Raw genomic sequence first — 57417 nt, forward strand, 5'->3', positions numbered from 1 at the left:
GCGTATGCGCGGGGCAGCGCCGCCTGCTCGCGCTTGACCTGCTGCGCACGACTGGCCGGATCGATGACAGCTACCCTGTCCCGGTCAAGATCGTGAGCGAGGCCAATGCCGTCGCGGTTTCGCTGATCGAAAACCAGCATGAGCCGATGCACCCGGCGGACGCCTGCGAGGCATTCCGCCTGCTGATTAATGAAGGCCGCACAGTGACCTTCATTGCCGCGTTGTTCTCGCTGTCGGAAATTCAGGTGCAAAGGCACCTGAAACTGGCGAACGTGTCGCCCCGCCTGCTTGACGTCTTCCGCGATGACGGCATGACGCTGGAACAGATCCGCACGCTTGCCTTGGCGGACGATCACGAACTGCAGGAACGCCTGTGGTTTGACGCCGCCCAGCCGTGGCAACGCAACCCGGCGCAGCTGCGCGCGGCGATCACGAACAGCGAGATCGATGTGGCCGACAGCAACCTGGTTGCGTTCGTCACGCTCGACGTATACGAGGCAGCAGGCGGTCAGGTGCGGAGAGACCTGTTCAGTGACGAGCAGAACGCCGGGTATGTGACCGACGCGGAACTGCTGCACCGCCTGGTGGCAGAAAAGCTCGTTTCTGTCGCGCAGACCCTGAGCGCCGAGGGCTGGCTTTGGGTGGAAACCCGCGTGCGCCGTGACTTTGGCGAAATGGCCCGCTTTGGCCGGTTGCCGTCGGCATCGCGCGAGTACACGAAGAAGGAAAAGACCGAGCTTCGCGCGCTGAAGAAAGCGAGCGAACAGGCCGCAGCGGAACTGAACGCGTACTACGACGCCGAAGACGAAGCCGAGGACGACGCCCGCCGCGACGCACTGGAAACCGTAGCGGACGCCGCTTCCCAGGCGCTGGACGACTTTGCTGAACGCCTCGAAATCTGGAGCGACGACCAGAAGGCGCGGGCCGGTGCATTCGTGACGCTCGACCAGGACGGCCACGCCGTGATCGAGCGCGGACTGGTCAAACCCGAGGACCGGGGCAGCGTGAACCGCGAAGGTGTGACGGGTGTTGACGAACTGCCAGCGCCAGCAGAAAAGCCGCTGCACGGCAAAGACCTCAGCAGGAGATTGACGGCACACCGTACCGCCGCCGTCCAGATCGAACTTGCACGGAACCCGGTGGCCGCACTGGCGGTACTGATGCACCGCCTGATCCCGGTTGTGTTCGATGACCGCTATGTCTGCGTCTACGACCAGCATGCCGCCGACGTGCGGGCCAGGTGCTCACACAACCGCCTGTTGCAGACAGCGGACGACATGGAAGCCAGCGCGGCATGGAAAGAAATTTCGGCCGAACGCGAAAAGTGGGCCACGCTGTTGCCGAAGCGTTTCAGTGATGTGCTGCCCTGGCTGATGACGCAGAGCGAAGACGTGCTGAGCAACCTGTTCGCCTTCTGCGTGGCCGCGACCGTCAACGGCGTGAGCGAATCGGATGGCGCACACCCGGTGAACGTGCTGATGAATCTGCTGAACGTCGATATGACGCAGTACTGGACGCCGACGCGAACGAGCTATCTGAATCACGTTTCGAAAGCACGCATCGTTGACGTGGTAGCGCAAGCAGTCTCCCCCGAAGCGGCGGCACCGCTGGAGAAACTGAAGAAGGACGCAGCCGCAGAGACGGCAGAACGATTACTGGCCAATGCACGCTGGTTGCCCGAAGTGCTGGTGAGCCGGGAAACGCCGGTCGTATGGGATGACGACGAAGACGAGGAGGAGGAGGAAGCCGCCTAAGCAAGCCGGGTGCAGCGCCCCGGAAGAAGCTGTATCGGGGCGCTGATCGATACCGGTTCATTTTCCAGAATCCCTTTTTAGGCCTCCGGCGCGTCGTTCCCCACGACGCGCTTTTTATTTTCCTGCAAGCCCGAAGTCACGCAGACCGCTGCGATATCGCGCGCGCCCGCGCGCCCTGATCGAGGCGCACGGGGACCCGCGCCGATAAGGTGCGGGGAGAGCGCCGACCCGGAGCGCAGCGCAGGGACGATCTGGCTGGGCCCCCGCACACTACGCGGGGACTTTCTCCGCCGCAGCCGCTTTAGCCGCTACCTCCGCGCTGGCCTGCGACTCCGCCTTTTTCTCATTTTCGCGCTCAGCGATGAAAGCATCGCCACGTTTCTTGAGCGTGTGCTGCAAGTCATCCTCAGTCTTGAACTGATCGAGCGCCCACAGTAGCGCGCCGGTCAGCGTGCCGCGATCCACCGGAAAATCAACCATCGAGACGATGCCGCCGAGTTCGATCAGTTCGCGCGTGCGGGCCTTGCGTTGATCCTCGCGCCGCGCGCTCAGCATGCGGGCGGCTTCGGCCTTCATCGCGTCAGCCTTCTGGTTAATTTTCTCCAGTCGGATCAGCTTGTCTAGCTGGCGGGACTCCTGTGCGGACGGATTCGGAATCGCCGCCAGTTCGACCAGCAGCGATTGCGTGGCGGTTGGCGACTTCAAACCCTTGATGTACTGGACATGTTCCGTGAGCCATTCGGCCTTTGCCATCATTTTTCTCCTGGATCGAATTCACGTTGCATCGAGCGAGGGCGCAGACCGATCATTCGGCCCCCTTCCTGCAAGCCATTCCGGATTATGAAAACCGCAAAAGCGAGCTAGTAAGGAGGCGCCACCCGGCAGGATCTGGCGAGCAAAGCGAGTCAAAGCGCGCTTCCGCGTTTCTATGCTAGCATAGAAACAGCTTATGATAAGACGAAAGCCAAGCCGCCAATGCCGACATACCATCTGAGCGTGAAAGCAGGCAGGAAGGCTGCCGCAGGGGAGCACGCAAAGTACATTGCGCGGGAGGATCACTACGCCTACATTTCTCGCGGTGGAAAGTACGAAGAGCGTGGCGACCTCAAGATGACCGAGAGCGGCAACATGCCAGCATGGGCCGCGCACGACGCGAGCATTTTCTGGCAGGCAGCAGACACCCATGAGCGGGCAAACGGTCGCCCGTACACGGAGATCGAGGTGTCGATTCCGCGCGAACTGGACGATGAACAGCGCGTCGCGCTCGTGCGCGAGTTCGTTGAACACACACTCGGCGAGCGGCATGCGTACACCTGGGCAATCCACAATCCGGCAGCGAGCGACGGACTGGAACAGCCGCACGCGCACATCATGTTCACGGAACGGTTGAACGATGGCATCGCCCGCGATCCAGGGCACTATTTCAGGCGCTGGAATGCGCAGGAACCGGAAAAAGGCGGAGCCGGAAAGGACCGCTATCTGAGCAGCCGGCAGTTTGTTCGCGACGTGCGTGAAGAATGGGCCGTCACGGCCAATCACTTCATGGCACGGGCGGGCATCGAGGCCCGCATCGACCATCGCAGCTACCGGACGCTGGGTATCGACCTGGAACCGTCTGTGAAAGTAGGCGTCGCGCGCTACGCGGGCGAGCGTGGTGTGATGGCCGGATTGCTCGAAGAGAATCGCCAGCGCGCCTACCGCAATGGCCAGCGGCTGCTCATCAATCCGGCGATCGGTGTCGCCGCGCTGACGATCAATCAGTCCATCTTCTCGCGACGCGACGTCGAGCAGTTCGTGTTTCGCAATACCGATGGTGCCGAACAGTTCCGGCAGGTTTACGCACGCCTGATGAATTCGAAAGAGCTGCTGGCGCTCAAGGATTCCGGACGGACGGGAGAATGGTTCACGTCGGCGGATCTGCGTGCGATTGAGGTGCGCCTCGTCGATCGTGCTCGCGCAATGGGTCGCGCCGGCGACAGCGCGATGGGCGACACCGCGGTGCGTGAAATACTGCGCGCAACCCGGAAGTTTAATGCGGGACAGGATGCGGCTTTTGTCGCGCTCGCGGGTGGCGGCCAGCTGGTGGTCGTGAATGGCGCAGCGGGTACCGGCAAAAGCTATGTGCTCGCGGCCGCACGCGAAGCGCTCGAGGCGGACGGACTGCGCGTGATCGGCGCAGCGCTACAGGGCAAGACGGCCGACGACATGCAACGCGACGCGGGCATCGCGAGCCGGACGCTGCACAGTCTGCTTTCGGGCATCGAGCGCGGCACGGTGACGCTGGATGCGAAAACGGTTCTGGTAATCGACGAAGCCGGCATGGTTGGATCGCGGCAGATGGAAAAACTGCTCGGCCACGCGCACGCGGCCGGAGCGCGCGTGCGCCTGGTGGGCGATGCGTGGCAACTGCATGCGGTCGCCGCCGGCGATGCTTTCCGCGCAGTGTCGCGTGAGGCAGCCGCCGCAAACCGGCTCGAAAGCCTGACGGAGATCAGGCGGCAGGACGAGCCCTGGCAGCGCGAAGCAACTTCGGCGCTGGCCCGGCACGATGTGCAAACGGCCGTGTCCACGTATGCGGAACACGGGGGTGTGCAGCTGTATTCGACCGTCGCCAATGCGCGAGAGCAGCTGATCGCGCAGTGGCAGGATGACCGCCGGACCCGTCCGGGCAAGACCCAGCTGCTGCTGACGCATACCAACGAAGAGCGCTGCGCGCTGAATGCGCGCGTGCGCGAATTGCGACGGGCTGCCGGCGAGCTGGGTGCCGAACAGACCGTGCGGACCGAGGACCGGCAGATCGCGATCGCCGTCGGCGAGCGCATCATGTTCCTGCAGAACGAATACGTGATGCAGGTCAAGAACGGGACGCTGGGCACGGTCGAACGGATCGAAATGCCTGACAGGAAAGCGCCCGGCGCCGTGCTGCATGTGCGCCTTGATGACGGTCGGCGACTCGCGGTCGACACGGCGCAATATGGCCATTTCGATCACGGCTACGCGCTCACGGTCCACAAGAGCCAGGGTGTGACAGTCGATCGCGCGTACGTGCTGGCCACGAAGAGCATGCACGCCGAGCTGGCCTATGTCGCGATGACCCGGCACAGGGAAAATCTGGTTGTGGCGGCCGGTCGGGACGAGTTTGTGGATGGCGCGGCCCTGATGCGCAGCCTGTCGCGTGCTGACGAAAAATCGTTCAGCGCGCAGCACGAACTGAGACCGGAGCGCGATCATCGGCCTGAGTTGGGCTACCGGCACACGCTGAACCAGCGCCGTGTCGAATTCTCGAATGCGCCGCGGCCCCGACGGGCCGAAATGACGCTCGGCCGGGCCGTCGAACAGTATGCCGACGCGCTATACGTCGCGTCGGTCGCGAAGGGCGACGGCCGGCCGCTGGTGGCAAAGGAGCGCGCTGCCCTGAAACGGGCAGGGGCAGCACTGGATCGGCGCGACCTCACGATGCGACGCGAAATCCGTTACGTGGTCGAGCGGGACGATCGTGCCTGGCGGGCACTCGTTGAACTCAGCGGCGCCGAGCGGGCAGCCGCCCTGGTGAATGAGGTCGCCGCCGCGCGGGCGCAGCAACGGGGATCCAGTCTACAGACAACTGAACGTACGCCACCGGGATCGGGTAGCGGAACGGCCGGACGTTTTGCTGACATGACGCGTGAGGAACGGCAGGATCGTCGTAACGCATTCAGGGCGCCGCTGCGTGAGGCGGCTCGTCAGCCAGTCGAGCGCGACAGGTCATCGGGGCACAGCACAAAAAACCGTGGTCGAGGCGGGCCGGAAATCGGTGATTAACTTCGAATATCGGAATCACTGAGTGAGATCGAAACCGCGTGATTTGCGCGAATCCTCAATTTATATTCGACTCATTGTTCTCAAGTAATGCTGGCGCAATAGCAAGTACTCGAACAGATGAGCTGCGCGCAGACTGAATAGCTTTTTGTCTTATTCACATTGGAAATGAAACGAATTGAATAATCGGACTGTTTGTGGGTCGAAGCTGATCCGTGTCGCCGGACTCAGGTCGTGACACTCCGCTTTTCACGATTGAATCCGTTGAACTGGTTCGCTCCGATAAACTCAACGCTGATTAGTGGAATTATCAGGGTTGGAAGGGCGCAAAAAAATGGCCCGCACCTTCGCGGACCCGGTTCTGGCGGAGCAAGGACGGGCGGCCAGTCTCCCGCCGGCCCCGCCTTGCCCGTTTTGCGGTCGCGTGTCGCTAGCACGGACCACATCTACATGATAGTCACTGCACCGGCATGCGGCGGGGCTTTTCAACGCCACGCCGCGGGCGGGCACCGACCCCACCCGCTCCTTGGGACGAGGACTTGCGCGGTATAAGGAATTGAGAAAAAACGCAGAAAAGTGGCGTAAATGAAGGGGTCGATAATCCGAGTTCTACCCCTTCATTTGCGGACACGGGCGCATGCATGGATCCGTCATGTCAGCAAATGCCGCGGAATCCGGGCTGCGCCGCGTTCGGAACGGGTACCGGACGTCCGCACACCTTGGCGGCCGCAATGCGGCCCGGGAGCCGGACCGGACGCGCGGCCCAGAGAGAACAGGGCAGCGGCGGTTCGTCAGAGGTCGCCATCAATCAGCCCCATGGCGCAAAACCCGCACCGCATTGGCACGCCAGTGTGTCTCCGGTGCGGTCGACACCCGCACGCCTATCAAATCCATCCCGCGGATACGGCCGGTCCACAGCTGAGGGGTGCAGACCCGGCTGCATGGCGGCGTCCTGTATTGCCCACGCTTCGACGCGCGCGCCTTGTGTCGTGAATCGGGAGCGAGGGCGCACCGGTTGCGCAAGGGCGCGCAGTTCGGGTAGGGTGGCATTCACAACCCCAGCGAGGAGCAAGCAATGAACAAGCAGGAACTGGTCGACGCAGTGGCCGCGAAGACGGGCGGCAGCAAGGCGGCAACCGGCGAGGCGATCGATGCGGTGATCGCGGCGATCACCGGCGAAGTGACGAAGGGCGGCACGGTGCAACTGGTGGGATTTGGTTCATTTGCGACGGGCGCGCGCGCTGCGCGGGTCGGCCGCAATCCGGCGACCGGCGCCGAGATCCAGATCCCGGCTGCGAAGACGGTGAAGTTCACGGCGGGGAAGGCGTTCAAGGACGCAGTGAACGGCGCCTGAGACCGGACGCAGGCCGTCGGCCGGATTTCTGCCGATGGCGTGGCGGCCAGCAGGCTAGCCGCTAGAGGTGCTGGCGGCAGCGACGGCGCGGCGTGATCGGGCAGGGCCTGGACCCCGGCCAGCCGGCCTGGTAGCATCAGTGCGAGATGCCGCGACGCACTGCGGCCCCAGCGATTCGCTGCATGTCTAGATAGATAGCCGTATGGAAAAGAAACGATCGTGGACCGGACGCGAAATCTCGTGCCCAACGATCGGCGCGTTACTGCGCTACCGGACGCGCATCGTGCGCGTGATTGCGGAAGCCCGCGGGCAACGCGCGATGATCGAATCGCTCGACACCGCAGGCCGGACCTTCGTGAGCACGGTGAAGTGGGTCAGCCTGCGAGAGCTGGGTAACCAGCTTTTCTGAAGCTGGATATCTTCGCAGACCGATCGCTCCGTCACTCCGGGATGTCTGCGGATCAGATACCTCAACTCTCCGGCTTCGATATGGCCGCCGGTGCCCGAACGTCGCAAGTGTGCTCATCCCGTCGCACTGGATGCGGAAATTTGCCGCTCGTATACTGGCGTCGACATCGGGAAAGGAAAAAGTATGCGGCGCGTGATTGTCCGGCGGTCTCCAGTTCACGGCAAAGGCGTGTTCGCCGTGCATGCGCTCGCGGCGGGCGAGCGCGTGCTTGAGTACAAGGGTGAAATCACTTCGTGGCGAAATGCGGTGCGCCGTCACCAGCGTGAAGGCGTCGAAGGGCATACGTTTCTTTTTGGTCTGTCGGATGGGCGGGTGATCGATGGCAGCCGTGGCGGCAACAGCGCGCGCTGGCTCAATCACGCCTGTGCCCCGAACTGCGAGACCATCGAGGATCAGGGACGAATTTTCATCCAGACGCTGCGGCCGATCGAGCCGGGCGAAGACTGTTCATTTTGCGTGACGTTGCAATTTCTGTGGCCTCCGATGACCGAGCGCAGAAACGCGTAGTCATCTTGTCCGATGGAAGCCACAGAATCCAGTTATAGGGATCGCAGGAACTGCATCAAATCGGAATCCATAGCTCGTCGCCGTAATGATGGGTTGCTCTGTTCAAGGCAGGCTAGGGCGCGGGCCTTCATTTCGAGGTCAATCTGAGCGTAGACATTGGTCGTGTTGAGTGACACATGTCCCAGCCATGCACGGATGGTATTGATGTCTACACCGGCCCGAAGCAGGAATGTCGCGGTTGTGTGCCGAATCGTGTGCGGACTGACCCGTTTGCGATTAAGCGATGGCAGCTGGTGCGCCGCGTTAGCTGCATGACCCTCCACTACTGCGTGAATTCCAAATCGGGTCATAGGTTGGCCGCTGCGATTCAGGAATACATGCTGGCGCAGCGAACGCCCCGCAACCAGGGATTCGATTACATCCGCGGTATGCGGCCACAGCGGACATATGCGTGTCCGGTCGCCCTTTCCATGCAAGGTGACGAAGGAATCTCTTTTATGCGATTTGTCCAATTGCAGGTCACTTACCGTGAGCTGAGCGAGTTCGCTCGCACGTGCTCTTGTATTGTATAGAAACAGCAACGTTGCATAATCGCGCGTGCCTTGCGTCGTCTGGCGGTCCGGTGAGGCCAGAAGCGCGTCCATCTCTACTTTTTCCAGATACGAGATTTGTGGCCTTGCGTACTTCCTGAACGGTATCGCAAGCACGCCACCCGACCACTGCAGGTGTTCGGGACCATATTCGCCCACGAAGCGGGCGAACGTATGGAGTGCCGCAAGCTTTTGATTGATCGTCCTGGCACAGCAGTCGCGCTGTGTCGACAGTTCGGACAAAAATCGGGTAATCAATTCACGCGTGAGATCCTCGACATTCAACAGGTCAGCGCGCTTATGTGTCTTACCTGCCGCATACCGGATCAAGCTCGCCAGTGTTTCGCGATAGCTGAGCTGTGTGCTTCCTGCAAGGTTTCTCTCCGTGACCACATACTCAATGAGAAATCGCCTCACCCATGGTGATAATGAAAGTGCTTTCATGATAATTGACCTCCTACGTATCTCTCGAACCGCGAGGACGCCTGTACCAGTAAGTCTGGCGTCATCGTGAGATAAACCTGTGTCGAGACGATGTTCGCATGACCAAGATACGTCGACAGCAACGGCAGAAGAGCCTGGACGTCGGCGCCTTGCTGATACCATGTCGTCAACCGCTTCACAGCAAAGGCGTGGCGTTAATTCCGCAAGCGGAATTAACAACATCTGTGGTCGACCACAGAATTCATTGAATATCTGCTCGCCACAGAGGATCCGGTGGATGAAGACGTCCGGGTGCAGTACGCGTGCCGGTGCGCCGCGGCGGACTGTCGTCACTCGATGCTGGCCGAAGCGGCGTGAACAGAGGGGTGGGAGAGTCAGTTGGCAGTCTCACGATCCCGAAAAAAGCGCCGTCCTAGACAGGATTCAAGGCGGGCCGCCCATCCAGGATGGCGGCGACATTGTCCAGCGCCGTAAACCCCATCTGGCCTCGGGTCTCGATCGTGGCGCTGGCCATATGGGGCGTCAGGAACACGTTGTCCAGTTCCGCGAAGCGCTTGTCGACGTTGGGCTCGCTCCGGTACACGTCCAGACCCGCGCTGAACAGATGTCCCGAGGTCAGGGCTTCATAGAGCGCGTCTTCGTCCACCAGACCGCCACGCGCCGCGTTGACAAAGACCGCGCCCTTGGGCGTAAAACGAAGGAAAGTTGTCACTGGACTGCGCTCGCGGGGGCAACAGTTTAGCCATTGAATTGACAACATTGCTTCGCTAACTGGCGAAGTAAAGTCGTCACTTCGCGTTAGCGCGAACTAAAATTGTCAACTCACGTTCGTCCTAGACCATGAAATCCGCAGGCAGGTGGTACACATGGTCGACGTTTTGCGAAGTTTCGAGCCACTCACGCTGCCGCGCCCACGCGGCGCGCACCGTTACGACGTGTTCAGTCCGAAAGTGGGGCGACGTCTGACGCCATACAGGCGCGGCGCTTTCGAAGCATGGCTGATGCTCGAAGCGGATCCTTCTGCAAAGTCGTTGCTTGAAAGGCCTTGCTTCGTGGCAGTCGACGGGCAACGCTGCATCGTCGAGTTCTGGGGCAAGGTCTAATGACCATGAATGCCTGGTAGTACTATCAGAGGCAGCACCTGCGACCATTCGCCCACCGAGCCGTCGTGGCGTCGACCCGGAACAATCAAGCAGATACCTTCGACCGACGGCATACGTCCTGAATGCGAGGTCTTATCGGTCCGCCATATCACTGTGCGCGGTGTGGTAACGCTCTACGGGGCGAGATATCCGCTGATCTTTTCGAGGCACCCAGCGAGCCGCACGGAGAATCGTATCGCTATCTCGCTGCATTTCTACAACCGCATTTCTGGTAGCTTCCGCCTCGGTCCTGACGACCATTACGCGTAGCTCGCCACGGTGCGTGGCAGACCACGAGCGTATATTGCCCACCTTTCGGTAACGCGATGTGCTTCTTCGTTGCCGCCGCGATCGCTACGCAAAAACAGGTGTTGACAACATTACTTCGTTTTTGGTGACAACTTTCCTTCGCTCTACGTGAACGAAATGCCCTTGTCCAGCGGGAGCACTTCCTTAAGCATGGCCGCGGCCTGCCGGTACGGCAGATGGACTGCCCACTTCGCCTGGAGATATTCCAGTTCCGGCGTGACGCGCGTGGTTAGGGTTTGGGACAAGGGATGCACCACACGCCGCGGCGTCCGCGCATTCCGCTGGCAAGCACACGACCACAGCCGCGGGCTCTTCACCATCACTTTGCCGTACACGGTGCGCAGCACCGTCGAGCGACTATCCTTATGAGTCAAGGCCGCACCGCAGCTCCGACAATGGGTCTGGCCTGAGAGCCACGACTGCACCTGTTTCGAAATGAGCGCGACCTGGACCTTGGCCAGCAGCGACCGCCCTTCCGCGAGAGTCAGGCCCAGTTCGGCAAGACAGCAGTCAGGGCGCTCAATCACCGCCAGAACTCCGTCGCCTACCTCGACCGTATCATTGTCTCCGTCGGCCAACCTTGCTTCGATGATCAACCGCATGGCTTGCTCCCACCGTTGCGAGACCGATCAGCCTACTCCAGACGAAACCGATGCCGCTACCGGAAGCACAAGCGGCCCTCCCTAGGAGCCTCCTCCCCAACTTTTGCACGCTCTCCGTGCCGTCGTCTGTCAGCGACCACCCGACGCGCGCCAGTTCAAGCAGCGACTTTCCGTTCCGCGCCGAGGGGCAATTCAGGCGCGTCACGGTCAGACTGCGGCACAGCGCCAAGCCGGCGATGCACGTCATACGTTACGAAACCCTGTTCGCGGCTTGGCACATCGAACCACTCCCGATGGGCAAACGAATCGCGAATATCTTCAAGACCGCTTTCCCAATGCTCGTGCATCGTGTCGATGCTGAACTCGTAGTCCTTGTAATGCCCCTCATACGGTTTGTTCTTGTAGATAAGGTGCACGACATTGATCGCACTGCCGTCGGCCGCTTCTTCAGCACGACGGAAGAGCGGATCGGCCTTGAGCACATCAGCCGGAACATGCCTGAGCAATTGCTTGATGAAGCGCGCGTGCTTCTGACGATCCGCCAGCATGCTGGTAATCGCCCGGGTACGGCTCGAGTACTGAATGTCTTTGGCACGTTCGGAGACGTCGAGGAAATCGCCCGGCGCATTGCCTCTTGCGCTCCACAGGTCCACCTGGAAAACCAGCGCATCCTTGTGGTCGGCATCGCGAAGCACCTCGGTCAGCGGAGTATTCGAAACGAGGCCGCCGTCCCAGTAGTGCTCGCCGTCGATCTCAACCGCCGGAAAGCCCGGCGGCAACGCGCCCGACGCCATGAAATGCTCCGGTTCGAGACGCATCTTCGTGTTGTCGAAGTACACCAGATTGCCGGTCCGCACGTTCACCGCACCCACCGAAACGCGAATGTCGCCGTCGTTGATTCGATCGAAATCGGCAAACTTCAACAGGGTTTCCTTCAGCGCGGCTGTATCGTAATAGCTGACCACGTTGGGGCTTTGCTTGCCGAAACCCGCCATGGGCAACGGGTTGCGCGGCGAGAAGAAACCCGGCTGACCCTCGGTCAACGCGCGCCCGGCTGCCCACATGCTGGCCCACTTGCGCGACAGGTCGTGCATTCCGAACCCGGGCAGCGCCCAGCCGCCCAGCCCACCGACCCAGTCGACCGGATGGCAGATCGAATTCCAGAAACCGCGTAACGCTTCCACGCGGTTCTCCGGCGCATTGCCCGCAATGATGGCGGTGTTCAGCGCGCCGATCGAGACGCCGGCGATCCAGTGCGGTTGCACGCCGGCCTCGGCGAGGCCCTCGTAGACGCCGGCCTGGTAAGACCCGAGCGCGCCGCCGCCCTGAAGCACCAGGGCAATTTCGTCGTAGCGCGGCAGCACGAATGCATCCGGCTGCCGGTTAGTTTTATTTGTGCTGCTGCGCATACGCGACCCCTTATTGCATTGCCCAACCGTGGCTGACGATCACCGACTGCCCGGTGAGCGCATTCGATTCGAAGCCCGCGAGGAACGCAACCGTATTGGCGACGTCCTCGACCGTGGTGAATTCACCGTCGACTGTTTCCCTGAGCATCACGTTCTTCACGACATCGGCTTCGGAGATACCGAGCGCCTTGGCCTGCTCGGGAATCTGCTTGTCGACGAGCGGGGTGCGCACAAAACCCGGACACACCACATTCGCCCGAACGCCGCGCGAGCCACCTTCCTTCGCAACCACCCGGGCCAGTCCCAGCAAACCATGCTTGGCGGTCACATAGGCGGACTTTAGCTTCGATGCTTCGTGCGAATGCACCGAGCCCATATAGACGATCGAGCCGCCCTTGCCACCCGCGTACATGTGTTTGATCGCCGCCTTCGTCGTGAGGAAGGCACCGTCCAGGTGGATCGCCAGCATTTTCTTCCAGTCGGCAAATGCATACTCCTCGATGGGAGCGACGATCTGGATGCCCGCGTTCGACACGAGCACATCGAGGCTGCCCAATTCCTTCACCGCGCGTTCGATACCGCTATTGACCGCTTCTTCGCTGGTGACATCCATTGCAACTGCCAGCGCCTTGCCGCCCGCTGCAACGATGCCGCTCGCCACCTTCTGCGCGCTGTCGAGATTCAGGTCGGCGATCACCACCGCGGCGCCAAGACTCGCGAGCTTGCGTGCACACTGCTCGCCAATACCGCTTGCTGCACCGGTCACAAGTGCGACTTTCTGGTTCAATGACATGTAGCTATCCTTCCTTATTGGTTCGCAGAGCGTTATTGATTGACCGCGAGCTTCATGCTCCCGGTTGAGTCCGTTTCAGTAGAGGCCAGATAATCGAGCGCAACTTCGCCGATATCCAGTGTGAGATTGGCGATCACATGACGTGCACCGACCACCCGCTTCACCGGCAGATCGGCGACGGGCGCCAATGCGTGCGGATGCAGTTCGAGCGCGGCGGGACCCGACCACGCACCGAGCACGCTCACGTCGCGCAGATAGAAGCGCACGAGCTCGCACACGCGCGCCGAACCATCAACGTGCGGAATCACTTTCAACAGGTAGTTCGGTGTGTCCGCGAGCTTCTTGCGTTCGGTCTCGATGTCGAGCGGCAAATGCTTGAAACCCATCGTGCCGGTTGCGATACGTTGCGTGCCGTAGTCGAGCGTGCCGAGCAGCGTGTCGTTGCCGTCGACGCTCAAGGTCGGCCTGGCGAGTTTCTTCGGAAAACCCCAGATCTCACGACCGCCCGCAATGGGGCCTTCGTCGTCGAGATACATGGAGTGGGTGTAATTGCCGAGGCGCCCTTGCTGGTCGCGCACGGAGATGACCTGACCGCTTTCGGTGTAGTCGCCGAAACCGGATGAGTCCGGCATGCGAATGAATTCGTAATGCACGAGATCGTTTTCCGGATGCAGCGGCTCGGGCACGATGGCGCGCAGCGCATCGAAATCGGTCTCGTACGAAATGATGAAGTATTCCCGATTGATGAAGCGGTACGGCGGCCGGGGATAGGCGGGATTGTGAACAGGCATCGCAAAGGCGTCTTTGCGGATTGAAGCGAGATTCATAACACTCCTCTATGACAGGTGGCACATGCAGAGCCGGTGCAATGGTAGAGGCAATGCCCATGCAATAGAAGCCATCATTCATCAATAGACCGTTAACCAAACTGCAACGCTGCGGCCGGAACCTCCGTACAAGTCACGGGGGCGAATGCGCCACTGGTATTGCCAGCCAGATCATGGCTGGCTTCGGCGGACCCGGTGCGCCGACGTCGACAACTAATTAGAGTAGTCGCTAAGATGTGTGGGGCAGGGTGCCGGCAAAGCGTGGCGAATGTTAGTTTGCTGACACAGGAAGTCGCCGTCCGACAGCTCGATGCCGCCACCGTCAGCAATCCTTCGCATTCCTGACGCAGAACCGTGTTCGCCCGAGCGTCGGCTCCGGCCGATGATTTGCCGTACCCGGTGCCCGACGGAACGGCCGTTGCGTCCACCGGTTGAATCCGCCCCTGCGTAGCGGACGTAAGAAATTGCTTCCTGGCGGTACCTCAGCTCGAGTTCTAAGTCTCTTCGGCTTGCCGACTGATGGCGCCTGCGTCATAACCCAGTCGCTCCGATGCAAGCGCGGCGCAATCGAGCAACGAATTGATATGGGCCGACTCTCCAGAAACCGGCAGATCGTTGTCCCGTCCAAGCAGCCCAATCACGACGGAGACTTTACCCGTGTGGTCGTAGACAGGAGCAGCGACGGCATTTATGCCGGGTACGCTCAGCCCCGCGATTGCTGCATAACCGTTCGCGCGTACTTCCCGATAAAGCTCGCGCAGCTGGGCCGACGTGAATTTTTGCCCGGAGACCGAAAGCGTGTGCTCCTGAAGCCTGACGGCCTTCTTGACAATCTCCTCGGACAAATGGGCTGCGAATACCCGTCCCGTCGCGCTAAGGTGAATTGGCAGTTGCGCCCCGACGCGGATGTTCATGTAGATCGGACTGTCGGCTTCCTCCAGCAAACAGACGACAGGACCCACATCAGTCCAGATCGCGCCGAAAGTTGTATCCCGCGTAGTGTCCCTCAACCGTGCGATTGCCCGAGCCGCTTCCTTGACAGGCGAGCACGCCCATAGTCCAGAGAGTCCTATCGCGATCGAACTCCGGCCAACTCCATAGTGGCCGCTGGCCCCGTCCTGCTCGACGAGTCCCGCGCGCGTGAGGCTCACCAGATAGCGGTGCACCTTTCCGACAGGCATGCCGCATTTCGCCGCGAGTGATCGCAACGGTACGAGCCTTCCAAAAGTCGCAAGTGCTCTCAGAATTTCCGCCCCGATTTCGACCGACTGAATGCCGGGACGCTGGTCGTCGGCCTGATCGTCCTGCTCGGCTTTCGTTTCTACGTTCATCGCCTTCCTTTCATGGATTGGTGCAAAGGGTATCAGCGGCATCCCTTGCCTTCAACCCGCGCAGTCCTCCCCGCCGTGCCAAATCTTCACGAGACGTTTGCTTGACAGGCTGTTTTTCATCTTATATTGTATGATGCATCTCATATTATAAGATATCGAGCAAATCAAAAATGGACCCGGAGATGACTATGGAACTTGATCATGCTGGCGTGCGCGCCCAACTCTCAAGCGATGCATCCGCGCTCAATCTGGTGCAGTTCTGGGAGCAGCGCATGGAGATCGAAATTGAGGAGCCGCGGCGGACCGCGGTGCCTTGTCACTGGAATTGGTCCGACATCAGCCCACGGCTCGCGGTGGCTGCCAAGACTGTGCCGATCGAGGAGTGCGAGCGGCGGGCTCTGGTGTTTGCCAATCCGGGGCTGTCCGGCAAGCCATACATCACGCAGACCCTGTTTGCTGCCTACTCGCTTTACAACCCTGGAGAACAGGCACCGGTTCATCGTCATACGCCGAATGCGAGCCGCTTCGTGCTGGAGGGCAGCGGTGGGTTTACCACGGTAAATGGCGAGAAGATTCAAATGTCGCGTGGCGATCTCGTGCTGACGCCCAACGGCTGCTGGCACGATCACGGAAACGAAGGAACTGAACCGGTTATCTGGGTTGACGTTCTCGACGTTCCGCTAGTCGAATCACTCAATTCGACGATGTTCGAATTCGACTATGTGGAAGGTGAGCAGCGGAAGACTACCCAGTCGGTCACCGCGCCGTTGGGATATTCCACGCAGTTGTACTCGCGCGGGGGGCTCACGCCGACCTTCGTTGACCACCGCAGGGGCCGCGTCGATCACTCCCCGATGTTCGTCTATCGATGGAAGGACACGCGGGCGGCGCTCGATGCAATGTCCGGGCTGCCTGGTAGTCCCTACGATGCGATCACGATTGAATATACAAATCCGGTTAGCGGCGGCCCTGTGATGTCTACCATGTCTTATAGAAGCACATTGCTGCGCGCAGGCGAACGGACGCAGCCACAAAGGCGAACCTCTTCCTCGGTATTTGTCGTGCTGGAAGGCAGCGGAAGGACCAAAATAAACGGCCAAACTTTCGCGTGGAAGCCCAACGACGTCTTCTGCGCGCCCGCATGGTCGTGGTTTCAGCATGAATCGACCGGCGGCCAGGCCGTGCTCTATTCGGTGACTGACGAGCCCGCCTTCAAGAAATTCGGCTTGATGCGCAAACAGGCGCGTAACGACGACGGAACCATTTCTGAACTGGAGGTAGCATGAACGAAGCACAATTTCCGTCCGGCTGGCACGTAATCTCTCAAGAGGGAGATGTCGAAGCGTTTTGCGTCGGCCCTGCCGAAAGCAAGAACGATGCGCCGCGCGGCACGATTCTTCTGCTTCAGGAAATCTTCGGCGTCAACGCCGCGATGCGCCACATCGCGACGAAACTGGCTGAGAGGGGATACAGGGTGGTGTGCGCTGACGTTTTCGGCCATCTCGAACGCCGGGTCGATCTCGGCTATAAGGAGGCCGACCGCCAACGTGGCTTCGCATTGCTCCAGGCATTCAATCAGGAGACGGCTCTCAATCACTGCAACGCCGTAGCGGAGTGGGTGCGTCACCTGCCTGGTTCCAATGGCAAGGTGGCCGTCGTCGGGTTCTGCATCGGCGGTTTGCTCGCACTGAGGTACGCCGCCCGTTTTCATTGCGATGCCGCGGTTTCTTTCTACGGCGTGCGGGTTCACGAGCATCTGAAGGAGTTGCGCAGCATCGAATGTCCGCTGCAATACCACGTGGGCGAGGCGGACACTCACATACTCCCGGATCATATCAACGTTATCGAGAACGTCGTCGACGGCATGCCGAACGCAACCGTCTACACCTACAAAGACGCGAAACATGGATTCTTCAATTCGTTGCGTGAGGAGGTGTTCAGCCGGGAGTCCTTTCTCGCGGCGGATCAGCGCATGCTCGAATTGTTGACGGAGCGACTTCGATGATTGCGCCGTTCCAGTTCGAGTGCCTGCCACCGGCAGTCGCTTACTGATCTGACGTCATCTGCGATTTGGCAATCGATCGCCTCACCCTCGTCGGGCATCCGAGAACGTTTCGGCAAGCAGATTGCGCAGCCATTGGTTGCCCGGCTCCTTGTGCACTTTCGCATGCCAGAAGATATTGATGCCGATCTTTGGAAGTTCGACGGGGTGTTTGACATACGCCAGCTTGAATGGCGCCAGACACTCCATCGCGTAACGCTCCGGAACCGTGGCGATCATGTTCGTATTCGAAAGGATGTGCCCGACGGCGACGAAATGCGGCACGGTAAGCCGAACGTTTCTGCGAATGCCTTTTCGCTCGATCATTTCGTCCACTTTCGCGTGTCCTGTTCCCGGGGAAACGACAACGACGTGGTCGGCTTCGGTGAACTGCTTGAGGGTAATTCTTTTTCCTTGAAGTGGATGACCCTGGCGAAACATGCATACATAAGGCTGCTGGAACAGGCTGCGCTGCAAGAATCCGGCCTTTAGGTGTGGCAACAAGCCCATTGCAAGATCGACCTGTCCTGCTTCCATCGCGTCCCTTAGATCCACAGACGTGTTGCGCAGCGTGCTGACAGAAACCTGGGGAGCAACATGCGCCAGCTTGTCCATTAGCCTAGGCAAAAAATAGATCTCGCCAACATCGGCCATACCGATGGTGAATCTTCGTGTGCTCGTGGCGGGGGAAAACTCGGATTGCTGGTTCAACGAGCTTCGAATCGTGCTTAACGCGAAGCTGATTGGCTCTGCAAGCTGACTCGCATAGAGGGTCGGCTCCATGCCCTTCGATGTGCGAATGAAAAGTTCGTCCTGAAGAAGTTTGCGCAACCGGCTTAGCGCGTTGCTCACCGTCGGTTGCGTCAAACCAAGTTTGTCAGCCACCTTGGCTACACGACGCTCGATGAGCAGTTCATTGAAAACGACGAGCAGGTTCAGGTCGATGTCATTCAGTTCCATGGTCTCATTCACAGCGTAAATGTTGAAAATTCACGATATTGCATTTACCAATGTTAGGCCAGTTCATAGAATTGAGCCACGAAAGATTTCAGTAGAGCAAATCTCATGGATCTAGTTGTCCGTCCGCTCAATCGCACGCTGGCTGTATCGCCGGGCGCCAATCTGCTGAGTGTGCTGCGCGAGCACAACGTGCCGATTTCGTATAGCTGCACCGCTGGCCGATGCGGCACGTGCCGCTGTAAGGTCACCCGCGGCCACCTTCTCGAGTCAGGCTCGGAGACACAGGTCACCCGCGTGAACGAGGGTCAATTTGCACTGGCCTGCATGAGCGAATTGACGGAAAACTGCGAGATCGAGGTGCCGGAACCCGATGAAGTCGTGATTCATCCTGCGAGGGTGCTGAAGGCCACGGTCGTCGCGATCGCGGACATGACGCACGACATCAAGCGGATCGTCCTTCGACCAGCCAAGCCGTTGTCGTTCTCACCTGGGCAATACGCCCAGGTCCAGTTCACGCCGAACCACATCCGGCCGTACTCAATGGCAGGTCTTGCATCAGACGAAGAACTGGAATTTCACGTTCGTCTGGTTCCTGGTGGGCGGGTATCGAGCTATATCAGCACCGAACTCGTTGTCGGTCATTCGGTACGCGTGAGCGGACCGCTCGGCACGGCCTATCTACGCGAAAAGCACACTGGGCCGATGTTATGCGTCGCGGGCGGGACGGGACTCGCACCGATCCTGTCAATCGTTCGCGGCGCGCTCCGCGCGGGCATGGCCAATCCCATCCATCTGTACTTCGGCGTGAGGTCCTCACCTGATGTCTATGGGGGGAACTGGCTGGAGGATCTTGCGCGCGAGCATCCCAACCTGTCGGTTCAGGTGATCCCGGCCTCGGATGCGACCGGGCGCTCCAGACGTACCGGCCTCGTTACCGATGCCATAGCCAGTGACTGGGGGGACGGCCTGAAGGACTTTCGCGCCTACCTTTGTGGCTCGCCCCCTATGGTGGAGGCCGCCTCACTTCTTCTTAACCAGCGCGGGATACCGCCCGAGCATATCTATGCCGACGCCTTCTATTCGAGCGACCGGTAAATCGGAGACAAGTACGATGCAAAGTCACACCATTGAACCAGAGCAAGCGCAAGCGAGGCGCGAATACTACGACCGCATCAGTCAACAGAGCCTGACTCCGTTATGGGAAGTGCTCGACCGGCTAGTGACGCCGACGCCGGCCTCTCCCGCCGTGGCGGCCATCTGGCGCTACGCGGAGATTCGCGAGCCCCTCATGGAAGCAGGCCGCCTTATCACCGCAGCCGAGGCTGAACGCCGCGTGCTGGTCCTGGAGAACCCGGCGCTACGCGGGCGTTCGGCCATCACGCAGACCCTGTATGCGGGCCTGCAACTGGTTTTGCCCGGAGAGGTGGCGGCGGCCCATCGCCACACGCAGTCAGCGCTGAGGCTTCTGCTCGAGGGCGATGCCGCCTATACGGCGGTCGATGGGGAGCGTACCACGATGCGCCGAGGGGACTTCATCCTGACGCCTTCCTGGACATGGCACGACCACGGCAATCCTGGCAATCAGCCGGCCATCTGGCTCGATGGGCTCGATGTGCCGCTGGTGCAATTCCTCGATGCCAGCTTTTCGGAGCGCTCGAGCGTGTCCACCCAACTGCCTGTCAGGCCAGAAGGGGACAGCCTGAAGCGATACGGCGCGAACATGCTGCCGGTCGACCACAAAGTCGACGGCGTGTCACCGAGCCCTGTGTTCGTCTATCCCTATGAACGTACCAGGGAATCGTTGCTGGGGATTGCTCAAGGGGAGCCGGACAAACACCTTGGCTTCAAGCTGCGTTATGTGAACCCTGCCACCGGCGGATCGCCGATGCCGACAATCGGAGCCTATGCGCAGAGGCTTCCCCGAGGTTTCGAGACCCAGTCTTACCGGTGCACGGACGGTACCGTCTACGTCTGTCTGGAGGGTTCCGGTCACGCCGAAATCAACGGGGCCACGCACAGCTTTGGTCCCAATGACATCTTTATCGTTCCTTCCTGGAATGAGCTGCGCATCCATGCAACAACGGACACGCACCTGTTTAGTTTTAGCGATCGTCCGGTCCATCAGGCACTCGGCCTTTGGCGCGAGTCGCGGGAGTAAAGAAATGACACATCACATCGATTTCGCAGTTTCGCCTTCCCCCGTCTACTCGCTGAACGTACACGGAAGCGAGAAGCGTTTTCCGGTCAATCGCGTCTTCTGCGTCGGACGCAACTACGCCGCTCACGCGCGCGAGATGGGCAAGGACCCTGACCGGGATCCGCCGTTCTTCTTCATGAAGCCGGCCAGCGCCATCGTGGACGCCTCGGCGCCCGTGTCGGTTCCCTATCCGTCGATGACCTCGAATTACCAGTACGAGATCGAGCTCGTGGTCGCGATTGGCAAGGGCGGCTTTGAAATCCCGGTGAGTGAAGCGCTCGATCACGTGTTCGCTTACGCCGTTGGACTGGACATGACGCGTCGTGACTTGCAGCTTGCGGCTCGCGACGCGGGCCGGCCGTGGGAGTTTGGCAAGAGCTTCAGTGAGTCGGCTCCGATTGGGGCGTTGCATCGCGTCGGCGAAACCGGGCATGTGAAGTCGGCGGCGATTGAATTGACTGTCAACGGGGCGAGCAAACAGGCATCGGATGTGGCAAAGCTCATCTGGTCGACTGCGGAGTGTATCGCGCACCTGTCGCTCTACGAACCGCTGCGTTCTGGCGATCTGATCATGACTGGAACCCCAGAAGGCGTCGGTCCTGTGGTGGCTGGAGATGTGATGCGCGGCCGCATCGAAGGACTCCCGGAAGTAACCGTGACCGTGATCCAGAAGGTGGGGGCAACGCGATGACATCCACGATATTCCCTCAAACCGTCAAGTGGGAAGACGAGGGTACCAGCCGTATCCCGTTCATGGCGTACACCGACGAGTCGACCTACAAGAAAGAGCTGGAGAGGTTCTTCTATCGCAAGCACTGGTGCTACGTCGGACTTGAAGCCGAGATTCCGAACCCTGGCGACTTCACCCGTACCGTCATTGGTGAGCGCTCCGTCATCATGGTCCGCGGCGCCGACGGCCATGTCAACGTCATCGAGAATGCGTGTGCCCATCGCGGCATGGCGTTTTGCAGAGAGCGTCACGGGAACCGGAAAGACGGGTTCACCTGTCCGTACCACCAATGGAACTACACGTTGGAGGGGGATCTGCAGGGCGTTCCGTTTCGCCGGGGTGTGAAACAGGACGGTAAGGTGCACGGCGGCATGCCACCTGAGTTCAAGTTGCAGGATAACGGCTTGACGAAGCTGAAGGTCGCAACGCGGGGCGGGGTGGTATTTGCCTCGTTTGACCACGGGATCGAGTCGCTCGAGGATTTTCTCGGCCCGACGATCTTGCAGTGTTTCGACAGGACTTTCAACGGCCGGAAGCTGAAGGTTCTCGGATACAACCGGCAGCGCATTCCGGGCAACTGGAAGCTCATGCAGGAGAATATCAAGGATTCCTACCATCCTGGTCTTCTGCATACGTGGTTCGTGACCTTCGGACTCTGGCGTGCCGACAACCGCTCTGCGCTGAAGATGGACGTGCACAATCGGCATGCTGCAATGATCTCCACGCGGGGCAACTCGCTCAAGGCGTCGGAGGTGTCGCAGGTCGCGCGCTTCAAGGAGGACATGCAACTCAATGACCCGCGCTTCCTGGATATCGTCACGGAGCCCTGGTGGGGCGGCCCGACTGCGGTCATGACGACCATCTTCCCGAGTGTCATCCTCCAGCAGTCGGTCAACAGCGTCTCGACGCGGCAGATCCAGCCCAACGGACACGGCTCCTTCGACTTCTTCTGGACGCACTTCGGGTTCGAGGACGATTCTGAGGAGATGACCCAGCGACGGCTAAGACAGGCCAACCTGTTTGGCCCGGCGGGCTTCGTCTCGGCTGACGATGGCGAGGTGATCGAATTCTCCCAGTCGTCGTTCGAAAGCCGTCCGTCTCATCGGACACTGGCCGAGCTGGGTGGGCATGAGGTCACCGACACCGATCACATGGTGAGCGACACGCTCATCCGGGGCATGTACCGCTACTGGCGCGAAGTCATGGAGGCACCGGAATGATAGAGACCCTGAAAGACTGGATGGCGCTGACACGGCTATACGCAGACTATGCGAGCGCGGTGGACTCCGGCGACTGGAGCCTGTGGCCGGAGTTTTTCACGGAGCAGTGCGTCTACCGCCTACAGCCCCGCGAAAACTTCGAACGCGGATTTCCACTGGCGACGCTTTCGTTCGAAAGCAAGGGGATGCTCAAGGATCGCATCTACGGCGTCCAGGAGACGCTCTTTCACGACCCGTACTATCAGCGGCACATTGTGGGCGCGCCTCTGGTGCACAAGGTCGAGGATGGTCGCATCTACAGCGAAGCCAACTACGTCGTGATCCGCACGAAGCTGAACCAGCTGTCGACCGTGTTCAATGCAGGTCGTTACGTCGACGAAATCGTTGCGACCCCCGACGGTCTGAAGTTTGCCTCGCGTCTGGCGATCTACGACAGCGAAATGATTCCGAACTCCATCATCTATCCAGTCTGATCATGAATGCCGATGAGACTTTTTCGTGGCAGGACGTCATCGCGGTCGATGACGTGCCGGCCGATGACGTGGTCGGTGTAATCGTTGCCGGAAAGGACCTCGCCATCTACAGCGTGGATGGTGACATCTTCGCCTCCGACAACCTGTGCACCCACGGCCACGCCCGGCTTTGTGACGGGTTTCTTGACGGTCACGAAATCGAATGCCCATTGCACCAGGGGAAGTTCGACGTTCGCTCAGGCGAGTCGACCTGTGCCCCGGTAACCCTGGCCATCCGGATCTATCCCGTCAGGATCGAGAACGGCCGGGTCTACGTCGCCTTCGAGTAGGAAGGCGTTCCACCAGAACATACAGAAGGGAGTTTCAATGCAGCCCGTTTTTGATTTCTTCTGCCATTCGCCGACCGTCCTGTTCGGCGCCGGGCGCGTCACTGACCTTGCGGGCCGTCTCGATCAGCTGGGAAAATCGTGTGCACTGCTCATCACAACAGAGGGCGGCGCCCGCCGCTACCGGCAAGTCGCCGAGGCTCTCGGGTCCCGGCTTCGCGCCTCGTTCGATGGCGCGGTGCCGCACTGTCCCATCGAGGTAGCGAATGCAGCACTCGACGCGTTCCGCCGGCAGGAATGTGATGCCGTCGTCACCGTCGGAGGCGGTTCGACGATCGGCCTTGGCAAATATATTGCGGTCGAGACTGGCGCGCCCCATATCACCTTGCCGACCACGCTCTCGGGCTCGGAGATGACGCCGCTGTTCGGGGTACTCGTGGAGGGCGAAAAGCGCGCCAGGCGGGAACCCAAAGCGCTCGCCAACACCGTCATTGTCGATCCGGTGCTGGCGCAATCCTTGCCGATCCGCGAGACCGCGACCACCGGCATGAACGCGCTCGCGCATTGTATCGAGGCGCTGTACGTCCCGAAGAGCAATCCGTTGACCAGCCAGCTCGCGCTGACCGGCATCGACATGCTCTATCGTGCGCTGAAGAAACTGGCGGACCAGCCCACCAACCTGGACGCCCGCAGCGAGGCGGCCTATGGCGCAGCGATTGGCGGCCTGATGGTCAACTCGGTCGGCATCGGCATGCACCACCGGATCTGTCACATACTGGGCGGGCGCTTCGAGGTACCCCACGGCGAGTCCAACTGTGTCGTGCTGCCGCACGTGCTGGCCTATAACGCGCCGGCGATACCTGAGGCATGCGCGGCGATGGAGTCGGTGATGGGCGCGCATCCCGCAGTGGCGCTACAGCGACTCGTACGCGATCTGGGGGCTCCGGTCGCACTGCGCGAGCTGGGCGTTCCGGCCGACCGCATCGCCGCCATCGCCGGTGAATCTTTCCATCACATCGATCACAACCCCCTGCCGGTTGACGAGGCAGCCGTGCACACGTTGCTGCATGCCGCATGGGCTGGACAGGTGCCGTCCGTGAGGTGAGGGCGGTAGGGGCTTCATCGCACTATCCATCCGACGCTAGTGGTCTCGCCTTGAGGCCGCTAGCGGCAGCCGTTCGGCCTGCCCGCGTCTTGCGGCCACAGGTGCAGACTACACAGAAAAATACATAACCTCCTATCTATTTGATTAGCAGACCATAGATTATAAAAAACAGCCGTAAAACACAGGAGACGTCAATGGAAATGCGAAGTGTGTTGAGGAGCATCGCGTTCTTTTCACTCGTGCTGGTGTCACGTCTGGCGTACAGCCAGAGCAGCATCACGCTATACGGCATCATCGATACAGGAGTCGAATACTATAACCACGCTGCCGGTGGAGGCAGTTTCGCCGGGATGCCCACTTTGACGGGCGAAGTGCCTTCGGAGTGGGGCCTGACGGGCGTGGAGGATCTCGGGGGCGGCACCAAGGCGTTTTTCAAGCTGGAGAACGGCTTCGCGCCGGGCACCGGTGGCTTCAATTACGGTGGCCGGGAGTTTGGGCGACAGGCGAACGTGGGGCTGCAGACGGCCTACGGCTCGCTGACGCTTGGGCGGCAGAACAACATGTCGACTTACGCGGTCCTGAACGCCGACGTTATCGGCCCATCGGTTCATTCGCTGTACGTCTTCGACAACTATTTTCCCAATGCGCGCAGCGACAACGCTATTGGCTACATGGGAAAGTTTGCGGGCGTGACCGTCGGCGCCACGTACAGTTTCGGGCGCGACGCAGCCGGACCCGGCGGACCCGCCGCGACGAATTGCCCGGGGCAGGTGGCCGGCAATTTCCTCGCCTGCAAGCAATACACTGGCCTGATTGCCTACGATTCGTCCCGTTTCGGGGTGGCGGCATCGTATGACCGGATGCGTGGTAACGCGGGGGCCTCCGCTCCGCTGACCAGCAGCGCCTACACGGACTCCCGCTCTGTGGTCGATGGTTATTTCAAGCTCCCGAGCCTGAGGGTAGGCGGTGGCTGGATTCACCGCAATCTGTCGGCTGGCGCCGCGAGCATGGTCTATAACCTGTACTTTTTCGGACTTACCTATACGCCGATAGCGCTGCTGGCACTCGACGCGCAGGTTGACAAATACATCCAGTCGGGTGTGACGAGTTCGACTGAGCTGGTCGCGCGTGCCAGCTACTATCTGAGCAGAAGTACGTCTGTCTATTCATCCGTGGGTTATATGATCAACGGCCGAAACGGCAGCGCGTCGGTGGCTGCCGGCGGTACGGTGGAGACAGGTGCGGAACAGCTTGGCGTGATGCTGGGCGTGCGGCACACATTCTGAACCTCGGGACCCGGGGGTGACATACCGCGATCCGTTACCTTCATCGATGCGCCCGGGGGGCCGTCAGGCCGGGCAACGTCATCAAGGTTGGGGTCGAGCGCCTGGGCGAAATATCGGCGCGCGTTGCCCGACTGGCAGGATCGCGGCTTCGTAGGGCGGTGTGTCGCGGCCGGTTGGTCCGAAGCCTCCCTGCTCCCATATCAGGCATCAGTCTTCATGGCGCAGTCGCGCCGTCAATCACGAAGGATGCGAAGTGCAGAAATTCGTCTTCACGATCAGACTCAAGTTAATGCTCGCGTTCGGCACCTGGCTAGCACTGATGTCCGTCGTCGGACTGATGGCAATAGTCGCGCTGTTTGGCCTCGACGCGAACGTGGTTTCGTCGTACCGCCCATGGCTGATGAGTCTGATTGGACTGGCGTCAATGGGATTTTCGATCGCGATGTACTGTGGCCTCCACCTGGACCATGTCATATGCGGCGGGCTGAACCGCGTGGTGAGAATGTTTGAGGAGATTGCGACAACCCTTGACTTGTCAAAGCGGTCTTCGAGTCCGCGCATGGATGAGTTTGGTCGCTCAGCCACCGCGTTCGACAAGCTGATGCGCAGCATGGAGGAGGCCATGTCTGCGGTGCATTTGTCGACGGATTCAGTTACCACGTCTACACGCGAAATTGCCGCGGGAAACCTTGACCTTTCTGCCCGCACAGAAGAACAAGCTGCGTCGCTGGAGGAAACTGCATCCAGCATGATGCAGTTGACCGGGACGGTGAAGCAGAACGCGGACAATGCGCGTCGGGCGAATGCACTGGCCACGAAGGCAGCGGAAATCGCTGGTGCAGGCAGCGATGTCGTTCAAGCCATGGTTGCCACCGTTGAGAGAATCAGTGGTAGCTCGAACAAGATCTCCGAAATCACGGGCGTGATTGAAGGAATTGCGTTCCAGACCAACATCCTTGCGCTCAATGCCGCTGTGGAAGCGGCTCGAGCTGGCGACCAAGGAAGAGGCTTTGCGGTTGTGGCCGGTGAAGTTCGTAGTCTGGCTCAGCGATCTGCGTCTGCGGCAAAGGAAATCAAGGACCTGATTGCCTCATCTGTAGCCACGATTCGGGATGGCTCGCAACAGGCCATCGAAGTTAGCAGTGCGATGGGTGGGATTAAAGATGCTATCCGGCGTGTTTCCGAAATCGTCGGTGAAATTGCCGTTGCATCGGATGAGCAAAGTCGTGGCATAGAACAGGTCAACCAGGCCGTTAGTCAGATGGACCTGGCGACACAGCAGAATGCGGCGCTGGTCGAGCAGGTGGCAGCAGCGGCCCATTCGCTCGACGACCAGGCATCCAGACTAAAGATTGTCGTTTCGTCATTCAAGCTTGCTAATACAACCGGCGTCGCGGTACCAATCGACCTGTAGTCCTGCGCGGAACCCCGTCGGAAAACGCTGGACGCCGGCTTCGTGACGGCGTTTCGCGCGCAAGTTATCGGTAATTAACCGTTGCCCGATGGACGGTCGTCGTAGAGGCTACGGGACGACTGTGGAAGTGGGCCCGCTGGAGTAGAAGGAGATTCGCAGACTCGTTTTCTCCAATTGGGCACGCAAAATGGATGCGCCTGACTCGGGCCAAAAAAGTCTTTGCATATATTTGAAAAGTCAGATATAGTCTAGATCAGTAACGGAGGTATCAGCAATGAATCACTACTTCGGCGACTTTTTCTGGCCGGGTCAGAGCATTGTCTTTGCGCTGGGCAAAGCCCGCCACCTGCTCACGGCGGAAATGGATGGGGCGCTCTCCGGCACCGGCGTCACCAGTTCGCAGGTCGGCGCACTGCTGCTCCTGTCGGGGGACAGCGCGCACACCTCGGTGGAATTGTCCCGGATGCTTGGCATCGATTCGGGATTCGTGACACGAATGGTCGACCGGCTGGAAAGGCAGGGTCTCGTGCGCCGGACTCGCGACAGTCTGGACCGGCGGGTGGTCAGCCTGACGCTGACCGAAGCGGGGCAGGATGTCGCCACGCGGATCGCGGAGCTTGCGCCGGCGATGTTGAACCGGCGCCTGGCGGGCTTTACCCCGCTGGAATTCACAACCTTGTGCAGGCTCCTCAACAAGTTGCTGGATGGGTAGGCCATTTTTTTTACCCATTTATCTGACACATCAGATAAATAGTGCCGGTTTCAGGACAGCCGGCTGTCAAACCCCTTAAAGGACGCAACATGAATCCGCCAAAAACCGCGAGCGCGCCTGCCCCATTGGTTGGCTGGCAGTTCGCACTGGGCACGTTCGCCGTGGCCCTCGCCACCTTCATGAATGTGCTGGACTCGTCGATCGCCAACGTCGCGATCCCGACGCTTTCCGGCGACCTCGGCGTGTCGGTCGACGAAGGCACGTGGGTCATCACGATGTTCTCCGCGGCCAACGCGGTGTCGATTCCGCTGACCGGCTGGCTCACGCAGCGGGTCGGCCAGGTGAAGCTCTTCGTGGCCGCGATCCTGCTGTTCGTGGTGTCGTCCGCGGCGTGCGGCCTCGCGCCGAACCTGCCCGTGCTGCTCGCGGCCCGCATTGTGCAAGGTGCGGTGGCGGGGCCGCTGGTGCCGCTGTCGCAATCGCTCCTGCTCGCTTCGTTTCCGCGGGAAAAAAGCTCGAGCGCGCTGTCGCTGTGGGCGATGACCGCAACGGTCGGGCCGATCGCCGGTCCGGCTCTCGGCGGCTGGATCACCGACAACTACAACTGGTCGTGGATCTTCTACATCAACGTGCCTGTCGGCTTGTTCGCCGCCGCAGTCATCTGGGCCCTTTACCGCAAGAGCGAAACGCCGTCGCGCAAGCTGCCGGTCGACAAGATGGGGCTCATCTCGTTGATCGTCTGGGTGGGCGCTCTGCAGGTCATGCTCGACAAGGGCAAGGATCTCGACTGGTTCAATTCGCCGGTGATCTGGGCGCTCACGATCGTCGCGCTGGTCGGGTTCGTGTTCTTCCTGATCTGGGAGCTGACCGAGGCCAAGCCGATCGTCGACCTGCGCCTGTTTAAAGGACGCAACTTCCTGGGCGGCACCCTCGCGATATCGGTCGCGTACGCGGTCTTCTTCGCCAACCTCGTGATTCTGCCGACGTGGATTCAGGAGTACCTGGGCTACCGGGCCGTCGACGCCGGCATGGTGACCGCACCGCTCGGCATCTTCGCCGTGCTCCTTGCACCGGTGATGGGCAAGGTCATGCCGAGATCGGACGTGCGGGTGCTGGCGACGCTTGCGTTCCTGGGTTTCGCCGGCGTGTTCTTCATGCGCTCGCTCTACACCACGGACGTCGACCCCTACACGCTCGTGTTGCCCACGCTGCTGCAGGGCATCCCGATGGCGCTGTTCTTCACGCCGCTCACGGCGATCATCCTGTCGGGCTTGCCGCAGGAGAAGATCCCGGCGGCCGCGGGCCTGTCGAACTTCGCGCGGATCTTCGCCGGCGCGGCGGGCACGTCGCTCATGAGCACAGTCTGGAACGACCGGACGATCCTGCACCATTCGCAGCTCGCCGAGCAGACCAGCGTGAACAACCCGAACTACGTGCACGCGCTGGCCGGTATTCAGACGACGCTGCATGCGAGTCTCTTCAAAGCCCAGGCCTTTTTCGAAACACAATTGAGCGCACAGGCGTCGATGCTCGGGCTGAACGATGTGTTCTGGCTGTCGGCGGTGATCTTTGTCGTGATCATTCCGCTCATCTGGATCACCAAGCCCAGCAAGGACGGTGCGAAGTACGCAGCGGGCGCGGGCGGTCACTGAGCAGCGTGCTCCCCGGACGGCAAGAAAGCGAAAAAATGTTCTTGCATAATACTGACGTTGCAGTTATTGTTAAAGTCATTGATACTGAGGACGCGCCATGAAGCACTACACGCCTGAAAGTTTCTCACTGACGCAAAGCGTCGGGTTCCTGCTGACCAAGGCGCGCAACTTGATCACGACGGAAATGGACACGGCCCTCAAGGATCTCGACATCACCGGCCCGCAGATGGGCATTCTCCTCGCGATGCAACGCGGCCTGGCCGCCACGCCGTTCGAGCTCTCGAAGATGTTGTCCGTCGACACCGGACTGATGACACGGATGCTGGATAAGCTGGAAACGAAGGGGTTGCTGGAACGCTCGCGCAGCGTTGACGATCGCCGGGTGGTAAACCTGGTGCTGACAAAGAAGGGCGAAGAAATCGCGGCCGAGATTCCGTCGATCGCACCGGAAGTGCTGAATGTGCGGTTGAAGAAGTTCACGAAGGCGGAGTTCGACGAACTGTGCCGCCTGCTTAACAAGTTCATCGGAGAGTGAGCGCTGCGGCGCTCCCCCTTTTTTTAACCATGAATCTGACAGGTCAGAAAATGAAAGCGCAGATTAATCAATCCGGTCGCGGTGTCCGTGTAGTGAGGGCGGGGCTGTCGGCGATCCTGGTGGCGATGCTCTCGGCATGCGTCAACTATGCGGGCATCCACAGCGACAAGCAGATGGCGCAGCCGCAACAGTTCGCGACGACGCAAAGCCTGCCGGCCGAAAGCGGTCACTGGCCGGCGGCCGACTGGGCCGACCAGTTCGGCGACGCGCAGCTGAAGGCCTTGCTTGACGAAGCGCTCAAGGGCAGCCCGACGCTTGCCCAGGCTCGCGCCCGCCTCGCTGGGGCGCAGGCCTATGCGGACACCGCGAAGGCCAGCACGATGCCGCGGGTCGATGCCGAATACTCGCTGACGCGCCAGCAGTTCAGCGGCACGGCGGAAGTGCCGCCGCCCTACGCAGGCACCTGGCAAACCCAGAACAGCGGACTGCTGAGCGCTTCATACGATCTGGATCTGTGGGGCAAGAATCGCGAATCGATGAAGGCCGCGGTCTCCCAGGTGCAGGCAAGCGAGGCCGACGCGGAAGTCGTCAAGCTCACGCTCACGACCGCGGTTGCCCGCACCTATAACCAGGTTGCGCGGCTCTATGTGCTGCGCGATATCGCCCAGCAGGAAGTCGAGCGCCGCGAACAGATCGACCGCATCACGGCCGGGCGCATCGCAACCGGGCTCGATACCGAAGTCGAACGCAAGACGGCGCAGGCGAATCTCGCGACGGCCCGCTCGGCGCTCGCCGCGCTCGACGGCAGCATCCTGACGACCCGCTACCAGTTGGCCGCGCTCATGGGCGAAGGCCCCGACCGTGGACTCACGATCGCGCGGCCTGCGCTTGGCGTGGGCGATGAGGTGCGACTGCCGGACAATCTGCCCGCCAACCTCGTGAGCCGCCGCCCGGACATTGTCGCGGCCCGCTGGCGCGTCGATGCGATCACGCACGAAGTGAAGGAAGCGAAGGCCGAGTTCTACCCGGACATCAATCTGAGCGCTGCGATCGGCCTGGACGCGTTTGGCTTCGGCCGCTTCCTGACGGCGGCGAGCCGCACGGCCACCGTAGGTCCGGCGATCAATCTGCCGATCTTCGACGCGGGTGAGTTGCGTGCGCAACTGAAGGGACGTTACGCCGATTTCGACGACGCAGTCGCGACCTACAACCAGACGCTGATCACTGCCTTGAGCAACGTGGCGACGCAACTTGCGCAGATTCGCTCAAGCGACGTGCAGCTTGGCGATGCACAAGCGGCGCAACAAGCTGCGCGCGAGGCCGACGAGCTGGCGATCACGCAGTACAAGGGCGGCCTGACGAATCAGCTGACCGTGCTCAACGCCGACATGAACGCGCTGCAGGCCGATCAGGCCGTCGCCAACCTGCTGATGAACCGGCGCGACCAGCAGATCGCGCTCGCGTCGGCGCTCGGCGGGGGCTATGTCGATACGTCATCTGATGCAAAACGCAGCGCGGATTCGGCTGCGTCTACCACCTCCACCAACCCCGTCAGCCCCGCCGTCGCCGCGCGCTGAACCGGCACGTTCGCCCACTCTGAGGAGAATTGACATGAGCGATACCACCACGACCGACCGCACGAGCGCGGACCCGGCCCAATCGAATAAAAGCGGTGCAAACGGTGCACCCGCCGGCACCTTACCGAACGCGACGCCGCCCGGCGGCTCAGGCAAGCGCAAGCTGTGGCTCGCACTCCTGGGCATCGGGGTCGTGGTCGCGGGTGCTGCGTATGGCGCGTACTACTTCACGTATGGGCAATATCACCAGTCTACCGACGACGCGTACGTCGACGGCAACCTCGTGCAGCTCACGCCGCAGGTGACCGGCACGGTCAACGCGGTCGACACGGACGACACGCAGATTGTGAAAGTGGGTGACCCGGTCGTCACGCTGGACCCGGCAGATTCGAAGATCGCGCTCCTGAATGCCGAGGCGGCGCTCGGCCAGGCCGTGCGCCAGGTGAGCACGCTCTACGTGAACAACGACTACTACGCGGCCAATGTTGCACAGCGCGAGTCGGACCTGGCCCGCGCGCAGGACGATTTGAAGCGCCGTCTCGCGGTGGCCAGCACCGGCGCCGTCTCGGCGGAAGACGTTTCGCACGCTCACGACGCTGTGGCCGCCGCTCAGGCAGCGCTCGACGCCGCTCGTCAGCAGGCGCAATCGAACCGCGCGCTGACCGACCGCACATCGATCGAACAGCATCCGGATGTGCGGGCTGCCGCCGCCAAGCTCCGCAACGCCTACCTCGAGTACGCACGCAATACGCTGCCGGCGCCGGTGACGGGCTACGTCGCGCAGCGCTCGGTGCAGGTGGGCGAGCGCGTCGGGCCGGGCACGCCGCTGATGTCGATCGTGCCGCTCGACGGCGTGTGGATCGATGCGAACTTCAAGGAAGTACAACTGCGCCGGATGCGCATCGGCCAGCCGGTCACGATGACGGCGGATGTCTACGGTTCGAGCGTCAAGTACCACGGACGGGTGATCGGCTTCTCGGCTGGCACGGGTAGCGCGTTCGCGACGCTGCCGGCGCAGAACGCGACCGGCAACTGGATCAAGATCGTGCAGCGCCTGCCGGTGCGTATCGCGCTCGACCCGAAGGAGCTGGAGGCGCATCCGCTTCGCATCGGGCTGTCTATGGTGGTCGACGCCGACACGCGCGACGATTCCGGCACGCAGCTCGGCGCTGCTGTGAACACGACCTATCACACCGATGTGTTTGCGCAGTATGGCGAGCAGGCCGACGCGGAGATCGCGAAGATTATCGAGCAGAACGAGGTGACGGCGCCGGCGAAGGCGGCAACGTCGGCTGCCAGGAAGGTGGCGATGCGGGACCCGGCGCGCGGTTAGCGGCATCCAGCGCGAGCGCAGCCCCGGTGACAGGGGCTGCGTCGCGTTCCTTGCAGGTATGCCAACAGCGCATGCGTGCGCTGCCATCAAAGGGACCATATGGACCATATCGAGAGTTTGCGAGTATTCCGTTCTGTCGTAGAGGCGAAAAGTTTTACGCGGGCAGCAGACATACTGGGCACTAGCGTACCGGCCGTGTCACGCGCTATTTCAGGACTCGAGACTCGGCTGGGCAGCCGTTTGTTGCATCGGACGACCCGGCAGATTTCGATGACGGAGACGGCGGAACGTTTCTATGCTGGCTGCTGCCGCATTCTGGACGATCTGGAGGTGCTGGAGGCTGAGGCGTCGATGCAGACGCTTCAGCCTGGTGGTGTGCTCCGACTCGTCGCCCACACCACGGCGACCATGCTTCGACTCGTACCGCTGATCTCGACCTTCAAGCGCAAGTATTCCAAGGTAGATCTTGATGTGACCCTTACCGAGCGACCGGTAGATCTGGTCGCGGACGGTTATGACCTTGGCATCGTCGTCCCGTTCATGTTGAGCACCGAGACGGTCGTTACTCGACTTCTCGAGCGCGTGCCGCTCATTATCGTAGCCACGCCCGAGTATCTCAAAAGACGCTCATTACCCCAGCATCCATCCGAACTCACCAAACACACGTTCGTCGCCGTATCGCCGTGTGTTCGCAAGCCCGAGTTGACTTTCCGCCTGGACGAAGGGGGTCTGACCGTCCCCCTGACGTATCACATCGCATCGAACAACCCTATGTTCAATCGGGAAATGGTGCTGGAGGGATTCGGTATCGGTGCGGTGTCAGCAGCGCTCGTGCAGGATGAACTGTCCTCCGGACGGCTGGTACGGATCCTGCACGACTTCGAAATTGTCGACGGTGCAGTTGAAATTCGGCTGGCATACAACTCGCGAACACTCTTGCCGGCCAAGGTTAGAGCGTTTGTCGAGCATGCCGCAGCGTTTTTCGACGAAACAGCAGACACGCCACAGGCAGGGTGCTAGTACAACATCCCGTAAATGGGTTGAATAAATAACTGCCCTGGTTATCGTGGCGGGAAACCGCTTGCCGTGCTGCGCGTTGAACGCCTGCCAGACCGCCTGGGCGCGATGCGTATTTCCTACCGCCGAAGAGGAGATCCCCAGTTGGAGCGCGACATCTGCGAAGCAATCCGCAGCAGCAGTTTCACAGCCGGACAATCCGCGCTGGACAGGAGTTACGAAGACGCTAATGTTTTCGTGGGCTTAACACTGGCGGTGTTGCACTGACAAAAATCGAACTACTCTTACCTTCCTTGGTTCGCATTGCAGATTTGAGAACGGCGTTCTAATTTCGAGTCGATTGCCGTAGAACGAAAAAAAGATGTCAACTTTTCGACTATAAAGTCGTCATCACGGCGCTTCTCCGCACGCCGATCGCACGGCAGATTATGCTGGGTATCGGTTTGCCGGACGCGAAATAAAGTCGTTAATTCCCGAGACGCAGCCTATCGCTGGCGGCAGCCAAGGCAATCCACATAGTCCGATAGTTCCAAGTTCGGCCAGTAGGCGACGTTCGCTAGGCGCGGGCACAGGGTGGGACTTTCAGCGTTGCTTTGAAGTCGACAAGTTGGACGCGTGCTCGTAGCTAGAGACATCAACCCCACCTGCTAGCATTACCCCTGCAACGCTTCGACAAGCCTTTCCGAACCAAGGGGATACCCCTCACACCCTACGCGTTTTCATTGACGTCTCCTTTGTTTTAATAAGCACCGCTTCAAAAAACATGTGGATTGCGAATCACCCGCCAAAAAACGTGGCGTATTTTCCTCTCAATACGTGGTTGCGGACGTTAGCTGAAATCTGTGGGTGACCGTGGTGCGAGGTCGCCAGCGCAACACAATGCGGGCGATCCGCTTCGCGTCGAGGCCGTGTTGTGCGGACCGCGCGTGCGGACACTCGGTATCGTATGTCCGCATGATCAGGATCACGTCGTCCCGGCAAGCGCACGGGACGTATCATCCGGTTGCGACACGCTCAGCGACCATACGGAGGCCGCCGCCACGAGTCCTGGAATCGCCAGCGTCGTGAAGAGGCTGGTCACGTCAAAGCCGAAGGCAATCAGCAGGCTGCCCGCGATCGGTCCGATAATCGAGCCGATCCGTCCGACCCCCAGGGCCCAGCCCAGGCCTGTTGCGCGCATGGAGGTCGGGTAAAAATCGGCAGCGAGCACGTTCAGGCTCATCTGTCCGCCCATCAAGCAAAAGCCGACGATGAAGATCATCCCCATCAGTACGGCAAACGGCGCGTGTGTCATATGGCCGATCGCGCAGGTGCAGACCGCCGTGACCACGTAGACGCACGCGAGCACCTGTCCAGGCCGCCACCTGTCGATCGCACGCGCCAGAACGATGGAGCCCACGACACCTCCCAGATTCAGGAGCGCCGCCGAGATGATGGCCTTGTCGAGCGCAATACCGGCCTGTTTCAGCAAGGTAGGCAGCCAGTTCATCATGAAGTACATCATCATGAGATCGATGAAACAGGTTGCCCATAGCAGCATCGTCCCGCGGGCCCGTCCCTCCGTAAACAAGCCCTTCACCGGCATCGTGGTGGAGGCCGGTTCGGATACGGCATCGGCGGCCATGTCGACATCGGCGGCTCGCTGCGCGCCGAGGACGCCGCGCAGGATTTTTTCTCCACGGTCACGCAGATGCGTGCGGGTCGCCAGGAATCGCAGGGATTCCGGCAGGACGACAGCCAGCACCGGAGTGAGGAGGAGTGGCAGCATACCGCCCACGAGGAAGATCGACGGCCAGCCGAAATGCGGGATGATCCGTGCGGCGACGGCCCCGCCGAGTGCGGCGCCCAATGGAAAGCCGCAGAACATGACGCTGACGGTCGTGGCCCGTAAGCGCGAGGGCGCGTATTCTGCGGTGAGCGCGATGATGTTCGGCATGGTGCCGCCGATTCCTAATCCGGTCAGAAAGCGCAGCAGGATCAGCGCGCCGGTCGAATCGGCGAAAGCGCTCGACAACGAGAATAAGCCAAAGAAACCGATCGACGCGACAATTACGGCCTTGCGTCCTACTCTGTCCGCAACCGGACCCAGCGTCAGGGCGCCCACCATCAGCCCGGCGAGCCCGGCGCCGAATACCTTGCCGAATGAAGAGAACGGCAATCCCCATTTGCCCGCCACGACCGGCACCACGAACGCAATCACCTGCGTGTCAAAGCCTTCGAGCAACGCGATCGACGCACACAATATGACGACGAGTTGCTGCATCCTGCTGAATGGCGCTGCGTCGATCGCCGCGCTAATACCAACGGTCCGTCCAGACATTCTGTGTCTCCTCTCTTCTTCGCTAGATGACCTGCACGCGATGCACTGTTATGGCACGGGCAGTCCAGGCTTTTGCCCTGGTCTCGTATGAATCGACTTTCGGGGCCCGTCAAGACCAGACAGTCGATTGCGCTTATTGCGTTCAGCCTTGTTCATTCCTTGTCGCATGCCTGCAACCTCAGGGCGAAACCGGGAGCGCCGACGGGTTCGTGCGACGAACTCCCTCGACGCTTACCTCACGGGGGGCTCCTGACCGGCTCATGCGGCATACAACAGCTCGAGAGCGGGCGTGGGACTGGCTGAATGGAATTCAATCGCGACAGCCAAACCTGTTTCCTCACTGAAATTCGGGGTCGCTGGTTGGACGATAGGAGCCGAATGAGTCGAGAGGCTGACGTTCGGTTCTCGGAGAGCCTGTGGGTGCGATTCCCATGGGCTACTCAACATAATCAGTCAAGGTCAAGAACCAGAATGGGGGAGCATGAGCGGGAACAACAAGGGGTAAATTGGTCGTTCTGCGCCTTCTCCTCATCCGTCAGATACATGTCCCGATGATCCGGTACTCCCTCGACAACGTGGGTTAGGCACGTCCCGCAGATGCCCTGTTCGCATGAAACGGGGATGTCGATACCGGCGGCAGCGAGTGCTTTGGTCACAGTTGTGTTCGGGGAGACATCGATAATCCGGCCAGAGCGCGCCAGCATGACCTGGAAAGCAGTGTCGCGGTCGGTTTTGACGACCTCGGCGGAGAAGAATTCGTAGTGCAGTTGGGCTTCCTGCCATCCACTCTTACGCGCTGTTGCCAAGACGACATCCATGAAACCCTTCGGGCCGCACACATAGAGGTGTACGTCCTGCCCCGGCGTCCGCAACAAATCGTCGAGATTCAGTTTTTGTTGCTTGTTGCCGTCATCGAAATGAAAATGCACGCGATTCGCGAATGTAGACGCCGATATCCGCTGCCGGAACGCCATCCGCGCCGGGGAACTGGCGGAGTAGTGCATTTCCACATCGCTTCCGATAAGCGCCAACCTTTCTGCCATGCAGAGGATCGGTGTTACGCCAATTCCGCCCGCCAACAACAGACTCCGTTTGGCGTTATCAAGGAGTGGAAAGTGATTTTTCGGCACACTGATATTGATAACGTCGTTTTCGTTGATGTTGTCGTGCATCGCGCGGGACCCTCCGCGTGAGTTTGGATCGCGCAGTACGCCAATCAAATAGCGATGAGTTTCCGAGGAATTGTTGCAAAGCGAATACTGACGAACGAGGTCCTTTCCGATATGGACGTCGATGTGGGATCCGGGGGAAAACGATGGCAGTTTCGCACCGTCTATCTCAGCCAGTTCGAATGTGCAGATGTCGGTCGTCTCTGCGATCTTCTTGACGACTCGCACTGGGATTACGGGTATGCTCATATCACTTTCCTGTTACCGCTCATTTGCGACGCGGGACGACATGAATGAAGCTCACGAGATGGATACCGTCAGGCGCGAACGCATCATCGATGCCTGAGTAGCAAATTTTGTTAGAGGGTATTTCACTATTTCCGCGCTGCGTTTGTGCGCTAATCCAGCGTGGAAGCATCGGCTTCCGGTTTCCATTGCGCTATCAACAGATCGAGCACGCGACGTCCCCGAATTGGTCTCCCGTCGACTGTGATCGCAGGGGAAACCGGATTATTTCGCTTTGCCGGCGTCAACGCGGTATGCCGTAATTCAACAACGACCTTGACTTCAGTGTGCATGGCATCGATGGCGTTCCGGATATGGGAAATCATTGATTCGTCGTCCTGACGTAAATTCCGGAGACACCGAAGCATTTGCGTGGTGACAAGTTCCCCTGCATTTCCCTCGAAAATGTTGCGATGTGCCAAGCGTTCTTAGGCCACATCATTTGCTCCTGCTCAAGGTTGAATATGGTTCCTGCCGTGTCGCGTGATCATGTGCTTTGAACAGGCCACGCTTATGACGGGATGATTGTTGCAGAGAAACTGCTCGGCAGCTTCGTCCTGCACTTGGCCGGCAAAAGCGGCCGACATCGAACCGATTAGCCGACCTCGTCTGTAGTCACGCCATTCAGTATGCTGAATTGAATGGTATATTGTGAACTCGCTGCGTGCAAGCATTGGTTGCCCGGTAGTTTCCCCGATGTCGTGCCTTGAATGGTGCTGTCGATTCATGCTTAACCGCGGGCATCGCCCATTGCGTTAAGGCTGACGCGATTCCGCGACGCGAAGCGACCCGTACCCGGGTCTCTATAGTGTGCGCCCGAAGAATGCGATGCAGTCTTCGCAGTACTGGCGCGAGTGTCGGCCGATGCTGCCGCTGCGGTCCCTTGAGATGACTTAGGGCTGCCGATGTATTGGTTAGATCCGACCGCGTGGCTCATAATCGGTGTCATGCGGCTAGCCGATCCACCTGATGCCGCCAGGCACTTACTGATCCAACTCGCACAGACATGACGAACATCCCATCCCCTCAGACACTTGATCCAGCGCCGGGCCTCAATTCCGTATTCATGGATCTGTATGAGCAGCCGGGCTATCTTTTTCGACGCGCACAGCAGATTTCAGTTTCCATTTTCTACGAGATACTCGGCGATGAGGTCACGCCGATCCAGTATGCGATCCTTAGAATGCTGCACGAGCGGCCCGGCACAGACCAGAAGACGCTGGCTGGTCTAGTCGCGCTGGATACATCCAGCACAGCAACGACAGCCGAGCGACTGGAGGCCAAAGGGCTGATCGTTCGCGAACTTCACATAGCGGGGCGTCGCCAGCGATTGTTGTTTTTGACGCCCGAAGGGCAGAGGCTGTTAAGCAGCATGGTTGACGGAGTGCGGAAGATGCAGGATGAAATGTTTCGCAACTTCCGACCGGAGGAGAGGGCCACCCTGATGCGGCTGATGCACGAGTTCGTCTCCGTGAACAATGCGCGTAGCCGTGCACCGCTTGAGACGTCCGGCAGCGTCGATGCGCCACCGACGAAGGCGCGCAGAAAAGGGCCAGCAGGCAGGCGGCGATAACTTCACTCGTTGCACGGTACCTGACGCCGGGTACGCGCGTAGATGGACGCGCGGCCGTACGGACGGGGCGCTCCCCTTCGACCCTGATACGCGTCCCCGTGTTCTGAATGCGGTCTATTAGGGACCGTCCTAGGGAAAACCAGAGCGATTTTCTAACTTGAGTTCCAGTGATGCGTGGATTACCATTCAGTGCACTGAATGGAGCTCAATCACCGAACGCATTCCACCGTAATGCCCAATGTGGCAGACGGGTTGCTGTCAACCGGCACTGTGGAATATCAAAAAGGAGGCTGTCGATGAGCATCAGCAACAACGAGGGTGTCGTGTACGTCGGACCTGGCAAGGTCGAAGTGCAGTCAATCGACTTTCCGAAACTTGTCGATCCGCGTGGACGGACCATTGAACACGGCGTAATCCTCAAGGTCGTGTCGACGAACATCTGTGGTTCGGACCAGCACATGGTGCGCGGCCGCACGACGGCACCTGCCGGGCTTGTTTTGGGTCACGAGATCACTGGCGAGGTAATTGAGAAAGGCCGTGACGTCGAAACTCTTGCAATCGGCGATCTGGTCTCCGTGCCTTTCAATGTCGCGTGCGGGCGCTGTCGCACGTGCAAGGCGCAGCATACTGGAGTCTGCCTGTCGGTCAATCCGGCCCGTGCGGGAGGTGCGTACGGCTATGTTGATATGGGCGGGTGGGTAGGCGGCCAGGCGCGCTACGTGATGGTCCCGTACGCCGACTTCAATCTGTTGAAATTCCCCGATCGTGCGCAGGCGATGGAAAAGATCCGCGACCTTACCTGCCTGACGGACATCTTGCCTACGGGGTATCACGGGGCGGTTACGGCAGGCGTCGGCCCGGGAAGTACTGTCTATATCGCCGGAGCAGGTCCCGTGGGGCTGGCTGCGGCCGCGGCATCACGACTTCTCGGCGCGGCAGCGGTTATCGTAGGCGACATCAATCCTGCCCGGCTCGTTCACGCGCGCGAAGTGGGTTTCCTCACCGTTGATCTGTCGCAGGACGCGAGTCTCGCCGAACAAATCGAGCAGATTCTCGGTTCTCCGGAAGTTGATTGCGCGGTCGATGCAGTGGGCTTTGAGGCACGGGGACATGGCCATCAGGGCGCGCAGCACGAAGCACCCGCAATCGTGCTCAACTCGCTGATGGAGATAACCCGGGCCGCTGGCATGATTGGCATTCCCGGCCTTTACGTTACCGATGATCCAGGCGCTGCGGACGATGCGGCTCGCAAGGGTAGCCTCAGCGTTCGCTTTGGATTGGGGTGGGCGAAGTCCCACACCTTCTTTACGGGGCAAACCCCCGTGATGAAATACAACCGGGCGTTAATGCAGGCCATCCTTTGGGACCGAATCAACATCGCGGACATCGTCGGGGTTGAAGTCCTCCCGCTTGAAGACGCAGCGCGCGGATATGCGGAGTTTGATGCTGGCGCACCGCGGAAATTCGTTCTCGATCCGCATGCAATGCTTCGGGCCGCAGCGTAGCCCACAAGCGCTGCAAGTCTTCAGTCGTCGCGTCGGCTGCTACACCTTAGCAGGGGCGTGGCAAGTTGTGCTACGCGTTTGCTCGCCCGCCAGCTTGGCGTGCCGCTCGAACTAGTTCTGTTTGACGCGCGGCACGGCTTCTGGCCGCGTTAGCCGAAAACCACTGGGACATCGGGTACCTCGCGGGCCGATCCCAAGCGCGCCGAGATATCGCATTTTCGTTCCCATACCGGCTGAAACCGACGCGGACGAAGCCGCTTGACGCTTCGCGTCAGCACATACGATCCCCATTCCGCTGGTTCCGTAACGATCCCAACCTATCAAGGAGACACACCATGAATGCTCCCCACCCGAACATGCCGGAATCATCGTCCGCTTTCCCGCTGGATCGCTGGTACGTCGCCGGCTTTTCATGGGAGCTCAGCGATAAGCCGATCGCGCGAACGATTCTCGGGCATCCACTGGTACTGTTCCGCATGGCGGAAAAAGCGGTGGCACTCGAGGACCGTTGTTGTCACAAGAATCTTCCGCTGTCACTCGGCACCCTCGAAGTTGAGGGGCTTCGCTGCGGCTATCACGGCCTTCTCTTCGGTGCGGATGGCGCTTGCAAAGAGGTACCTGGCCAACTTGGTATCCCCGGTAAGGCGAGGGTGCGCGCCTACGAGGTCAGGGAGCGCGATCAGATTCTGTGGATCTGGTTTGGGTCGTCTGAGCACCCGGTGCCTCAAGAGGAGCCACCAGGCTATTGGGTACATAAGGATCCTCAATACAAATTTGGAGGAGGTGTATTTCACTATGAGGCTCCGTATCAGGTCATACATGACAACTTGCTCGATCTGAGCCATCTGGGTTATGTGCATCTCAGAACCATTGGCGGCAACGCACGCGTCCACATGGAGGCGGACACGAAAATTGAGCAGGAGGGCGAGACGATACGCGTCACCCGATATATGCGGGATTCCGAGCCGCCGCCCACTTACTCCGCAGCCTGGCCTTTCTCGGGGAGCGTTGATCGTTGGCAGGAGATTGACTTCCGCGTGACGCACCTGCTGATTTGGGCAGGTGCCATGGCGCCGGGAGCGGAGAGCCTTTCAGACCCGAACCGGGGAGGATTCCACATCCGTAGCTTCCACGGCGTGACGCCTGAAACTGAAACGAGCGCGCATTACTTTTGGACGGTCGCCACCAATCCTCATCCTGACATGCAGGACGTGACAGAGATTGTGCGCTCCCAGAGCGAACTCACGTTCCAGGAAGACAAGACCGTGATAGAGGCGCAGTACCGCAATATGTTGCGATTCTCTGGCGCATCGACTGTTGATGTCCACGTGGATGTAGCACCAAACCGTGCTCGACGCATCATCGATCGACTTTGCTCCAGGCGGTGATGCTATGCGCCTCCTTCATTGCGGCCTAAAACGCGCGCTTCGCGAAGTCGCGGCGCAGTACGTTTGATGCGCACCGGCCGCCGCGAAACGCTGCGCGTGTCCAGGTCGCTCACGGTGCAGTACAGCCGGGTGCTGTACCTCCAGGAGGACACCCCCCAGAACCTCTGGCTTCTGCACCGTTATATCGAGGTCTGGGAGTAGCTGGACGAATGCATCGAGATCCGAGCCGAGGGCCGGCTGCTGCCGTACCGTGAGTATGACCGGCTCACCGAGGTGCGCAGCGAGGCTTTGGCTGCCTCGATCGGTGCCCGACCGCATTGTCGGAATGCAACGCCGAATCTGCAGGGCAAGCCGCGCAGCACATTGACCTTCATGACGCGAATACTGACCGGTTGCTGGCGCATGCGGTGCAGTGCACGTGTGAACTAGGCTTTGCACTTGACTAGGTAGACGGATACTCAGTCGTAAGCAAGGAGCTGGCCGCTCCGTCTCTCTTGACTTGCAACGCGCGGGAGACGGAGTCCCATGTTTGACGTAGCTCCAGCCGTTGAACGCCGTTACAGTAGATCCACTGATTTCTCGCCTAGCCTCTGGCGCAGAATCAGGTTGGCTAACGAAGGTGAACTTTAAAGGTTATTCATCGAGATGATTAAGCACATTGTGATGTGGACTGTAACGGGTCAAACAAAAGAGGAAAAGGCCGATGCTATCCACAAGGTGAGATCGGCCTTTGACGGAATCGTTGGGATCGTCCCTGGCCTTGTGAAGGTTGAAGTCGGTGCGGATGTTAGCCGAATCGATTACGCGTGCGACGTAGTGCTCTATTCAGAGTTCGAGTCCACGGCTGCGCTGGAAAACTATGCAACGCACCCGGCCCACCTGAAGATCAAGGAAGATCTGGCGGGCGTGCGCGTAGCTCGATATCAAGTCGACTATGTTGTGGAACAAGCTGCGTAGTCCGGAACGGATTCAAGAATGATGCAGGAGTATCAAGCGAAATGATAAAACTCTACGGATGGGGCACACCGAACGGCCGCAAGATATCCATCGCCCTTGAGGAGTTGGCGTTGCGTTATAGCGTCACCCGGGTTGATATCACGAAAGATGAGCAGTTCACTAAAGAATTCCTCTCGCTTAATCCTAACAATAAAATCCCGGTCATCGTCGATGAGGACGGTCCGGATGGCCGGCCGATTACGGTATTCGAGTCCGGGGCGATTCTGATGTACCTGGCTGACAAGACGGGGAAGTTGATGCCTGAGTCCGGACGCGCCTACTATCGGACGCTCCAGTGGCTGATGTTTCAAATGGGCGGAGTCGGCCCGATGTTAGGGCAGATGCATCACTTTCAGCGATATGCGCGGGAACAGGAATATGGCCTCAAGCGATACGGGGCAGAAACCCGCCGTCTTTACGGCGTCCTTGACAAGCAACTCGCGCACAATGAATTTGTCGCTGGCAGCGATTACAGCATAGCCGACATCGCGGTCTACCCGTGGATTGCACGATTCGAATTGCACCAGATCGAGTGGTCGTCTGTCAAAAACGTAGAGCGCTGGTATGACCAGCTCGGCGCCAGGGGCGCGGTAAAACGCGGTATGGAGGCTTTGTGACGAATCAGGGGTCTTCTTTCACTGTTCTCGGACGGAATACGTCGTCGAATGTCCAGAAGGTAATGTGGCTTCTAGCGGAGATTGGCCAGGTTTGTACCCGCGTCGACATGGGTGGGTCATACGGCGGCAACCGCGAAGAAGCCTATTTAAAAAAGAATCCAAACGGCGTCGTTCCGACGCTTTTGCATGGTGAAGAGACTATCTGGGAATCTAATACGATTCTCAGATATATCTCTACCATCTCTTTCGAGTCGAAGCTTTATCCGGCCCGTGCCTTGGCGCGGGCAGAGATCGAACGTTGGATGGACTGGCAGTTAGGTACGTTTGGCCCAGTGAACGCGCTGCTTTATCAAAGTATCATACGAACCCCTGAATACCAAAGGCAGCACGATGTGATCGAAAAGCATCGAGCCCGTAACGCAGAACTACTCGGCATTTTGAACAATGTGCTATCGCAACATAAGTTTGTTGCGGGGGACGAGTTTACGCTCGCTGACATCGCGATCGGTCCGTTAGTTCACCGCTGGTTCAATCTTCCTGTGGAACGACCGGAATACGGATTCGTTCGTACCTGGTACGACGGTCTATGCGAGCGGAAGCCTTTCGTCGACCATGTCCGGCAAATCGCGTTCGTGTAGAGAGGGTGATGCGGGACGTTTAAAGTCCGTATAGGCAGGCAGATGCTGAACGAACCGGATCGCTTCTCCCGAACAACGGTCAGATGACGCCCCAGAGGGCGGGTGGAGAGACATGTTGCTTGTATGTTGAAGGAGTTGAGAAGTGACAGGCACAGAACCAATTCGCAGCGAAGAAACGCATGGCATAGTCACGCGACCGGCATGTAAGCCGTTCTACTCGAGTGGGGACCTTGGGTGGACATCGCTAGCCGCATCTGTCCAAAGTGAGCTTCCCTTTCAGGCGAACTTCGATCCGGTTCGACATCACTTGCTGGTATTTCATATGAGCCGGGGGGGGCGCGTGAACGCGCGCTCGGACGATAAGTTCGTCAGGCGTGACGTCCCGGCGAAAGGAATCTTTTTTTGGCCCGCGGATCGCGGATTCAGTATTGGACTCGAGTCCATGGTCGAGACAATGCATCTGTACCTGCATCGGGAAATTTTGGGCGAATGCCTCGCTGATCTGGATGACGAGGGCGCGAAGGTGGCGCAGTGTGCACCGGAAATGTGTGTTCAGGACGCGTTGCTTTGGGAAATCGCGAATGAAATTTCGAGGTTGATGCAGTCGAAGGTCGAGGGCGTTGGACTCTACGTCGATACCCTGGCTGTGGCCATGGCAAAACGATTGATAGCTCGGCAGTTCCGAGGGCAGGTTGCCTGCGCACACGGATTCAATCCCGTCGTCCTGTCACCCGTCAGATTGCGGAAAATTACCGAGTATGTCGACGCCAACCTATGTGAACAGATCAGCCTGGCTAACCTGTGCAATCTGGTTGGGATGAGCCAGTCAAACTTCGTACGAAGATTTAACGCAACCCTTGGACAAACGCCTTACCAGTTCGTACTGGGTCGACGGATAGAATCGGCAAAGACATTCCTCTCGCGGACAAATAAATCTCTGGCCACGATCGCTCTCGATTGCGGATTTTCACATCAGGAGCACTTAACAAATGTATTCCGCCGCCGCCTGAACACAACGCCTGCGGCTTTTCGTCGGGCGTCGGGTAGGCGTGGCTTCTAAGCTGACTCCGTTCCCCTTTTAAGAATCACATGAATCATGTCTGAATCATTCGTCTATCAGGCGCTCTCCACGCGCGTCATATTCGGGCGCGCAACGAGCGCCAAGCTGCGTGAAGAGGCAGACCGTCTCGGGCTGCGCAGGCTGCTGGTGCTCTCTACGCCGGAGCAGACGCCGCTCGCCGAGAGCGTCCGCCAGTTGCTTGGCGATCGGGCCATCGGCATGTTCAATAATGCGACCATGCACACGCCCGTCGAGGTCACCAGGGGTGCAATGGATCTCGCAGAGCAGCTGAATATCGACGGCGTGGTCGCCGTAGGTGGCGGCTCGACGACAGGGCTCGGCAAAGCTATCGCGTTGCGCACCGATTTGTCGCAGATTGTTCTGCCGACGACCTATGCGGGATCGGAGGTGACGCCGATTCTGGGTGAGACCAAGGACGGCCGGAAAACCACGCAGCGCGGCCCGAAGATTCAGCCGGAGGTCGTGATCTACGATGTGGACCTGACGCTGTCGCTTCCACCTGCGATGTCGGCTCTTTCGGCCTTCAACGCGATCGCGCACGCCGCCGAGGCGCTTTACGCCCCTGACGGGAACCCCATCGTGTCGCTGATGGCCGAGGACGGCGTGCGTGCCATTGTGGATGCATTGCCGCGCGTGATGAGAACACCGGGCGATCCAGAGGCACGCGCCGCGCTGCTCTATGGAGCATGGCTGTGCGGATCCTGCCTCGGTATGACGACGATGGGCTTGCATCATAAACTCTGCCATACGCTTGGCGGATTGTTCGATCTGCCGCACGCGCAGACGCATGCGATCGTGCTGCCTTACGCGCTGGCGTACAACGAGCCGATGATTCCGGACGCAATGAGCCGGCTAGCACGTGCGATGCAGACCGGCGACGCGATAGGCGCACTGCTGCAGCTCGAACGCGAATGCGCGATACCGCTTGCGTTGCGCGACATCGGCATGCCTCGCGAGGGCATCGTCGCTGCGGTGGAGCAGGCGATAGCGGTGCCTTACAAGAACCCTCGTCCGGTCGAGGCCGCGGCACTCACGGATTTGCTCGAGTCCGCCTGGGCGGGCGAGACGCGTTACAAGGCGAATTCGTCGAAAGCAATCTGCCGCAACCACTGATTGCTCGGCTCCCGGTGGTTGCGGGCATGCCACAAGACATTGACCGTAATATCGGGGATCTTGACGGGGCACGGCGCACTTTGAAGGCCGAACGGCGTGAGTGTGCGAGCGGCATAGGCTTCGGGAACGACGGCGATCAGATCCGTCGTTTGAAGAATATGGCCGACGGCGACAAAGTGAGGAACGCGCAGCCGCACATTTCGTTGTACGCCGGCGCGCTGAATGGCGGTATCCACCATGCTGTGCCCGGTTCCCTCGGCGACGATCGATACGTGCTCGGCCGCGAGAAACGACTTCATTGACATTTCGTTCCTGGCGAGCGGGTGGTGTTTGCGGAAGAGACAGACGTATCGCTGGCGAAAGAGCCGCCTCTGGAAAAAGCCCGTCTTCAGATCGGGTAAAAAGCCGATCGCCAGATCGACCTCGCCGCGTTCCATCGCGTCACGCAGCGTGTCCGATTGATTGCGCACTGTGCTGATTGTGACACCCGGCGCCTCCGTCGCGAGGCGCTTCATCAATGCCGGCAGGAAATAGATTTCGCCGATGTCGGTCATCTCGACTGTGAAGGCACGCGATGCCGACGACGGATTGAATTCGGCGGTGGCGTTCAGCGAGTCATGAATGGTTCCCAACGCATAGCCAATTGGCTCAGCGAGCGATTCTGCAAACCGTGTGGGAACCATACCCTTCGATGTACGCAGGAAAAGCTCGTCATCGAGAAGCTTGCGCAGCCGGTTCAATGCGTTGCTGATCGCGGGCTGCGAGATGCCCAAGGTGACGGCGACAGCCGACACGCGGCGCTGCCGCAACAGCTCGTTGAAGACGACGAGCAGGTTCAGATCGATATCCTGGAGTTCCATCATGTACCCCTTCGATGAAGGCATCATTATCACTTGTAGTGATATTCTATATCAACGAACTTCTATTTATTTATTTTACATTTGAGCCCAAGATATACGCATAAGACGGTTAGATCGGAGACAGTGTCCCCATGGAAGTTTCAATTCAACCCTTGAGCCGAACGCTCGACGTTCGCCCGGGCGAAAATCTGCTCGAAGTTCTGCGTACCAACCAGATCCCGATCTCATACAGCTGCATGTCCGGCCGATGCGGGACATGCCGATGCCGCGTGAGGTCCGGCAATGTCATGACGTCTGGCGGTGCGGAGTCGAACGCTCCTGCGGTCGATGGACAAACGATCCTCGCGTGTCAGACGACGCTGGTCGACAACTGCGTCATCGAGATTCCCGAGATCGACGAAATCGTCGCGCATCCGGCGAAGATCCTGAAGACCACCGTGATCGGGATCGAGGATCTAACTCACGACATCAAGCGTATCCGGCTGTCGCTGCCGAAATCGTTCGAGTTTTCGCCCGGCCAGTACGCCACACTGCAGTTCACGCCGCAACACGTCCGTCCATATTCGATGGCAGTGACGGCGAACGCCGAAGAAGTCGAGTTCCATATTCGACTGGTGCGAGATGGGCGCGTCACGTCGTATGTCGAGAAGGAGCTTGCCGTCGGTCAGTCGGTGCGCCTCAGCGGTCCGCTTGGAACCGCCTATCTGCGGAAGAAATATGCCGGACCCATCGTGTGCATCGCTGGCGGTACAGGCCTCGCGCCCATTCTGTCGATCCTGCGGGGCATGGTCGAAACCGGCATGCGCAATCCTGTGCACATCTATTTCGGCGTGCGGTCCGAGCAGGACATTTATGGACTGCACTGGCTGGAAGAGCTACGCGAGGCGATTCCGGAATTGACGGTTCATGTGGTGGTGGCGTCTGGTCAGGCGAGTAACGCACATCGTACGGGCGTCGTCACGGAGGCCGTCAATCAGGACTGGAAGAACATGAGCGGTTGGCGTGCCTATCTCGCGGGAGCGCCTGTCATGGTCGAGGCCGCGACCATTCTGCTTCGGCAGAAGGGCGTCGAGCCGGACCATATCTATGCGGATGCGTTTTACGCGAGTGGCGTTTAGGTAAAGGCGTTCTTTTACACAAGAGGGTATCAGGAGAGACATCATGCAAGAGGCACCTGTGCATTTATCCCCACAGGCATGGAACGACGACGGATCAAGCCGCATTCCGTTCTGGGCCTACACCGACGATTCCACCTACAGCAAGGAACTCGACCGGTTCTTCTATTCGGGCCACTGGAACTACGTCGGGCTCGAAGCCGAAATCCCGAATGCCGGCGACTTCAAGCGCACGGTGGTAGGCGAAAGGTCGGTGATAGTCACGCGAACGCAGGACGGCGAGGTCGCCGTCATCGAGAATGTTTGCGCCCATCGCGGCGTGCGATTCTGTCGCGAGAAGTCCGGCAATCGCAAGGACTTTACGTGCCCGTACCATCAATGGAACTACGACCTGAAGGGGAATCTCGTCGGCGTGCCGTTCCGTCGCGGTGTGAAAGCAGACGGCAAGGTGAACGGCGGCATGCCGCTGGACTTCGATCCCAAGGAACACGGGTTGACGAAGCTGAAGGTCGCGACGCGCAACGGCGTGATCTTCGCCTCGTTCGATCATGACGTGCCGCCGCTCGAGGAATATCTGGGTCCGAGCATGCTCGGCTATTTCGACCGCGTCTTCAACGGGCGGAAGCTGAAGATCTACGGTTACAACCGCCAGCGCATTCCCGGTAACTGGAAGCTGATGCAGGAGAACATCAAGGATCCGTACCATCCGGGCCTGCTTCACACCTGGTTCGTCACGTTTGGTCTTTGGCGCGCCGACAACAAGTCCGAGTTGAAGATGGATGAGCAGTTCCGTCACGCGGCGATGATCTCGACCCGGGGAGCGGGTGGAAAGGGGGAGGTCACAGCGGGCGTGTCGAGCTTCAAGGAGCAGATGGTGCTCAACGACGACCGCGTTCTCGACGTCGTAAGCGAACCGTGGTGGAACGGCCCGACGGCGGTGCTGATGACGCTGTTTCCGAGCGTGATCATCCAGCAGCAGGTCAATTCGCTTTCTACGCGCCACATCCAGCCCAACGGACACGGCTCGTTCGATTTCGTGTGGACCCATTTCGGCTTTGAAGACGATACCGAGGAGATGACCCGGCGGCGTCTGCGTCAGGCGAACCTGTTCGGACCAGCCGGTTTCGTTTCGGCCGACGACGGCGAGGTGATCGAATTTTCGCAAGAGGGCTTCGGGCAAAAGCCCTTCCACCGAACGATCGCGGAACTCGGGGGCCGGGAGGTGGCGGATTCCGACCATATGGTCACGGAAACGTTGATTCGCGGCATGTACAACTACTGGCGTCGTGTGATGGAGGTCTGAGATGCTCGATTTTGAAAACTGGCAGAAATTGGTCGCGCTCTACACGGATTACGCGTTGGCGGTGGACCGCAATGACTGGTCGCTCTGGCCAGAGTTTTTCATGGACGACTGCGTGTACAAGATCCAGCCTCGCGAGAACTACGACCGTGGCTTTCCGCTGGCCACGCTCGCGTTCGAGAGCAAGGGCATGCTCAAAGACCGTGTCTACGGCATGACGGAAACGATCTTCCATGACCCGTACTACCAGCGTCATGTCGTTGGGGTCCCACAGGTGATTTCGGTCACGGACGAGCGTATTCACTCGCAGGCGAACTACGCGGTCTTTCGGACCAAGCCCGACGGAGTGACGAGTGTATTCAACGTCGGTCGCTATGTCGATTGCATTCGCCGCACGCCCGGCGGCCTGAAATTCGAAAGCAGGATCTGTGTCTTCGACAGCGAAATGATCCCGAACTCGATCATCTACCCGATTTGAGGCTGAAGATGGAAAAACAGTGGACGAAAATCATTGAGTTGGTTGCGGTGCCGGTGGATGACGTGACGGCCGTCAATGCGGGAGGACGGGAAGTCGCCGTCTGCAGCGTCGATGGGATGGTGTACGCAACGGACAATATCTGCACGCACGGTCATGCGCGCCTGTGCGACGGATTCCTCGACGGCCATGAGGTCGAGTGTCCGTTGCATCAGGGAAAGTTTGATGTCCGTACGGGCAAGGCGATGTGCGAGCCCCTCACGGAGGATCTTCGGTGTTATCCCGTGAAGATCGAAGACGGGCACGTCTACATCGAAATCTAGCCCGGACCGGTGAATGTTGTAGACGGTTCTAATCCATTCGACGTGTGATTCTGGCGCTCCGTACTGCGGCGTGAGAGACACATGTGTAATAAGGAATCCAAACGTGACTGCGAATACGATCAGCGAACGACGCACCGCCTACTACCAGCAGCTTTCGGGGCGAGGGCTTGCCCCGCTTTGGGAGTCGCTTCACAACCTCGTACCGAAGGAGCCCCGGCCGCAGGCGAAGGCCGCGCTCTGGAAATATGCCGGAATTCGGGATCTGGTCATGCAGGCTGGCGCGGTTATTTCAGCCGAAGAGGCAGTTCGCCGCGTCCTTGTCATGGAGAATCCTGGCTTGCCGGGCAAGTCGAGCATCACGCCGGCACTCTATGCGGGACTGCAGCTGATCCTTCCTGGCGAAGTCGCACCGAGCCATCGGCACACCCAATCGGCGCTTCGCTTCATCGTGGAGGGTCGCGGTGCATGGACTGCCGTGAACGGCGAGCGTACAACGATGCATCCAGGGGACTTCATCATCACGCCGTCGTGGACATGGCATGACCATGGCAATCCTGCGGTGGACGAGGGCGGCGAGCCGGTCGTCTGGCTTGATGGCCTCGATATCCCGATTGTCGGCGCGCTGGACGCCGGCTTCGCTGAGAGCTACCCGGAACGCACGCAACCCGTGCTGCGGCCCGAAGGCGACAGCTTTGCGCGATTTGGTCACAACATGGCTCCGGTCCGGCATTTAGCAAGCAATCCGACTTCGCCTATCTTCAGCTATCCGTACGAACGCAGTCGGGAAGCGCTGGACACGTTGTATCGCAACGGCCAGATCGACGAGTGGGACGGCGTCAAGCTTCGCTATCTGAATCCGGTTACCGGCGGATGGCCGATGCCGACCATTGCGACGTTCATGCAGCTGCTACCGGCGGGCTTTACCGGCAAGACATACCGGTCGACGGACGCGACCATCTATTGCGTCGTCGAAGGCGAAGGCAGCGTGCGAATCGGCGAAGAAGCATTCGCGTTTGCGCCGCACGACATCTTTGTCGTTCCGTCGTGGCAGCCGGTCAGCCTGAAGGCGGAGAGCGAATGCGTGCTCTTCAGCTATTCGGACCGTCCGATTCTTTCAGCGTTGAACCTGTTGCGCGAACAGCGCGGCTAACCGCAGCCGCCGTGACGCTGTCTGGTCATGGCGGCACCCAAACAGAAATTTCAGTGATTCTTCAGGAGCATCTTGATATGAAATTCGTCTTCCCCCCTGAGGCCACCGTCGCGATTCCGGTGGTGGGTAGTGACGCCCGATTTGCGGTGCGCCGCGTCTATTGCGTTGGCCGAAACTACGCTGCACACGCACGGGAGATGGGATTCGATCCCGATCGCGAGCCGCCGTTTTTCTTCTGTAAGCCGACGGACTCCGTCGTGCCGGTCGGTTACGGCGAGGCACTCGAGCTGGGCTACCCGTCGCAGACCACCAATTATCACTATGAGGCGGAACTGGTGGCCGTGATCGGCAAGGGCGGTTCGGATATTCCGCTCGAGGGTGCGCTCGAGCACGTATGGGGCTATGCGGTAGGTCTGGACATGACGCGTCGCGACCTGCAGATGAAGATGCGCGAAATGGGGCGCCCGTGGGAAATCGGCAAGGCCTTCGACCGTTCCGCACCTATCGGTCCTATCCACAAGGCAAGTGATGTCGGCCATTTCGAGAGCGGCGATCTCTGGCTGACGGTGAACGGGGAGACGAAGCAGCAGAGCAACGTCTCTCACCTGATCTGGTCCGTAGCGGAGACGGTTGCCGATCTCTCGAAGTTCTTCCAGCTCGAGCCTGGCGATCTCATCTATACCGGCACACCGGAAGGTGTCGGTGCGGTGAAGAAGGGCGACGCCGTCAAGGTGGGCGTCGAAAGGCTCGGCGAGTTGCAGGTCAACATCGTATAAACCGCGGAAGCCGCCATGCAACTTTACAGCTTTTTTAATAGCTCGACGTCGTATCGACTACGTATCGCGCTCGCACTCAAAAAGGTGCCGTTTGAGTACGCTGCGGTGAATATCCGCACTGCTGAACACCGCGCACCAGACTACGTCGATGACGTCAATCCGTCCGCTTTAGTACCTGCCGTTGTGGACGGCGATTTCAGTCTGGGTCAGTCGCTCGCGATCATTGACTGGCTGGATACCCGATATCCGACGCCGCGCCTCATTCCACTCGATGGCGAGCAGCGAGCCCGGGTACTCGAGTTGTCGTATCTGGTTGCGTGCGACATTCATCCCATCAACAACCTGCGCATCCTCAAATATCTGGATACGACGCTTAAGGTGTTGCCCGAGCAGAAAAGCGCATGGTATCGGCACTGGGTCAAGGAAGGCATGGAAGGTGTCGAACGGCTGCTCGAGAAATACGGAAGGGGTCCATGGTGCTTCGGCAGCGAACCCACTCTCGCCGACTGCTGTCTTGTGCCGCAGATTGCAAACGCACTCCGGATGGGATGCGAGCTCGATGCCTATCCGCGCAGCATGGTGGTTTTCCGGCATGCGAGCGAGCATCCGGCGTTTGACGCGGCACAGCCGAAGTTGCAGCCTGATTTCGTCCCGTCGTGATGAAGCTGGACGCCCGCCTAAAGGCGGGCGTCCTTTTAAGCAGTAACCTTGGCGCGCATCGTGACGAATTCTTCGGCGATCGTGGGATGAATACCCACGGTAGTATCGAACTGCGCCTTCGTCGCCCTGCACTTGATCGCCACGGCAAAGCCCTGAAGAAGCTCACCCGCGTCGTCACCTACCATATGAACACCGAGGACGCGATCGCTTTCGCGGTCAACGATCAGCTTGAGCAACACCTTTTCGCCGGACGACGAAACGGTATGCTTGAGAGGCGTGAAAATGCTACGGTACACGTCGACCGTGTACCCACTCTGGATTGCCTCTTCCTCGCCCAGCCCAACGATGGCGACATTCGGATGACTAAAGATCGCCGTAGGAACACCGTCGTAATCCATGTGTTCTGCACCGTTATTGAAAAGATGATCCGCAACCAGCATACCCTCGGCCAACGCAACAGGCGTCAGTTGCATTCGATGAATAACGTCTCCGACCGCGTATATTGACGGCTGAGCAGTTTGGAAGACATCGTCAACCACGATCGACCCGTTCGCCGCAAGCGCGACGCCGGCCGACTCCAAACCCAAAGCTGCGGTATTCGGTAGCCGCCCGGTTGCGTAGAGGACTGTGTCACAGGACAGCCGCTCTTCATCGCCCGTCACGCAACTCAATGCCGTGCCGTCACGATCAACTTTTCGGATTGTCGTGTCGAACCGGATGCGCACGCCTCGCTTGCTCATCTGCTCCGCAAGGAAGTTACCGAGGTCTGCGTCGAAATTCTTGAGTAGGCGATCCCCGCGGTAGACCAACGTCGTGTCTACACCAAGGCCGTTAAATATGGATGCAAACTCAACTGCGATATAGCCGCCCCCGACGATGACAACGCGCTTCGGCAGTTTGTCGAGATAGAACGCATCGTCCGAGGTAATGCAATGTTCCGCGCCTTCGATTTCCGGCAGGGTGGGACTGCTTCCTGTCGCGACAAGAATGTACTTCGACGTGAATGTGCGTCCGTCCACTTCAACGGTGTTCGGCCCTGTAACTGTTGCCCTTCCCCAGATCAGTTCGACACCGGACTGGTTTAGCAAATTGCGGTAGACGCCATTCAGCCGCTCAATTTCCCGGTTCTTCGCGTCCAGCAAGCTGCGCCAGTCGAACGTAAGCTGGTGAAACGACCAGCCATACCCACGTGAGTCTTCCAGGTCTTTTTTGAAATGCGCTGCGTAAGAAAACAGTTTCTTCGGAATACATCCGATATTTACGCAGGTGCCGCCCAGGAAACGTTGTTCTGCTACCGCGACACGCGCCCCGAAGGCGGCCGCGCGTCGACTTGCGCGAATCCCTCCAGAGCCGGCACCGACGGTAAAGAGATCGAAATCGTAGCCAGACACTAAAGTTCTCCTAATCAAGTAATTACCCATTCTCGCGATTCAATGTGGCTGCATCGCAAGCGCTTACCCTAAAGTACAGTTTTCAACGATGCTAACGAGAAACCGGCGCAAGCTCACGCCGTGACGTTGCACGGCGTACCGCGTCACCGGTGTTGCTCGCCGTTACGCAGCCTTGTCGTCATGCTTTCCATGCTTCCAGCGCTCGATGATGGTCGTTGAAAACAGACCTGCCTTGGTGAACGGATCGTTTGCGACGAAAGCTTCGGCTTCGGCCCAGTCTTCTGCTTCGAGAATCAGAAAGCTGCCGGTCATGTCGTTGTCGCCAGTTCCCGTTCCGGCACCCAATGTTGGGCCACCCAACAGGATTTTGTGGGAGAGAGGCTTGAGGTACTGCAGATGCTGCTCGTAGTTGTCGAGGCGGACCTGAAGGTGACCGGCTTTGTCTTTACGGTAAATCAGAAACAGCATGGTTGCTTCTCCATTCTTGTTTAAGCCTGCTTGACGGGAGGATGGCGGAAACTTTAATTAAATGGGGCGCCGCCGACATCCAGCTGAAACGACGGATGTCAGCGGATAAGCGCATACCGGCGACGCCAATGATAGATCGCCATAGCGGCGATGCTGTACTCGTTGCCGGCATGAATTCATTCCTTGCGGGATGGCTGTCTGGCATCTCGTGCAGACAGTGCGTTTCGGTTGACGCTGCAATTTTGATGTGCGGCGTAGCGCCGGACGTGATGGGTCTGCCTATGCACTGTCCGATTGAGTATATGAGTGCCCCAAGCGGATGACCATGCTATTTCTGCAAATACGTTTCGCGCTAGGCGGGACGGTTGTTTGCCGCCCAACCCCCACCTTGCGTTCGGAACGACCTGTCGAGGTGCGGAATATGGCCGAGATAGCTTGGCTCATGCGGTGTCATTCCGTCCATTTCCGCTCGAATTCCATCGCCTCAAAATGGTCGATCAGGAAGTCGATGAATGTTCGAACTTTTGCCGGAACGAACCGTCGACTCGCGTAGGCCAGATTTATCGTGAGCCGCGGCAGTTCCCATCCGTCGAGTACAGGCACCAACCGGCCGCTGACCATGTCGTCGTAAATCACGTACTTGGGCTGCACAAGAATTCCAAAACCTTGCAGTGCGGCCGCTCGAATTACCTGGCCTTCGTTACTTTTCATTGCCCCGCTGACCGGCAATACCGTCGTGACTCGGTCACGGGTCAAATGCAGCTCGTCGGGTCGATTGGCATAGCTATAGAGCAAGAGTTGATGCTGGTTCAGGTCTCCCGGATCACGCGGAATCCCGTGCTGGGTCAGATAGTCCGGTGAGGCCGCCATCACGCGCCGGGTCTCGGCCAGGCGCCGGACGGTAATGCTCGAGTCTGACTCGTATTCCCTCGTGCGCACGGCGAGGTCGACATCGCTATCCAGCAGGTTCGCGTAGCGGTTGTTGGTTTCGACGTGTACGGTGACCTTCGGATAGCGACGCGCATATTCGGGCAGAATCGTGCCGATATGATTCATTGCAAAAGAAGCGGTCGAGGTGACCCGAAGGATGCCGTTCGGACTGACTGCGCTGGCACTTACGAGAGATTCGGCCTCTTGAAAGGCCGCGAGCAATTGTTTGCAGCGCTCGAAGTGCTCCTGCCCGATTTGCGTGAGATAGATTCGCCGCGTACCGCGATCGACGAGCCGAGCACCGAGACGTGTTTCGAGTCCGATCAGGTATCGGCTTGCTGACGAGACCGACAACTCTAGTTTCTCGGCAGCCTTGGTTATGTTTCCGAGTTCCGCGATGCGTACGAAGAGCTCAATTTCAGTCAGTCGGTCCATTGCCTCACGGGTTTCAAGAGGTTAGCTGCGAATTTCGGCGGTCGTGACTGCCAATTTGGGGAACATGGGCGCTTCGGCGAGGTGGGCGTTGCCCGGGAGCTATTTGAAATCAAGCAGTGCGTAACGAGGATACCCAAACACGGCGACCCGTGAGACCAAAGGTTTCCGCGCACGTAATTGTCCGCTGCGGGTGTGGCGCCTGTCAATGCTAGGTCTGAACAACCGCGTGTCATGAAGACCGAGAGCGTGATTTCATGCCGAACCGATTCATTGAGCGGCGGTATCGACGTGGCTGCGCATCTTTGCCGCTGGCCCTCATGCGAAGGTACAACCTGTTTAGGAACGGTTCCTTTAGATGCAGGCGAGAATGGTAAGAATTTGCAGGAACCTGTGCTCGAATTTGCGGAACATGGACTCCGCCAATGACTGAAGAAAAGCAGGTTTGTTGAATGGATTGAGGCTTGGCAAGCCAGGGATCTCGCCGAGCGAGCGGCTGATCCCCCTGCAAGCCGCGAGGAAAATAAATCGCTGCCTTGTCATTCATTGTGCTGATCGGGTGGGTGTGGAGGCCGTTCGAGCTGAGAAGATGGGTAATCGTAAAGAATACTTATCGAGGGCAGATTTTCAGGTACGAGCCCAGGTTCTCAGCCCCTATCGGCGGACACCTCCAGTAACCCGTTTGGAAGTTTTTTCTTGTTGATGCCGCAGATTAGGCGGCTTTAAGCCGTTTTCGGGAGCGTGATTCATTCAAGCAGGCTGGTAGATGAGAGCAAGCGCGGGTGGACGCATTGGTTGAAAAGGCGAGCCAGCCGTTGACGACGGATTGAGTGTCTGAATAGGGGTATGAAAAATGATGAACCTTGACGAAAACAATATCACGGAAGAAGTGCTTCGACGGATCGAAAATACACCAGATAAGCGTCTTAAAGAAATTATGACGGC

53 protein-coding genes and 2 pseudogenes (1 of these 55 only partly in view) are annotated in these 57417 nt (G+C 59.4%); 39 read left to right on the forward strand and 16 right to left on the reverse strand.

The features are described from left to right. The first annotated feature begins 146 nt into the window (after positions 1-146). Positions 147-1754, forward strand: a complete 1608-nt coding sequence (locus HF916_RS48985) for a ParB/RepB/Spo0J family partition protein (RefSeq protein WP_206002076.1) — start codon at positions 147-149, stop codon at positions 1752-1754. Positions 1755-2024: 270 nt separating this feature from the next. On the opposite strand, the gene HF916_RS48990 is transcribed toward HF916_RS48985, so the two are convergent. After that, complete coding sequence (locus HF916_RS48990; RefSeq protein WP_168795885.1) at positions 2025-2507, reverse strand: conjugal transfer protein TraD; 483 nt, start codon at positions 2505-2507, stop codon at positions 2025-2027. A 222-nt stretch (positions 2508-2729) separates the two neighbouring features. Here HF916_RS48990 and traA point away from each other — a divergent pair, with 222 nt between their 5' ends. The 4 genes and pseudogenes from traA to HF916_RS49010 all read left to right on the forward strand — a co-directional run. Further along, positions 2730-5555, forward strand: a complete 2826-nt coding sequence (gene traA / locus HF916_RS48995) for a Ti-type conjugative transfer relaxase TraA (RefSeq protein WP_168795886.1) — start codon at positions 2730-2732, stop codon at positions 5553-5555. Between the two features lie 1045 nt (positions 5556-6600). Further along, positions 6601-6906: an HU family DNA-binding protein gene (locus HF916_RS49000; protein ID WP_431311478.1), complete on the forward strand. Its 306-nt coding sequence runs from the start codon at positions 6601-6603 to the stop codon at positions 6904-6906. Between the two features lie 202 nt (positions 6907-7108). Continuing rightward, complete coding sequence (locus tag HF916_RS49005) at positions 7109-7315, forward strand: hypothetical protein (RefSeq protein WP_168795887.1); 207 nt, start codon at positions 7109-7111, stop codon at positions 7313-7315. 183 nt (positions 7316-7498) lie between these two features. Further along, positions 7499-7819: pseudogene (locus tag HF916_RS49010) on the forward strand (SET domain-containing protein); the annotation flags it as partial. A 95-nt stretch (positions 7820-7914) separates the two neighbouring features. On the opposite strand, the gene HF916_RS49015 reads toward HF916_RS49010, so the two are convergent. Together HF916_RS49015 and HF916_RS49020 are read right to left on the reverse strand one after the other, a co-directional pair. Beyond that, positions 7915-8916 carry a tyrosine-type recombinase/integrase gene (locus tag HF916_RS49015; protein ID WP_168795889.1) on the reverse strand — a complete coding sequence of 334 codons (1002 nt, stop codon included), beginning with the start codon at positions 8914-8916 and terminating at the stop codon, positions 7915-7917. A 412-nt stretch (positions 8917-9328) separates the two neighbouring features. Beyond that, positions 9329-9598 (reverse strand): annotated as a pseudogene (locus tag HF916_RS49020) (2-hydroxyacid dehydrogenase); the annotation flags it as partial. A gap of 184 nt (positions 9599-9782) precedes the next feature. Between HF916_RS49020 and HF916_RS49025 the strand changes: the two are divergent. Continuing rightward, positions 9783-10019, forward strand: coding sequence for a hypothetical protein (locus HF916_RS49025; protein ID WP_168795890.1), 237 nt, complete (start codon positions 9783-9785; stop codon positions 10017-10019). 452 nt (positions 10020-10471) lie between these two features. Here the strand turns inward: HF916_RS49025 and HF916_RS49030 are convergent, their stop codons facing one another. From HF916_RS49030 to HF916_RS49050, 5 genes are all read right to left on the reverse strand, one after another. Continuing rightward, positions 10472-10969 (reverse strand): hypothetical protein, encoded by a 498-nt coding sequence (locus HF916_RS49030; RefSeq protein WP_168795891.1) that lies wholly within the window; start codon positions 10967-10969, stop codon positions 10472-10474. Between the two features lie 155 nt (positions 10970-11124). Continuing rightward, positions 11125-12378, reverse strand: a complete 1254-nt coding sequence (locus HF916_RS49035) for a DUF3734 domain-containing protein (protein WP_168795892.1) — start codon at positions 12376-12378, stop codon at positions 11125-11127. A gap of 10 nt (positions 12379-12388) precedes the next feature. Continuing rightward, positions 12389-13171, reverse strand: a complete 783-nt coding sequence (locus HF916_RS49040) for a 3-hydroxybutyrate dehydrogenase (protein ID WP_168795893.1) — start codon at positions 13169-13171, stop codon at positions 12389-12391. A 32-nt stretch (positions 13172-13203) separates the two neighbouring features. Then, on the reverse strand, positions 13204-13998 hold the full coding sequence (locus HF916_RS49045; RefSeq protein ID WP_168795894.1) for an acetoacetate decarboxylase: 795 nt from the start codon (positions 13996-13998) through the stop codon (positions 13204-13206). Between the two features lie 494 nt (positions 13999-14492). Continuing rightward, complete coding sequence (locus tag HF916_RS49050; protein ID WP_168795895.1) at positions 14493-15371, reverse strand: IclR family transcriptional regulator; 879 nt, start codon at positions 15369-15371, stop codon at positions 14493-14495. 146 nt (positions 15372-15517) lie between these two features. Here HF916_RS49050 and HF916_RS49055 point away from each other — a divergent pair, with 146 nt between their 5' ends. Both HF916_RS49055 and HF916_RS49060 read left to right on the forward strand, forming a co-directional pair. Next, complete coding sequence (locus tag HF916_RS49055; protein ID WP_168795896.1) at positions 15518-16615, forward strand: cupin domain-containing protein; 1098 nt, start codon at positions 15518-15520, stop codon at positions 16613-16615. Next, positions 16612-17334 (forward strand): dienelactone hydrolase family protein, encoded by a 723-nt coding sequence (locus tag HF916_RS49060; protein ID WP_168795897.1) that lies wholly within the window; start codon positions 16612-16614, stop codon positions 17332-17334. Before HF916_RS49055 ends, HF916_RS49060 begins: the two co-directional genes overlap by 4 nt. Before the next feature lie 81 nt (positions 17335-17415). Here the strand turns inward: HF916_RS49060 and HF916_RS49065 are convergent, their stop codons facing one another. Beyond that, on the reverse strand, positions 17416-18330 hold the full coding sequence (locus HF916_RS49065) for a LysR family transcriptional regulator (RefSeq protein WP_168795898.1): 915 nt from the start codon (positions 18328-18330) through the stop codon (positions 17416-17418). Between the two features lie 105 nt (positions 18331-18435). Here HF916_RS49065 and HF916_RS49070 point away from each other — a divergent pair, with 105 nt between their 5' ends. From HF916_RS49070 to HF916_RS49140, 15 genes are all read left to right on the forward strand, one after another. After that, positions 18436-19425 carry a 2Fe-2S iron-sulfur cluster-binding protein gene (locus HF916_RS49070; protein ID WP_168795899.1) on the forward strand — a complete coding sequence of 330 codons (990 nt, stop codon included), beginning with the start codon at positions 18436-18438 and terminating at the stop codon, positions 19423-19425. A gap of 16 nt (positions 19426-19441) precedes the next feature. Then, positions 19442-20488 carry a gentisate 1,2-dioxygenase gene (gene gtdA / locus HF916_RS49075; protein WP_168795900.1) on the forward strand — a complete coding sequence of 349 codons (1047 nt, stop codon included), beginning with the start codon at positions 19442-19444 and terminating at the stop codon, positions 20486-20488. Between the two features lie 4 nt (positions 20489-20492). After that, positions 20493-21218, forward strand: coding sequence for a fumarylacetoacetate hydrolase family protein (locus HF916_RS49080; protein WP_431311476.1), 726 nt, complete (start codon positions 20493-20495; stop codon positions 21216-21218). Further along, positions 21215-22477, forward strand: coding sequence for an aromatic ring-hydroxylating dioxygenase subunit alpha (locus HF916_RS49085; protein WP_168795901.1), 1263 nt, complete (start codon positions 21215-21217; stop codon positions 22475-22477). The genes HF916_RS49080 and HF916_RS49085 overlap by 4 nt, the downstream gene beginning before the upstream one ends. Next, entirely contained in the window at positions 22474-22950 is a 477-nt protein-coding gene (locus tag HF916_RS49090) for an aromatic-ring-hydroxylating dioxygenase subunit beta (RefSeq protein WP_168795902.1), read from the forward strand. The genes HF916_RS49085 and HF916_RS49090 overlap by 4 nt, the downstream gene beginning before the upstream one ends. Positions 22951-22952: 2 nt before the next feature. Beyond that, positions 22953-23279 (forward strand): non-heme iron oxygenase ferredoxin subunit, encoded by a 327-nt coding sequence (locus HF916_RS49095; RefSeq protein ID WP_168795903.1) that lies wholly within the window; start codon positions 22953-22955, stop codon positions 23277-23279. Between the two features lie 37 nt (positions 23280-23316). Next, entirely contained in the window at positions 23317-24381 is a 1065-nt protein-coding gene (locus HF916_RS49100) for a maleylacetate reductase (protein WP_168795904.1), read from the forward strand. 200 nt (positions 24382-24581) lie between these two features. Further along, entirely contained in the window at positions 24582-25667 is a 1086-nt protein-coding gene (locus HF916_RS49105) for a porin (protein ID WP_206002082.1), read from the forward strand. Between the two features lie 253 nt (positions 25668-25920). Further along, positions 25921-27081, forward strand: coding sequence for a methyl-accepting chemotaxis protein (locus HF916_RS49110; protein WP_277352305.1), 1161 nt, complete (start codon positions 25921-25923; stop codon positions 27079-27081). 274 nt (positions 27082-27355) lie between these two features. Further along, positions 27356-27793, forward strand: coding sequence for a MarR family winged helix-turn-helix transcriptional regulator (locus tag HF916_RS49115; RefSeq protein WP_168795906.1), 438 nt, complete (start codon positions 27356-27358; stop codon positions 27791-27793). An 89-nt stretch (positions 27794-27882) separates the two neighbouring features. Further along, positions 27883-29445 carry a DHA2 family efflux MFS transporter permease subunit gene (locus HF916_RS49120; RefSeq protein ID WP_168795907.1) on the forward strand — a complete coding sequence of 521 codons (1563 nt, stop codon included), beginning with the start codon at positions 27883-27885 and terminating at the stop codon, positions 29443-29445. A gap of 97 nt (positions 29446-29542) precedes the next feature. Next, positions 29543-29980: a MarR family winged helix-turn-helix transcriptional regulator gene (locus HF916_RS49125; RefSeq protein WP_168795908.1), complete on the forward strand. Its 438-nt coding sequence runs from the start codon at positions 29543-29545 to the stop codon at positions 29978-29980. A gap of 50 nt (positions 29981-30030) precedes the next feature. After that, positions 30031-31557 (forward strand): efflux transporter outer membrane subunit, encoded by a 1527-nt coding sequence (locus tag HF916_RS49130; protein WP_168795909.1) that lies wholly within the window; start codon positions 30031-30033, stop codon positions 31555-31557. A 34-nt stretch (positions 31558-31591) separates the two neighbouring features. Continuing rightward, a complete protein-coding gene (locus HF916_RS49135) occupies positions 31592-32890 on the forward strand; it encodes an HlyD family efflux transporter periplasmic adaptor subunit (RefSeq protein ID WP_168795910.1) in 1299 nt (432 codons plus the stop codon). Positions 32891-32989: 99 nt separating this feature from the next. Further along, a complete protein-coding gene (locus HF916_RS49140) occupies positions 32990-33910 on the forward strand; it encodes a LysR family transcriptional regulator (RefSeq protein WP_168795911.1) in 921 nt (306 codons plus the stop codon). A 961-nt stretch (positions 33911-34871) separates the two neighbouring features. Here the strand turns inward: HF916_RS49140 and HF916_RS49145 are convergent. From HF916_RS49145 to HF916_RS49155, 3 genes are all read right to left on the reverse strand, one after another. Beyond that, positions 34872-36170 carry an MFS transporter gene (locus HF916_RS49145; protein ID WP_240975888.1) on the reverse strand — a complete coding sequence of 433 codons (1299 nt, stop codon included), beginning with the start codon at positions 36168-36170 and terminating at the stop codon, positions 34872-34874. Between the two features lie 506 nt (positions 36171-36676). After that, positions 36677-37645 (reverse strand): PDR/VanB family oxidoreductase, encoded by a 969-nt coding sequence (locus HF916_RS49150; protein ID WP_168795913.1) that lies wholly within the window; start codon positions 37643-37645, stop codon positions 36677-36679. 149 nt (positions 37646-37794) lie between these two features. Then, positions 37795-38007 carry a hypothetical protein gene (locus HF916_RS49155; RefSeq protein WP_168795914.1) on the reverse strand — a complete coding sequence of 71 codons (213 nt, stop codon included), beginning with the start codon at positions 38005-38007 and terminating at the stop codon, positions 37795-37797. Positions 38008-38687: 680 nt separating this feature from the next. On the opposite strand from HF916_RS49155, the gene HF916_RS49160 reads away from it, so the two are divergent. From HF916_RS49160 to HF916_RS49195, 8 genes are all read left to right on the forward strand, one after another. Continuing rightward, a complete protein-coding gene (locus HF916_RS49160) occupies positions 38688-39254 on the forward strand; it encodes a MarR family winged helix-turn-helix transcriptional regulator (protein WP_168795915.1) in 567 nt (188 codons plus the stop codon). 302 nt (positions 39255-39556) lie between these two features. After that, positions 39557-40759: a formaldehyde dehydrogenase, glutathione-independent gene (gene fdhA, locus HF916_RS49165; protein WP_168796008.1), complete on the forward strand. Its 1203-nt coding sequence runs from the start codon at positions 39557-39559 to the stop codon at positions 40757-40759. A 335-nt stretch (positions 40760-41094) separates the two neighbouring features. After that, positions 41095-42147, forward strand: coding sequence for an aromatic ring-hydroxylating dioxygenase subunit alpha (locus HF916_RS49170; protein WP_168795916.1), 1053 nt, complete (start codon positions 41095-41097; stop codon positions 42145-42147). Positions 42148-42792: 645 nt separating this feature from the next. Beyond that, positions 42793-43104 (forward strand): Dabb family protein, encoded by a 312-nt coding sequence (locus HF916_RS49175; protein ID WP_168795917.1) that lies wholly within the window; start codon positions 42793-42795, stop codon positions 43102-43104. Positions 43105-43145: 41 nt separating this feature from the next. Continuing rightward, complete coding sequence (locus HF916_RS49180; protein WP_168795918.1) at positions 43146-43760, forward strand: glutathione S-transferase N-terminal domain-containing protein; 615 nt, start codon at positions 43146-43148, stop codon at positions 43758-43760. Then, complete coding sequence (locus tag HF916_RS49185; protein ID WP_240975890.1) at positions 43757-44398, forward strand: glutathione S-transferase family protein; 642 nt, start codon at positions 43757-43759, stop codon at positions 44396-44398. Before HF916_RS49180 ends, HF916_RS49185 begins: the two co-directional genes overlap by 4 nt. Before the next feature lie 442 nt (positions 44399-44840). Then, on the forward strand, positions 44841-45458 hold the full coding sequence (locus HF916_RS49190) for a helix-turn-helix domain-containing protein (RefSeq protein WP_168795920.1): 618 nt from the start codon (positions 44841-44843) through the stop codon (positions 45456-45458). A 36-nt stretch (positions 45459-45494) separates the two neighbouring features. After that, entirely contained in the window at positions 45495-46592 is a 1098-nt protein-coding gene (locus tag HF916_RS49195) for a maleylacetate reductase (RefSeq protein ID WP_168795921.1), read from the forward strand. On the opposite strand, the gene HF916_RS49200 is transcribed toward HF916_RS49195, so the two are convergent. Next, positions 46550-47452, reverse strand: coding sequence for a LysR family transcriptional regulator (locus HF916_RS49200; protein ID WP_168796009.1), 903 nt, complete (start codon positions 47450-47452; stop codon positions 46550-46552). The two genes, HF916_RS49195 and HF916_RS49200, sit on opposite strands and share 43 nt — an antisense overlap. Positions 47453-47583: 131 nt before the next feature. On the opposite strand from HF916_RS49200, the gene HF916_RS49205 reads away from it, so the two are divergent. The 7 genes from HF916_RS49205 (at position 47584) to maiA (ending at position 53251) form a co-directional block, all read left to right on the forward strand. Beyond that, positions 47584-48570 (forward strand): 2Fe-2S iron-sulfur cluster-binding protein, encoded by a 987-nt coding sequence (locus tag HF916_RS49205; protein ID WP_168795922.1) that lies wholly within the window; start codon positions 47584-47586, stop codon positions 48568-48570. A gap of 43 nt (positions 48571-48613) precedes the next feature. Next, positions 48614-49870, forward strand: coding sequence for an aromatic ring-hydroxylating dioxygenase subunit alpha (locus tag HF916_RS49210; RefSeq protein WP_168795923.1), 1257 nt, complete (start codon positions 48614-48616; stop codon positions 49868-49870). A gap of 1 nt (position 49871) precedes the next feature. After that, complete coding sequence (locus HF916_RS49215) at positions 49872-50345, forward strand: aromatic-ring-hydroxylating dioxygenase subunit beta (protein ID WP_168795924.1); 474 nt, start codon at positions 49872-49874, stop codon at positions 50343-50345. An 8-nt stretch (positions 50346-50353) separates the two neighbouring features. Next, positions 50354-50665, forward strand: a complete 312-nt coding sequence (locus HF916_RS49220) for a non-heme iron oxygenase ferredoxin subunit (protein WP_168795925.1) — start codon at positions 50354-50356, stop codon at positions 50663-50665. Positions 50666-50783: 118 nt separating this feature from the next. Next, a complete protein-coding gene (gene gtdA, locus HF916_RS49225) occupies positions 50784-51815 on the forward strand; it encodes a gentisate 1,2-dioxygenase (protein ID WP_424784778.1) in 1032 nt (343 codons plus the stop codon). 77 nt (positions 51816-51892) lie between these two features. Next, on the forward strand, positions 51893-52591 hold the full coding sequence (locus HF916_RS49230) for a fumarylacetoacetate hydrolase family protein (protein WP_168795927.1): 699 nt from the start codon (positions 51893-51895) through the stop codon (positions 52589-52591). Between the two features lie 15 nt (positions 52592-52606). Further along, positions 52607-53251: a maleylacetoacetate isomerase gene (gene maiA / locus HF916_RS49235; RefSeq protein WP_168795928.1), complete on the forward strand. Its 645-nt coding sequence runs from the start codon at positions 52607-52609 to the stop codon at positions 53249-53251. Between the two features lie 35 nt (positions 53252-53286). Here the strand turns inward: maiA and gorA are convergent, their stop codons facing one another. The 3 genes from gorA to HF916_RS49250 all read right to left on the reverse strand — a co-directional run bounded on the left by gorA (position 53287) and on the right by HF916_RS49250 (position 56475). Next, positions 53287-54642 (reverse strand): glutathione-disulfide reductase, encoded by a 1356-nt coding sequence (gene gorA / locus HF916_RS49240; protein WP_168795929.1) that lies wholly within the window; start codon positions 54640-54642, stop codon positions 53287-53289. 162 nt (positions 54643-54804) lie between these two features. Next, on the reverse strand, positions 54805-55110 hold the full coding sequence (locus HF916_RS49245; RefSeq protein ID WP_168795930.1) for a YciI family protein: 306 nt from the start codon (positions 55108-55110) through the stop codon (positions 54805-54807). Between the two features lie 450 nt (positions 55111-55560). Continuing rightward, the gene (locus HF916_RS49250) at positions 55561-56475 is read right to left on the reverse strand and encodes a LysR family transcriptional regulator (RefSeq protein ID WP_168795931.1); all 915 of its coding nucleotides are present in this window, start codon (positions 56473-56475) and stop codon (positions 55561-55563) included. A gap of 850 nt (positions 56476-57325) precedes the next feature. Here HF916_RS49250 and HF916_RS49255 point away from each other — a divergent pair. Beyond that, positions 57326-57417 carry the 5' end (the start) of an intradiol ring-cleavage dioxygenase gene (locus HF916_RS49255; RefSeq protein WP_168795932.1) on the forward strand. 784 nt of this gene lie beyond the right edge of the window, so only the first 92 of its 876 coding nucleotides appear in the window; it begins with the start codon at positions 57326-57328; the stop codon falls past the right edge of the window.

This window comes from Paraburkholderia aromaticivorans, from assembly GCF_012689525.1.
GTDB classification, from domain to species: Bacteria; Pseudomonadota; Gammaproteobacteria; order Burkholderiales; family Burkholderiaceae; genus Paraburkholderia; species Paraburkholderia aromaticivorans_A.

Coding starts and splice junctions, on each gene's coding strand:
- HF916_RS49030 (WP_168795891.1), bottom strand. CDS start 10,969: ATGCGGTTGATCATCGAAGCAAGGTTGGCCGACGGAGACAATGATACG.
- HF916_RS49035 (WP_168795892.1), bottom strand. CDS start 12,378: ATGCGCAGCAGCACAAATAAAACTAACCGGCAGCCGGATGCATTCGTG.
- HF916_RS49170 (WP_168795916.1), top strand. CDS start 41,095: ATGAATGCTCCCCACCCGAACATGCCGGAATCATCGTCCGCTTTCCCG.
- HF916_RS48985 (WP_206002076.1), top strand. CDS start 147: ATGCACCCGGCGGACGCCTGCGAGGCATTCCGCCTGCTGATTAATGAA.
- HF916_RS49175 (WP_168795917.1), top strand. CDS start 42,793: ATGATTAAGCACATTGTGATGTGGACTGTAACGGGTCAAACAAAAGAG.
- HF916_RS49220 (WP_168795925.1), top strand. CDS start 50,354: ATGGAAAAACAGTGGACGAAAATCATTGAGTTGGTTGCGGTGCCGGTG.
- HF916_RS49125 (WP_168795908.1), top strand. CDS start 29,543: ATGAAGCACTACACGCCTGAAAGTTTCTCACTGACGCAAAGCGTCGGG.
- HF916_RS49150 (WP_168795913.1), bottom strand. CDS start 37,645: ATGAGCATACCCGTAATCCCAGTGCGAGTCGTCAAGAAGATCGCAGAG.
- HF916_RS49205 (WP_168795922.1), top strand. CDS start 47,584: ATGGAAGTTTCAATTCAACCCTTGAGCCGAACGCTCGACGTTCGCCCG.
- HF916_RS49140 (WP_168795911.1), top strand. CDS start 32,990: ATGGACCATATCGAGAGTTTGCGAGTATTCCGTTCTGTCGTAGAGGCG.
- HF916_RS49180 (WP_168795918.1), top strand. CDS start 43,146: ATGATAAAACTCTACGGATGGGGCACACCGAACGGCCGCAAGATATCC.
- HF916_RS49245 (WP_168795930.1), bottom strand. CDS start 55,110: ATGCTGTTTCTGATTTACCGTAAAGACAAAGCCGGTCACCTTCAGGTC.
- HF916_RS49050 (WP_168795895.1), bottom strand. CDS start 15,371: ATGCCGCTGATACCCTTTGCACCAATCCATGAAAGGAAGGCGATGAAC.
- HF916_RS49115 (WP_168795906.1), top strand. CDS start 27,356: ATGAATCACTACTTCGGCGACTTTTTCTGGCCGGGTCAGAGCATTGTC.
- HF916_RS49130 (WP_168795909.1), top strand. CDS start 30,031: ATGAAAGCGCAGATTAATCAATCCGGTCGCGGTGTCCGTGTAGTGAGG.
- HF916_RS49215 (WP_168795924.1), top strand. CDS start 49,872: ATGCTCGATTTTGAAAACTGGCAGAAATTGGTCGCGCTCTACACGGAT.
- HF916_RS49195 (WP_168795921.1), top strand. CDS start 45,495: ATGTCTGAATCATTCGTCTATCAGGCGCTCTCCACGCGCGTCATATTC.
- HF916_RS49210 (WP_168795923.1), top strand. CDS start 48,614: ATGCAAGAGGCACCTGTGCATTTATCCCCACAGGCATGGAACGACGAC.
- maiA (WP_168795928.1), top strand. CDS start 52,607: ATGCAACTTTACAGCTTTTTTAATAGCTCGACGTCGTATCGACTACGT.
- HF916_RS49160 (WP_168795915.1), top strand. CDS start 38,688: ATGACGAACATCCCATCCCCTCAGACACTTGATCCAGCGCCGGGCCTC.
- HF916_RS49095 (WP_168795903.1), top strand. CDS start 22,953: ATGAATGCCGATGAGACTTTTTCGTGGCAGGACGTCATCGCGGTCGAT.
- HF916_RS49155 (WP_168795914.1), bottom strand. CDS start 38,007: ATGATTTCCCATATCCGGAACGCCATCGATGCCATGCACACTGAAGTC.
- HF916_RS49250 (WP_168795931.1), bottom strand. CDS start 56,475: ATGGACCGACTGACTGAAATTGAGCTCTTCGTACGCATCGCGGAACTC.
- HF916_RS49135 (WP_168795910.1), top strand. CDS start 31,592: ATGAGCGATACCACCACGACCGACCGCACGAGCGCGGACCCGGCCCAA.
- HF916_RS49080 (WP_431311476.1), top strand. CDS start 20,493: ATGACACATCACATCGATTTCGCAGTTTCGCCTTCCCCCGTCTACTCG.
- HF916_RS48990 (WP_168795885.1), bottom strand. CDS start 2,507: ATGGCAAAGGCCGAATGGCTCACGGAACATGTCCAGTACATCAAGGGT.
- HF916_RS49015 (WP_168795889.1), bottom strand. CDS start 8,916: ATGAAAGCACTTTCATTATCACCATGGGTGAGGCGATTTCTCATTGAG.
- HF916_RS49230 (WP_168795927.1), top strand. CDS start 51,893: ATGAAATTCGTCTTCCCCCCTGAGGCCACCGTCGCGATTCCGGTGGTG.
- HF916_RS49040 (WP_168795893.1), bottom strand. CDS start 13,171: ATGTCATTGAACCAGAAAGTCGCACTTGTGACCGGTGCAGCAAGCGGT.
- HF916_RS49145 (WP_240975888.1), bottom strand. CDS start 36,170: ATGCAGCAACTCGTCGTCATATTGTGTGCGTCGATCGCGTTGCTCGAA.
- HF916_RS49105 (WP_206002082.1), top strand. CDS start 24,582: ATGCGAAGTGTGTTGAGGAGCATCGCGTTCTTTTCACTCGTGCTGGTG.
- gtdA (WP_168795900.1), top strand. CDS start 19,442: ATGCAAAGTCACACCATTGAACCAGAGCAAGCGCAAGCGAGGCGCGAA.
- HF916_RS49005 (WP_168795887.1), top strand. CDS start 7,109: ATGGAAAAGAAACGATCGTGGACCGGACGCGAAATCTCGTGCCCAACG.
- HF916_RS49200 (WP_168796009.1), bottom strand. CDS start 47,452: ATGGAACTCCAGGATATCGATCTGAACCTGCTCGTCGTCTTCAACGAG.
- HF916_RS49060 (WP_168795897.1), top strand. CDS start 16,612: ATGAACGAAGCACAATTTCCGTCCGGCTGGCACGTAATCTCTCAAGAG.
- HF916_RS49085 (WP_168795901.1), top strand. CDS start 21,215: ATGACATCCACGATATTCCCTCAAACCGTCAAGTGGGAAGACGAGGGT.
- HF916_RS49090 (WP_168795902.1), top strand. CDS start 22,474: ATGATAGAGACCCTGAAAGACTGGATGGCGCTGACACGGCTATACGCA.
- HF916_RS49045 (WP_168795894.1), bottom strand. CDS start 13,998: ATGAATCTCGCTTCAATCCGCAAAGACGCCTTTGCGATGCCTGTTCAC.
- HF916_RS49025 (WP_168795890.1), top strand. CDS start 9,783: ATGGTCGACGTTTTGCGAAGTTTCGAGCCACTCACGCTGCCGCGCCCA.
- HF916_RS49065 (WP_168795898.1), bottom strand. CDS start 18,330: ATGGAACTGAATGACATCGACCTGAACCTGCTCGTCGTTTTCAATGAA.
- HF916_RS49120 (WP_168795907.1), top strand. CDS start 27,883: ATGAATCCGCCAAAAACCGCGAGCGCGCCTGCCCCATTGGTTGGCTGG.
- traA (WP_168795886.1), top strand. CDS start 2,730: ATGCCGACATACCATCTGAGCGTGAAAGCAGGCAGGAAGGCTGCCGCA.
- HF916_RS49070 (WP_168795899.1), top strand. CDS start 18,436: ATGGATCTAGTTGTCCGTCCGCTCAATCGCACGCTGGCTGTATCGCCG.
- HF916_RS49100 (WP_168795904.1), top strand. CDS start 23,317: ATGCAGCCCGTTTTTGATTTCTTCTGCCATTCGCCGACCGTCCTGTTC.
- HF916_RS49055 (WP_168795896.1), top strand. CDS start 15,518: ATGGAACTTGATCATGCTGGCGTGCGCGCCCAACTCTCAAGCGATGCA.
- HF916_RS49190 (WP_168795920.1), top strand. CDS start 44,841: ATGGTCGAGACAATGCATCTGTACCTGCATCGGGAAATTTTGGGCGAA.